At 39.8% G+C, this 57,671-nt stretch carries 49 protein-coding genes (2 of these 49 only partly in view); 41 read left to right on the top strand and 8 right to left on the bottom strand.

Annotated elements, in window-relative coordinates; genetic code table 11:
• The 12 genes from IGI68_RS11460 to cls form a co-directional block, all read left to right on the top strand.
• Positions 1-514: the 3' portion of a YqeG family HAD IIIA-type phosphatase gene (locus tag IGI68_RS11460; RefSeq protein WP_273233491.1), read on the top strand. The gene continues 14 nt to the left of window position 1, outside the view; the window shows 514 of its 528 coding nt (coding positions 15-528); its start codon lies off the left edge, out of view; its stop codon occupies positions 512-514.
• On the top strand, positions 511-1,620 hold the full coding sequence (gene yqeH, locus IGI68_RS11455; RefSeq protein ID WP_071875621.1) for a ribosome biogenesis GTPase YqeH: 1,110 nt from the start codon (positions 511-513) through the stop codon (positions 1,618-1,620). Before IGI68_RS11460 ends, yqeH begins: the two co-directional genes overlap by 4 nt.
• Before the next feature lie 10 nt (positions 1,621-1,630).
• The gene (gene yhbY, locus IGI68_RS11450) at positions 1,631-1,942 is read left to right on the top strand and encodes a ribosome assembly RNA-binding protein YhbY (RefSeq protein WP_071875620.1); all 312 of its coding nucleotides are present in this window, start codon (positions 1,631-1,633) and stop codon (positions 1,940-1,942) included.
• A gap of 17 nt (positions 1,943-1,959) precedes the next feature.
• Positions 1,960-2,598, top strand: a complete 639-nt coding sequence (locus IGI68_RS11445; RefSeq protein ID WP_071875628.1) for a nicotinate-nucleotide adenylyltransferase — start codon at positions 1,960-1,962, stop codon at positions 2,596-2,598.
• Positions 2,591-3,181, top strand: a complete 591-nt coding sequence (yqeK, locus tag IGI68_RS11440; protein ID WP_438732953.1) for a bis(5'-nucleosyl)-tetraphosphatase (symmetrical) YqeK — start codon at positions 2,591-2,593, stop codon at positions 3,179-3,181. Before IGI68_RS11445 ends, yqeK begins: the two co-directional genes overlap by 8 nt.
• Before the next feature lie 27 nt (positions 3,182-3,208).
• Complete coding sequence (gene rsfS / locus IGI68_RS11435) at positions 3,209-3,550, top strand: ribosome silencing factor (RefSeq protein WP_071875618.1); 342 nt, start codon at positions 3,209-3,211, stop codon at positions 3,548-3,550.
• A gap of 1 nt (position 3,551) precedes the next feature.
• Positions 3,552-4,280: a class I SAM-dependent DNA methyltransferase gene (locus IGI68_RS11430; RefSeq protein ID WP_071875617.1), complete on the top strand. Its 729-nt coding sequence runs from the start codon at positions 3,552-3,554 to the stop codon at positions 4,278-4,280.
• A gap of 72 nt (positions 4,281-4,352) precedes the next feature.
• Positions 4,353-5,516: a nucleotidyltransferase gene (locus IGI68_RS11425; RefSeq protein ID WP_438732950.1), complete on the top strand. Its 1,164-nt coding sequence runs from the start codon at positions 4,353-4,355 to the stop codon at positions 5,514-5,516.
• 99 nt (positions 5,517-5,615) lie between these two features.
• Positions 5,616-6,338, top strand: coding sequence for a YebC/PmpR family DNA-binding transcriptional regulator (locus IGI68_RS11420; RefSeq protein WP_438732948.1), 723 nt, complete (start codon positions 5,616-5,618; stop codon positions 6,336-6,338).
• A gap of 495 nt (positions 6,339-6,833) precedes the next feature.
• Entirely contained in the window at positions 6,834-8,342 is a 1,509-nt protein-coding gene (glpK, locus tag IGI68_RS11415; protein WP_438732946.1) for a glycerol kinase GlpK, read from the top strand.
• 19 nt (positions 8,343-8,361) lie between these two features.
• On the top strand, positions 8,362-9,027 hold the full coding sequence (locus tag IGI68_RS11410) for a hypothetical protein (protein ID WP_273233482.1): 666 nt from the start codon (positions 8,362-8,364) through the stop codon (positions 9,025-9,027).
• The gene (gene cls / locus IGI68_RS11405) at positions 9,017-10,600 is read left to right on the top strand and encodes a cardiolipin synthase (RefSeq protein ID WP_438732944.1); all 1,584 of its coding nucleotides are present in this window, start codon (positions 9,017-9,019) and stop codon (positions 10,598-10,600) included. Before IGI68_RS11410 ends, cls begins: the two co-directional genes overlap by 11 nt.
• A gap of 181 nt (positions 10,601-10,781) precedes the next feature.
• Here the strand turns inward: cls and helD are convergent, their stop codons facing one another.
• Positions 10,782-13,064: an RNA polymerase recycling motor HelD gene (gene helD / locus IGI68_RS11400; RefSeq protein WP_438732942.1), complete on the bottom strand. Its 2,283-nt coding sequence runs from the start codon at positions 13,062-13,064 to the stop codon at positions 10,782-10,784.
• Positions 13,065-13,263: 199 nt separating this feature from the next.
• Complete coding sequence (locus IGI68_RS11395) at positions 13,264-13,866, bottom strand: NUDIX hydrolase (protein WP_438732940.1); 603 nt, start codon at positions 13,864-13,866, stop codon at positions 13,264-13,266.
• 592 nt (positions 13,867-14,458) lie between these two features.
• On the opposite strand from IGI68_RS11395, the gene thrS reads away from it, so the two are divergent.
• The 17 genes from thrS to dnaJ all read left to right on the top strand — a co-directional run bounded on the left by thrS (position 14,459) and on the right by dnaJ (position 32,388).
• The gene (gene thrS, locus IGI68_RS11390) at positions 14,459-16,393 is read left to right on the top strand and encodes a threonine--tRNA ligase (protein ID WP_071875610.1); all 1,935 of its coding nucleotides are present in this window, start codon (positions 14,459-14,461) and stop codon (positions 16,391-16,393) included.
• A 195-nt stretch (positions 16,394-16,588) separates the two neighbouring features.
• A complete protein-coding gene (gene rimP / locus IGI68_RS11385; protein ID WP_071875609.1) occupies positions 16,589-17,062 on the top strand; it encodes a ribosome maturation factor RimP in 474 nt (157 codons plus the stop codon).
• A 20-nt stretch (positions 17,063-17,082) separates the two neighbouring features.
• Entirely contained in the window at positions 17,083-18,267 is a 1,185-nt protein-coding gene (gene nusA / locus IGI68_RS11380) for a transcription termination factor NusA (RefSeq protein ID WP_273233471.1), read from the top strand.
• Between the two features lie 18 nt (positions 18,268-18,285).
• Positions 18,286-18,582 carry an RNase P modulator RnpM gene (gene rnpM / locus IGI68_RS11375; RefSeq protein WP_273233468.1) on the top strand — a complete coding sequence of 99 codons (297 nt, stop codon included), beginning with the start codon at positions 18,286-18,288 and terminating at the stop codon, positions 18,580-18,582.
• Positions 18,575-18,877, top strand: coding sequence for a YlxQ-related RNA-binding protein (locus tag IGI68_RS11370; RefSeq protein ID WP_071875606.1), 303 nt, complete (start codon positions 18,575-18,577; stop codon positions 18,875-18,877). The genes rnpM and IGI68_RS11370 overlap by 8 nt, the downstream gene beginning before the upstream one ends.
• A gap of 12 nt (positions 18,878-18,889) precedes the next feature.
• Positions 18,890-21,289 (top strand): translation initiation factor IF-2, encoded by a 2,400-nt coding sequence (infB, locus tag IGI68_RS11365; RefSeq protein ID WP_071875605.1) that lies wholly within the window; start codon positions 18,890-18,892, stop codon positions 21,287-21,289.
• Positions 21,290-21,313: 24 nt separating this feature from the next.
• Positions 21,314-21,661: a 30S ribosome-binding factor RbfA gene (rbfA, locus tag IGI68_RS11360; RefSeq protein WP_071875604.1), complete on the top strand. Its 348-nt coding sequence runs from the start codon at positions 21,314-21,316 to the stop codon at positions 21,659-21,661.
• 111 nt (positions 21,662-21,772) lie between these two features.
• Entirely contained in the window at positions 21,773-22,705 is a 933-nt protein-coding gene (gene truB, locus IGI68_RS11355) for a tRNA pseudouridine(55) synthase TruB (protein ID WP_071875603.1), read from the top strand.
• 4 nt (positions 22,706-22,709) lie between these two features.
• Entirely contained in the window at positions 22,710-23,648 is a 939-nt protein-coding gene (gene ribF, locus IGI68_RS11350) for a riboflavin biosynthesis protein RibF (protein WP_071875602.1), read from the top strand.
• Positions 23,649-23,699: 51 nt separating this feature from the next.
• Positions 23,700-24,266: a methylated-DNA--[protein]-cysteine S-methyltransferase gene (locus tag IGI68_RS11345; protein WP_438732935.1), complete on the top strand. Its 567-nt coding sequence runs from the start codon at positions 23,700-23,702 to the stop codon at positions 24,264-24,266.
• A 130-nt stretch (positions 24,267-24,396) separates the two neighbouring features.
• Complete coding sequence (locus IGI68_RS11340; RefSeq protein WP_438732933.1) at positions 24,397-25,077, top strand: phosphoribosylaminoimidazolesuccinocarboxamide synthase; 681 nt, start codon at positions 24,397-24,399, stop codon at positions 25,075-25,077.
• A gap of 148 nt (positions 25,078-25,225) precedes the next feature.
• On the top strand, positions 25,226-26,167 hold the full coding sequence (locus IGI68_RS11335) for a LacI family DNA-binding transcriptional regulator (RefSeq protein WP_438732931.1): 942 nt from the start codon (positions 25,226-25,228) through the stop codon (positions 26,165-26,167).
• Positions 26,168-26,279: 112 nt separating this feature from the next.
• Positions 26,280-27,452 (top strand): radical SAM family heme chaperone HemW, encoded by a 1,173-nt coding sequence (hemW, locus tag IGI68_RS11330; RefSeq protein ID WP_438732929.1) that lies wholly within the window; start codon positions 26,280-26,282, stop codon positions 27,450-27,452.
• A 130-nt stretch (positions 27,453-27,582) separates the two neighbouring features.
• A complete protein-coding gene (hrcA, locus tag IGI68_RS11325; protein ID WP_438732927.1) occupies positions 27,583-28,626 on the top strand; it encodes a heat-inducible transcriptional repressor HrcA in 1,044 nt (347 codons plus the stop codon).
• A gap of 59 nt (positions 28,627-28,685) precedes the next feature.
• Positions 28,686-29,243 carry a nucleotide exchange factor GrpE gene (grpE, locus tag IGI68_RS11320; protein ID WP_438733299.1) on the top strand — a complete coding sequence of 186 codons (558 nt, stop codon included), beginning with the start codon at positions 28,686-28,688 and terminating at the stop codon, positions 29,241-29,243.
• Between the two features lie 35 nt (positions 29,244-29,278).
• Positions 29,279-31,102: a molecular chaperone DnaK gene (gene dnaK / locus IGI68_RS11315; protein ID WP_071875596.1), complete on the top strand. Its 1,824-nt coding sequence runs from the start codon at positions 29,279-29,281 to the stop codon at positions 31,100-31,102.
• Positions 31,103-31,236: 134 nt separating this feature from the next.
• Positions 31,237-32,388, top strand: coding sequence for a molecular chaperone DnaJ (gene dnaJ, locus IGI68_RS11310; RefSeq protein WP_438732925.1), 1,152 nt, complete (start codon positions 31,237-31,239; stop codon positions 32,386-32,388).
• A 234-nt stretch (positions 32,389-32,622) separates the two neighbouring features.
• Here dnaJ and IGI68_RS11305 read toward each other — a convergent pair whose 3' ends face one another.
• Together IGI68_RS11305 and IGI68_RS11300 are read right to left on the bottom strand one after the other, a co-directional pair.
• Positions 32,623-33,360 (bottom strand): amino acid ABC transporter ATP-binding protein, encoded by a 738-nt coding sequence (locus IGI68_RS11305; RefSeq protein WP_071875686.1) that lies wholly within the window; start codon positions 33,358-33,360, stop codon positions 32,623-32,625.
• A 1-nt stretch (position 33,361) separates the two neighbouring features.
• The gene (locus IGI68_RS11300; RefSeq protein ID WP_438732922.1) at positions 33,362-35,506 is read right to left on the bottom strand and encodes an amino acid ABC transporter substrate-binding protein/permease; all 2,145 of its coding nucleotides are present in this window, start codon (positions 35,504-35,506) and stop codon (positions 33,362-33,364) included.
• Positions 35,507-35,744: 238 nt separating this feature from the next.
• Here IGI68_RS11300 and uvrB point away from each other — a divergent pair, with 238 nt between their 5' ends.
• From uvrB to IGI68_RS11265, 7 genes are all read left to right on the top strand, one after another.
• Positions 35,745-37,730 carry an excinuclease ABC subunit UvrB gene (gene uvrB / locus IGI68_RS11295; RefSeq protein WP_438732920.1) on the top strand — a complete coding sequence of 662 codons (1,986 nt, stop codon included), beginning with the start codon at positions 35,745-35,747 and terminating at the stop codon, positions 37,728-37,730.
• Between the two features lie 15 nt (positions 37,731-37,745).
• Positions 37,746-40,562, top strand: coding sequence for an excinuclease ABC subunit UvrA (gene uvrA, locus IGI68_RS11290; RefSeq protein ID WP_273231865.1), 2,817 nt, complete (start codon positions 37,746-37,748; stop codon positions 40,560-40,562).
• 172 nt (positions 40,563-40,734) lie between these two features.
• Complete coding sequence (gene rapZ, locus IGI68_RS11285; RefSeq protein ID WP_071875688.1) at positions 40,735-41,619, top strand: RNase adapter RapZ; 885 nt, start codon at positions 40,735-40,737, stop codon at positions 41,617-41,619.
• Positions 41,616-42,617, top strand: a complete 1,002-nt coding sequence (locus tag IGI68_RS11280) for a gluconeogenesis factor YvcK family protein (protein WP_071875682.1) — start codon at positions 41,616-41,618, stop codon at positions 42,615-42,617. Before rapZ ends, IGI68_RS11280 begins: the two co-directional genes overlap by 4 nt.
• 27 nt (positions 42,618-42,644) lie before the next feature.
• The gene (gene whiA / locus IGI68_RS11275) at positions 42,645-43,580 is read left to right on the top strand and encodes a DNA-binding protein WhiA (RefSeq protein ID WP_071875681.1); all 936 of its coding nucleotides are present in this window, start codon (positions 42,645-42,647) and stop codon (positions 43,578-43,580) included.
• Between the two features lie 124 nt (positions 43,581-43,704).
• Positions 43,705-44,958 (top strand): carboxylate--amine ligase, encoded by a 1,254-nt coding sequence (locus tag IGI68_RS11270; RefSeq protein WP_071875687.1) that lies wholly within the window; start codon positions 43,705-43,707, stop codon positions 44,956-44,958.
• Positions 44,959-44,960: 2 nt separating this feature from the next.
• Positions 44,961-45,665, top strand: coding sequence for an amino acid racemase (locus tag IGI68_RS11265; RefSeq protein ID WP_071875680.1), 705 nt, complete (start codon positions 44,961-44,963; stop codon positions 45,663-45,665).
• A 47-nt stretch (positions 45,666-45,712) separates the two neighbouring features.
• Here IGI68_RS11265 and IGI68_RS11260 read toward each other — a convergent pair whose 3' ends face one another.
• Positions 45,713-46,225 (bottom strand): thioredoxin domain-containing protein, encoded by a 513-nt coding sequence (locus IGI68_RS11260; RefSeq protein WP_438732916.1) that lies wholly within the window; start codon positions 46,223-46,225, stop codon positions 45,713-45,715.
• A gap of 176 nt (positions 46,226-46,401) precedes the next feature.
• Between IGI68_RS11260 and cdaA the strand changes: the two genes are divergently transcribed.
• The 3 genes from cdaA to glmM are packed head-to-tail and all read left to right on the top strand — an operon-like array spanning position 46,402 to position 49,820.
• Positions 46,402-47,289, top strand: coding sequence for a diadenylate cyclase CdaA (cdaA, locus tag IGI68_RS11255; RefSeq protein ID WP_071875678.1), 888 nt, complete (start codon positions 46,402-46,404; stop codon positions 47,287-47,289).
• Positions 47,289-48,431, top strand: a complete 1,143-nt coding sequence (locus IGI68_RS11250) for a CdaR family protein (RefSeq protein WP_438732914.1) — start codon at positions 47,289-47,291, stop codon at positions 48,429-48,431. Before cdaA ends, IGI68_RS11250 begins: the two co-directional genes overlap by 1 nt.
• Positions 48,432-48,464: 33 nt before the next feature.
• Positions 48,465-49,820, top strand: coding sequence for a phosphoglucosamine mutase (gene glmM / locus IGI68_RS11245; protein WP_373781237.1), 1,356 nt, complete (start codon positions 48,465-48,467; stop codon positions 49,818-49,820).
• A gap of 111 nt (positions 49,821-49,931) precedes the next feature.
• Here glmM and IGI68_RS11240 read toward each other — a convergent pair whose 3' ends face one another.
• The 3 genes from IGI68_RS11240 to IGI68_RS11230 are packed head-to-tail and all read right to left on the bottom strand — an operon-like array spanning position 49,932 to position 53,498.
• Positions 49,932-51,824: a PTS fructose transporter subunit IIABC gene (locus IGI68_RS11240; protein ID WP_438732911.1), complete on the bottom strand. Its 1,893-nt coding sequence runs from the start codon at positions 51,822-51,824 to the stop codon at positions 49,932-49,934.
• Positions 51,814-52,746, bottom strand: a complete 933-nt coding sequence (gene pfkB, locus IGI68_RS11235) for a 1-phosphofructokinase (protein ID WP_438732909.1) — start codon at positions 52,744-52,746, stop codon at positions 51,814-51,816. The genes IGI68_RS11240 and pfkB overlap by 11 nt, the downstream gene beginning before the upstream one ends.
• A gap of 2 nt (positions 52,747-52,748) precedes the next feature.
• On the bottom strand, positions 52,749-53,498 hold the full coding sequence (locus IGI68_RS11230) for a DeoR/GlpR family DNA-binding transcription regulator (RefSeq protein ID WP_438732907.1): 750 nt from the start codon (positions 53,496-53,498) through the stop codon (positions 52,749-52,751).
• A gap of 188 nt (positions 53,499-53,686) precedes the next feature.
• Between IGI68_RS11230 and pcrA the strand changes: the two genes are divergently transcribed.
• Both pcrA and ligA read left to right on the top strand, forming a co-directional pair.
• Positions 53,687-55,930, top strand: a complete 2,244-nt coding sequence (pcrA, locus tag IGI68_RS11225) for a DNA helicase PcrA (protein WP_438732905.1) — start codon at positions 53,687-53,689, stop codon at positions 55,928-55,930.
• 16 nt (positions 55,931-55,946) lie between these two features.
• On the top strand, positions 55,947-57,671 hold the 5' portion of the coding sequence (gene ligA, locus IGI68_RS11220; protein ID WP_438732903.1) for an NAD-dependent DNA ligase LigA. Its footprint extends 294 nt past the window's final position; 1,725 of the gene's 2,019 nt are visible here — the first part of the coding sequence; the start codon lies at positions 55,947-55,949; its stop codon lies off the right edge, out of view.

The raw sequence follows: 57,671 nt of genomic DNA, 5'->3' as shown, positions 1-57,671 counted from the left end.
CAAACCAACTTGGATGTTAGAAGCGATTTATCAAATCACACCAGAACAACTTGAGAAACAAGGTGTAAAAGCAATCTTAGCAGATTTAGATAATACCTTGATTGCTTGGGACAACCCCAATGGTACAGAAGAATTACGGGCTTGGTTAGCAACGATGGCTGCAGCAAAGATTCCGGTCATCGTGGTTTCAAATAATAACCATGATCGGGTAGCAAAGGCACTAACTGCTTTAAATCTTGATTTTATTGCGCGCGCGCTCAAGCCTTTTCCAAGAGGCATCAATCAAGCGTTGACGCGTTTAAATTTACCGAAAGAAGCGGTCATTATGGTAGGCGATCAAATCATGACAGACATCAAAGCCGCTCACAGCGCTGGTGTTCGAAGTGTCCTAGTGAAACCAGTGATTGCAACAGATAGTTGGAAAACCCAATTTAATCGTTTGCTTGAAAGAAGAATTATGAAGTATTTATTAGCGAAAAATCCAGAAATGAAATGGCAAGGGGAGTTAAAATGACAGAAAAAATCCAATGTATTGGTTGTGGCGTCACCATTCAAACAAATGAGAAGACAGGACTTGGATTCACACCAGCATCGGCTTTAGAAAAAGGATTAGAGACTGGGGAAGTGTATTGCCAAAGATGTTTCCGTCTACGTCACTACAATGAAATCCAAGATGTGTCATTAACCGATGATGATTTCTTGCGATTACTAAATGAAATTGGCGATACGGAAGCGTTGATTGTTAATGTTGTCGATATTTTTGATTTTAATGGTTCGCTGATTCCAGGATTACATCGTTTTGTAGGTGATAATCCAGTCTTATTAGTCGGGAATAAAGTGGATATTTTACCAAAATCATTAAAACCAGCTAAAATGACGCAATGGATGAGAGAGCGTGCGCATGAAGTTGGCTTACGCCCGATTGATGTCTTATTAACGAGTGCGAAAAAGCCACAAGAATTAACCCAACTACTCGATGCGATTGAGGAACATCGCCACGGGCGCGATGTCTACGTTGTTGGTGTTACAAACGTTGGAAAGTCGACCTTAATTAATCAAATTATTAAGCAAACTTCTGGTATTCAAGAGTTAATAACGACTTCACGTTTTCCAGGAACAACATTGGACAAAATTGAAATTCCGCTAGACGATGGCCATTTCTTGATTGATACGCCAGGAATTATTCATCGCCATCAAATGGCACACTATTTGGGCGAAAAAGATTTAAGAATTGTCACGCCACACAAAGAAATTAAACCAAAAACGTATCAATTAAATCCAGCACAGACTTTATTCTTAGGTGGATTAGCACGTTTTGATTTTATTCAAGGTGAGCGTTGTCCGTTTGTGGCCTACTTATCAAATGATTTAGATATTCATCGGACAAAGTTAGAAAAAGCGGATGAATTTTATCAAAAACATGTCGGAGGGTTATTACAGCCACCTCGTGAAGAGGAAGTAGCTGATTTCCCTGAATTGGTTCGTTATGAATTCTCAATCAAAGAAAAAACAGATATTGTTTTTTCTGGCCTTGGGTGGATTACTGTTACAAAACCTTGCGTTGTTGCAGGGTGGGCGCCTAAAGGGGTAGCCGTATTAAAAAGAAAAGCGTTAATTTAAGGAGAAAATCATGGCATTAAGAGGAAAACAAAAAAGTTATTTGCGCAGTCAAGCGCATCATTTAAATCCAATTTTTCAAGTTGGAAAAGGCGGAGTAAATGACGCAATGATTCATCAAATCGGTGAAGCGTTGGAAAAAAGAGAATTAATTAAAGTATCATTGTTGCAAAACACGGATGAAACACCAGAAGAAGTCGCTGGAATTTTAGAACAAGCGTTAAAATGTCAAGTTGTTCAAACAATTGGTAAGATTTTGGTGGTATACAAACCATCAGCGACTGATAAATATAGAAAAATTTCACTTGAAGTTAATAAAATTTAGTGGAGTGTGATATGGCAATGGCAATCAAAAAAAAGAACCGAACATTGGCCCTTGTGGAAGAAGAAAAAAGTGAAACGACCATTCGCAAACAAGTTGGCTTGTTAGGGGGCGCTTTTAACCCTGTTCATATCACCCATTTAATTGCAGCTGATCAAGTTGGTCGTGGGTTAGGATTAGAGAAAGTGTTTTTAATGCCTTCTTATACATCGCCCCACATCGATCCTAAACCGACGATTGCCAGTGAGCACCGTTTGAAGATGTTACAACTGGCGATTGAAGATAATCCGTTGTTAGACGTTGAAACGATTGAACTTGAACGTGGCGGCAAAAGTTATACGTATGATACGCTGGTTGCGTTGAAAGAAAAAAATCCTGATACTGATTATTTCTTCATTATTGGTGGCGACATGGTCGATTACTTACCAACATGGCACCGGATTGATGAACTAGTCGATCTTGTACAATTTGTCGGGATTCAACGTCCTGGTTATCCAAAAGAAACGCCGTACCCACTTATTTGGGTCGATGTACCATTAATGGAAATTAGCTCAACGATGATTCGACAAAAAGTCGCGCAAGGATGTTCGATTCAATATTTTGTCCCTCAAAAAGTGAATCAGTATATTCAGGAAATGGGGTTGTATCGCAATGATTAAACTTAATCCGTATACCGAAGAAGCGCGTTTGCTTTTAGTGCAACAAGTTCAGATGCAAATGAGTGAAGCGCGCTTTGAACATGTGCTTGGAGTGGAACAAAGTGCGATTGCTTTAGCGAAACGGTATGGATGTTCGGTTGAAAAAGCGAGTATCGCCGCGCTCACGCATGATTACGCGAAAGAACGCAGTGCTGATGAGTTTCGTTTTATCATTGAGAACAAGGGATTTGACTTGAATTTACTTCGCTGGGGGAACGCCATTTGGCACGGCTTGGTAGGTGCCTACTTTGTCGAGCATGAACTAGGAATTACTGATCATGATATTCTAGAAGCCATTCGCTTACATACCACGGGAGCACCTCAGATGAGTCTGCTCAGTAAAATTATTTACGTGGCCGATTACATTGAACCAGGCCGAGATTTTCCTGGCGTTGAAGAAGCAAGGCGCTTAGCGGTACTCGACTTAAATCAGGCAGTTGCTTTTGAAACAAAACAAACGTTACAATATTTGATTGGAAAAAACTTTCCAATTTATCCAAAAACCATTGAGACATACAATCAATGGGTTGCGAAACATTCATAGGAGGAGATTATCATAGATAGTAAACAAATGTTAGAAATTGCAGTCAAAGCAGCCGATAGTAAACGAGCAGAGGATATTATGGCGTTAGAAGTAAAAGAAATCTCACTGTTAGCCGATTACTTTTTGATTTGTTCAGCAAACACAGACCGTCAAATTTCGGCGATTGTGGATGCCATTATTGAAGAAGAACAAAAAGCGAAGGTTCAAATTCGCCGTGTGGAAGGAAAAGACGGTGGAAAATGGATTTTAATTGATTTAGGTGATGTGATTGTTCATGTCTTCAGTACTTCTGAACGAGCATTCTACAACTTAGAAAAATTATGGTCTGATGCACCACTCGTAGCCATTTCAGATTGGATCGACGAGTAAGATGGCTTATGAAACATTTGCTTTTGTCTATGACGAAGTGATGGATACCAGTTTATATCAACGTTGGCTGGAATTTTCATTACGTCATCTTGGTCAAAAGAAACAAATTTTGGAACTCGCTTGCGGTACAGGTGCTCTAGCAGTGGAATTTGCCCGTAATGGGTTTGACGTGACGGCTTTAGATTTATCCGAGGAAATGTTAATGATTGCGAGTGAACGTGCGCGTGAAAGTGATGTCGAAATTCAATTTGTTGAAGGCGACATGCTCGATTTAGCGGACACAGGGACTTATGAAGCGGTCACGTGTTTTTCCGATTCACTGTGCTATATGAAAAATGAGATGGAAGTCCAACAAGTATTTGATGAAGTCTATCAAATTTTAGAAGACGAAGGGACATTTATCTTTGACGTTCACTCCACGTATCAAATTGACGAGGTCTTTCCTAGTTATAGTTATCATTATCAAACCGAGGAATTTGCTTTTCTATGGGAAAGCTATGCGGGTGAAGAAAAACATAGTATTGAACACTTTCTTACGTTTTTTGTGCAAGAAGAAGATGGTTCGTTTACGCGAGAAGATGAATTACATCAAGAAAAAACATATCCTTTAGAAACGTATGGCTTGATGCTCGAAAATGCAGGCTTTCAAAAAGTTGAGGTCTATGCGGACTTCATTGATAGTGAACCGAATGAAAAAAGTCGTCGATGGTTTTTTGTTTGTCATAAATAAAAATGAAACAGAGGAGAGAGTGAACGTTAACTTTTTCCTCTGTTTTTATTGAAAGATGAAGGAGGCTTAAAGATGGAAGCTTGTGGTGTTATCGTTGAATATAATCCCTTTCACAATGGCCATTTATACCACTTACAACAAGCGCGTGCACAATCGAAGGCAGAAGTTGTGGTAGCGGTAATGAGTGGCAATTTTTTACAACGGGGCGAACCTGCCGTGATTGATAAATGGAAAAGAGCAGAAGCGGCGTTAGCCAATGGCGCCGATTTAGTAGTGGAATTACCATTTGAATGGGCCGTACAATCAGCGGATTATTTCGCTAAAGGCGCGGTGGCTATTTTGCAATCTTTAAAATGCACGTCCTTGTGCTTTGGGACAGATAGTGCTGTCTCGATCGATTATCAAGCGTTAGGGCGTCGATTGGTCGATGAAAAAGAAGTGATTGACCAACTTTTTCAAGAAATGACGCAACCCAATCTTTCTTATCCGGAGAAAATGGCACAGCTAACGCGTCATTTATTTCCGACATTGCCACAAAGTGAAAATAGTCCAAACCATATTTTAGGCTTGAGTTATAGTCAAGAAAATACGAAATATCCTTCTCCGATGACCTTGATTCCAATTACAAGGAAATCAGCGCCGTATCACTCGACTAATCTGAGTGGATCAATTGCGAGTGCAACGGCTATTCGTCAAGCATTAAAAGAAGAACGCGCGATAGAAAAGGTCGTCCCTTCTGAAACGGCTGCTCAACTGTTGGACTATCAAGTTTCTTGGGATGATTTTTGGCCGTACCTACAGTATCAACTCGCGGTACAGTCGCCGGAATCGCTCCAACAAATTTATCAGATGAATGAAGGAATTGAGTATCGTTTAAAAGAAGCGGCCAAAAATGCCACTCATTTTGATGCGTTTCTTCAGCTCGTGAAAACAAGACGCTATACACAAGTGCGCATTCAACGTTTGTGTTGTTATGTCCTCCTTAACATGAAAGAGCAGGATATCCACGATGCTTGGAATCACCCATCTATTCGCGTCTTAGGTTTTACTGCAGTCGGAAAAGAATATTTAAAAAAGGTCAAAAAACAAAGTGAATTACCAATTATTGCGAAAATAGGGAAACAAGAAGCGCAACACTATTCATTAACCATTCGAAGTGATCAAGTCTATAAAATGGCAAAAACGGCCATTCTAGAACAAAATTTTGGGCGCATTCCTTTTTCCTATCAAAAATAAACAAAAAAACCTTCACATCTGGACCTTTGACAAGTATAATAATGAAGGATATTTGAGCAATTGAGTACAATTGAAAATAGCAGAAAGAGAAGTGAGACCATGGGTCGTAAATGGCAAAATATCGTAGAAAAGAAAACCGCAAAAGACGCAAATACTAGTCGAACATATGCGAAATTTGGAATTGAGATTTATGCAGCAGCAAAAACAGGAGAGCCAGATCCTCACTTGAATCAAAAATTAAAATTCGTGATTGATCGTGCCAAAACCTATAACGTTCCAAAACATATTATTGATCGAGCGATTGATAAAGCGAAAGGTTCAGGCGATGAACAATACTCTGAATTACGTTATGAAGGATTTGGTCCGAATGGCTCAATGGTCATCGTCGATACCTTAACGAACAATGTGAATCGTACAGCAGCTGACGTGCGTGCGGCGTTTGGTAAAAATGGCGGAAACATGGGCGTATCAGGTGCGGTAGCCTACATGTTTGACAATACGGCATTATTTGGCTTTGAGGGCGAAGATGCTGACGGAATTTTGGAATATTTGATGGAAAAAGAGATTGATGTGCGTGATGTGGAAGAGCAAGACGGACAAATTATTGTTTCGGGTGAACCAGAAGATTTCCACGCCATCCAAGAAGCGTTAAAAGAAAAAGGAATTGAGAAATTCACCGTCTCTGAAATGGAAATGGTTCCTCAAAACGAAGTAACATTAAGTGCAGAAGATTTAGTCATTTTCGAAAAAATGATTGATGCTCTTGAAGATTTAGAGGACGTTCAAAAGATTCACCATAATGTTAGTTACGAAGACGCGTAATGCATCAAAACGACAGAAGTTCTTTTTTAAAAGAAACTTCCGTCGTTTTTTTTCGTAGAATGAACGATAGCCCTCTCAATCAAGAGAAGGCTATCTAACGAATCAATATTCATAATTTAAAGTTGTTGGTGACTATTACTAAAGTTTAATTCTTTCTCATTTAAACGATGTACTCCCTAACCTCTAGTACATCCTTGTAACTCTTTGTTACGCCAGTTTGAATAAATTTCTTCAAAATAAATTAAAGTTATTGCATAAAAATATCTTTCGTATAGTCCTATTATACTACATATTTCCTAAAATGGTTAATTTCTTTAAGAATTTCTTAAGAGGATGCTAGGATGAGGAGACTGTTTGTTATTTCTTCATGAAATCAACGACTGCTAAAAAGAAAAATCCCTGTTCTAGTTGAAAGCGATTTACAACGTATTCTTATCTCACATTTGTTATGCTATAATTGAGGAACTGACGATATTTAATAAAGGAAGCGTGCGTATGAAACAAAAATATATTTTAGCGATTGATCAAGGAACAACGAGTAGTCGTTGTATTTTATTTAATAAAAATGGGCAACCTTACGCCACGAGCCAAAAGGAATTTAAGCAGATTTTTCCGCAACCAGGTTGGGTAGAACATGATCCGATTGAAATTTGGAATTCGGTACAAAATGTCATTGCAGGAGTCTTAATTGAAGGGGACGTCCAACCAAGTGAAATTGCGGCGATAGGGATTACGAATCAAAGGGAAACGACCGTTCTATGGGACAAACAGACGGGTGAACCGGTTTATCACGCGATTGTGTGGCAATCGAAGCAATCTAGTAGTGTCGCAGATGAATGGAAAGCACTTGGCTACGAAGCCTTAATCAAAGAAAAAACAGGGCTGCCGATTGATTCGTATTTTTCGGCTACCAAAATTAAATGGTTATTTGATCATCATCCATCTATTAAAAAACGGGCTGAAAATGGAGAATTACTGTTCGGCACGATTGATACTTGGTTACTGTGGAAACTCACAGAAGGAAAATCGCATAAAACGGACTACACAAATGCGAGTCGCACGATGCTCTTTAATATTCATGAGTTGACTTGGGATCAAGAGTTACTTGATTTATTTGGGATTCCTCGTTGTCTCCTTCCCGAGGTTTGTTCGAATACAGAAATCTTTGGTTACACGGATGACTACTTATTTTATGGACAAAAGATTCCGATTGCGGGAATGGCTGGCGATCAACAAGCAGCATTGATTGGTCAAGGTGCGTTTGAAAAAGGAACGGTAAAAAATACCTATGGGACAGGGGCCTTTATCTTAATGAATACCGGTACGCAACCGATTATTTCAACGAATGGGTTACTGACAACGATTGGTTATGCCATTGGCGGTGAAGTAACGTACGCCTTAGAAGGAAGTATTTTTGTTGCAGGATCGGCTATTCAATGGTTGCGCGACGGCTTGAAATTAATTGATGACGCGCAAGACACGGAAATCGCAGCGGGAAGTGTAACGGATAGTCATCAAATATATGTTGTGCCTGCCTTTACTGGCTTAGGCGCACCTTATTGGGATCAAGAAGCGAGAGGCGCTATTTTTGGTATTACCCGAGGAACAACGAAAGAACAATTGATTCGTGGGACACTCGAGTCACTAGCGTACCAAACGTGCGATGTCGTAAGAACGATGGCCCAAGATGCAAACCTCCCAATTTCACTCTTAAAAGCGGATGGTGGGGCGTCTAAAAATAATTTCTTAATGCAATTTCAAGCAGATATGTTACAAACAACAGTTAAACGACCCCTCTTTTTAGAAACGACTGCTTTAGGCGTGGCTTATCTGGCAGGGATCGCGACCGGATTTTGGGCTGATTTTGATCAAATGAAAGAAATTTCAGCGCAAGTCGAAACCTTTGAACCACAAATGAGTCCCGAAGTGAGTGCGAATTTGTACGAAGGATGGCAAGAAGCGGTCGAAGTAACCATGCACTTTAAACATCGACCATTAAAATAAATCGTGAAGGAGTAATTCAATGGCTGAGACAGTAAAATTAGAACGATTTGATCGCATTTTGAGTGGGTATGAAAAATTAACAGAAATCGCTGTTTCGATTAGTGACTGCTCGCGGTTAAGTCAAAAGTATCGTCACTTAGGTGTGCAAGGGTATCGTTTAGGTGATTATCGAGGAGTGAGTTATCTGAATCGTTACTTGAACTGTTCAGTGCAACAAGCACCGATGTTTATTTACAAAAGGCATTATTTAATTCCACTTGTTTTTCGGAAATCAGAAGATTCTTTTCGCTTATTCGAAGAGACGACGCGAATGACTGGCTTCTTTTATTTACTTGATTGGTATCTTGAAAACGATCCAAAAAAAGTCGTCGTGATAGAACCTGGTATTCAGAAGATTCAGTCGAAAGAAATCGTCATTGATAGTGCTTTTTTGTCTTTTCGACTATCAGAAATTCTTGACGGCGCCGGTTTTCCGATTAGTGAATTTACTGATTTAGAGGAGTTTATGGATTGGAATCGCGTCAATCGATTAATTGATAATGGGGGCATCGGCCGGCACAGTCGGATTTTTGATATTGAAAATCCCCGTAATCTTTCTGAGTTAAAAGTGATTTTAGAAATTATTCAATTAAAGTATCCAGCGTTGCCATTACTTAATTATTTGGAGGTTGTGCATGCAAATTGAAAATAATGACTTATTCAAAAGGAGTAAGCAAAGTGCGTTACAATTAGTCTTTAGCCGGGTTGGTGTTATCTTAGTGATATTATTGGTTCAAGTGGGGCTATTAATGGCACTTTTTAATTATGTGACAACTAACTATGTCCATTTCTATTATGGCGGATCATTAATTGTAACCGTCATCGGTTGTATCGCGTTATTCAATAGTAAGAGTGATAGTAGTGTCAAATTAACATGGATGGTTTTCTTTAGTGTTTTACCGATTATTGGTATTTTTCTTTATTTTTATACCCGTTTAGAATTTGGGCATCGCTTTGAAAGAAGACGGTTAGTTGAAATTAGTAAAAAAAGTAAAAATCAAATTCAAACGGATCCCGTGATTTTCGAAGAAATGAAAACATTAAATGATTCAAAAGATTTACAAGGATTGCACCATTTTGTCAATAAAACAGAAACCTTCCCAATTTATAAAAACAGTCAAGTGACGTATTATCCATTGGGAGAAGACAAATTTGCGGATTTATTAATTGAGCTTAAAAAAGCGGAAAAATTTATTTTTATGGAATATTTTATTGTTGGTAAAGGTCATATGTGGGGATCTGTGCTTGAGATCTTAATTGAAAAAGCCAAAGCGGGTGTCGAAGTTCGTTTTATGTACGATGGGTTTTGTGAATTTTCCTTATTGCCCCGTTCGTATTCAAAGGAATTAGAAGAATGCGGTATTCAGTGTAAAGTATTTTCGCCGATTCAACCCTTTGTGTCGACTGTTTACAACTTCCGAGATCATCGTAAAATCTGTGTGATCGATGGCCATACGGCATTTACCGGTGGCGTTAATTTAGCCGATGAATATATTAATGAGATTGAGCGGTTTGGTCATTGGAAGGATACAGCTGTCAAAATTAAAGGAAAAGCTGCCGAAAGTTTTACCTTAATGTTCTTGAAGATGTGGGCAATCGATAGTAAAGACTTAGATTTTGAGCCGTGGCTTTCGATTGCAGCTCAAGCACCTGAAGGTCCCGTTGAAGAAGAAGGCTATGTGATGCCTTATGCGGATTCACCGTTAGATGATGAACGGGTTGGAGAAATGGTCTATTTTGATTTATTAAATAAAGCCCAAGAGTATGTGTACATTATGTCACCCTATTTAATTTTAGATGGTGAGATGGAAACAGCCTTAACATTCGCTGCGAAAAGAGGCGTGGATGTGAAAATTATCTTGCCGCATATTCCAGATAAAAAATATGCTTTTGCTTTAGCGAAAAGCCACTATAAGACGTTAATCCAAGCAGGGGTTGAGATTTATGAATATACGCCTGGATTTGTGCATGCGAAAGTGTTTGTAGTGGATGGCTATAAAGCAACAGTGGGAACGATTAATTTGGATTACCGGAGCTTTTATCATCATTTTGAGTGTGGCGTATATTTGGAAGGCGTCCAAGAAATCAAAAAGATGGAAGCAGACTTTTTAGGGACAATGGCATTATCGCAACGAATCACCTTAGAAGATGTCCGAAAAGAAAAGAAATTCACTAAAATTGTCGGTTGGACAATGAAAATTTTCGCCCCATTAATGTAAGACGAGTAATGATATTAGGCTGAACGAACGTTGCTTAGCTTTGATTGTTTCCTGATATATGAGCCATAGAAAAAGAGAAAATCTCCTTTCAATAATAGGAAATTTTCTCTTTTTTCGTGCTATTTTTAAACAGGTTTCGTAGACTCACAATAAAGCGTCAAGAAGGTTGTGTCCATCTGATTTATTCTACTTCTTGCCACTGATAAGTCGTAGTATCTAGCTGTTCAAGTAGCGGACTTTGGTTGTTTGGAACCAAGACCGTCAATTCATGCATCCCACGTGTTGCAATCGTATATAAGATTAATTGATCTTGGGAAGTGGTGAAGTTGTCACCAATATTCCAAGCATACACACTATCAAACTCTAATCCTTTAGCTAAAAAAGCCGGAATAATCATGATACGACGCTTCATAAAAGTATCTTCTGTCGTGATTAATTGAATGGCGTGTTGTTGTTCTTCATCGAGTTGGGCATACAACGCTTCACATTCTTGAACGGATTTTCCGATAATGGCGATGCGCCAATGTGGCTGGTTTTGAGCGGTATTCGTCACTTGTTGGAGCAACGCTTGGCCTAAAGCAGCTTGGGAATTAGCTTGGATGATTCTTGGCACTTGGCCATTTCGTGCCGTCGTTTGGACTTGCTCTTCTTGCGAGAGGAACTGGTTGGCAAACGCGGTTATTTCTTGTGTCGAACGATAGCTGGTGGTTAATTGGTAACGCGCCACAGATTCTTCTGGGAATAACGCGTCTAGAGAGTTGACAATCGTTTCATTACCAAAGACTTTTTGGTTTAAGTCGCCACATAAACTGATGCCAGCTTTTGGATAAAGTGCACGGAGTAAGGCAACTTGAGAGGGTGGGAAATCTTGCATTTCGTCAATGAAAATAAAACGAGCTTTTTGTTGGACGTCAACTGGGAACAATCCTCTTGAAAGTAAGAAGAAGACAATTGCATCTTCCTCGGTCAACTCGCGCGTACGAAATTGTTGCTTAACATTGACTAGATGCTCTGACCAGTCTTGTTCAGTCACCATGAACTTCGCTAGTATTGCTTTTGGCACTTGTTGTAAGAAATGTAAATATTGTTTTGGTCGATTAATAAATTGATAATTTTGAACGCCATTGGTCAATGCGCGGAATTTGCGACGAACAATTTGTTGACGGATTTTTTTACGTATCCGGCGTTCGTTTTCTTCCGTCGCTTCTTGGTGCGGATCATTTTCAAAGAAAGCTTGGAGGCGTTCTTCCGTTTCATCCTTCACCCAGGATTTGTGTGACTCAGCTTGCTCCAAGCCGCGGATTTTCTTTAAAATTTGGCTTTGCAATAATTGGCTGCGTTGATACAAAGGCAGTTGCGGATTGGTTTCTTCGTACCATTGGCGAATTTGCTGTCTTGTAATATACGTTTCACCTTTAATTTTTAAATCTCTAAATAACGGGCCAATACTGGTAATTTTTTCTAAGTATTCTGGAATTAAACTGACTAACGCCAGGCTATTCATCATTCTTTCAATCTGATTGTCTTTACCAGTTAAAAAATGAACTTCTTCCATTTCTTCTTTTTGAATGGTGTACTTTGGTAATAAGGCTTGTAAGAAGTCACGGAATGTTCGTGTTGGCACTTCACTTTCTCCAAGTGATGGTAAAACTTGTGAAATATAGTCAGAAAATAAGTGATTTGGTGAAAACAACAAAATTTGGTCGTCGTCTAACCACTTGCGATTGCGATACATTAAATAAGCAATTCTTTGGAGTAACGCAGACGTTTTTCCACTCCCCGCAATTCCTTCAATTAAAAGAATTTTATTGGTCGTATCACGAATGATTGCATTTTGCGCTTTTTGAATCGTGGAAACAATATTTTTCATTTGACTAGAAGAAGCTTCGTCTAAGATTTCGAGTAAAAAATCATCGTTAATAATTTCAGACGTATCCACCATCGAAAGCATTTCGCCTTCTTGGATTTTAAATTGCCGTTTTAGCAGGAGTTCAACTTCAAACTGGTCGCTATCCGTCGCATAAAATGTCGTTCCTAGTTCTCCTTCATAGTATAAATTGGCAATGGGTGCGCGCCAATCAATGACTAACGTGTCTTCTGCTTGGTTACGCAAAGAAGCGATTCCTAAATACAATGTTTCGGGAGCTTCAAGACCTTCTTTAAAATCGATTCGGGCGAAGTAAGGCGATTTCTCCATCACGCTTAACGTCTTTAAGCGTTTCATTTGTGTTTCTGCTGTTTGATAACGTAATGATAATTCTTGTTCATGTCGTTGATACTCAACAACTGACTCATAAAAAGCGCTTTCTGAACCGGTGTTAATGCGTTTATCTGCCACTTCTTTTAATTGTGTTTGTAGCGTATCAGCAGCAACTTCTTGCTGTTTTTTAATAATTTCTTGTTCTTTTTGAATCAATGCGATCGTTTGAACGAGTTGTTTTTTTTCTAAATCACGGGCAGTCATCCTTGGCATACCTCCTAAAAATTTGACCCTAAAAGTATAGCATAGAATAGAAGAGAATACGAAAAAAAACGTCAATTCTTAATCTGTTGTCAGAATTGACGTTTGAACGATTCATTTATAAGGGGAGAAAGGGATCTGTTTCTCAGATGATTGCGATGAGGACTTGTAAATAATCACTCATTCGTTCTTTCAAAAGTTATTAATCGACATGGGGTGAATGGCGTGATTGTCTTAAAATAGTCAACTGTTCTTTGGTGGTTCGTTTTGTCGACAAGGGAGGAAGCTGTTCGATACTAAAAAAGCCGATATTACGTATTTCTTGATTCGCAATAAATTCACCACGTAACAGCTCACAAGCAAATACGAGTTTATAATATTGAAAAATTTGCGGTGGATTTCCTTTTTGATTCGTATCAAAAATAGCAAGTAAATCACCGATGCGTGCTTCAAAGCCTGTTTCTTCTATCAATTCTTTTGCGAGATTCTCGCGCGGGGACATGCCGATTTCAGCAAAACCGCCTGGAAGGGACCATTCTTTCGTCTGACGATCTTCAACTAACAAAATCTCGTTTTGGGCGTTTTGACAAAAGGCCCGTACGTCAACTTTGGGTGTCGGATAACCCGTTTCACCTGAGAATAAGTCGGTAATCTGTGCGATTGGTTTATTTCCTAATTGACTAATCAAAGCTAAACTAATACGTTCGAGTTCGGCATAACGCTCTTGATCAAAGTGATCACGTCCAAACTTTTTGCCACTTTGCGCAATGGCTAATAACCGTTGGTATTCTTTTAACGGATTCACGTGCACGCCTCCTTCGCTTCTTTTTTCTATTTTACCAAAAGAATGCGAATTGATGAAATTTTAAGCTAGCATTTCATTTCACATAGGATGAACGAATGGACAGGTGGGAGGTTTTTTTCATAAAAATAGCCAGTATGCTTTTTATGCCCAAGGGATAGCAAAAAAAGATCGCTCATCCGAATGGAACATAGACAAAAGACTCCTAAACGAAGATTTACGTTCATGATCGATGATTTTTACGTTCTCAGCGCAATTTATTGTTGCAATTTTTCTGAAAAGATGATTAAATGAAGGCATAGTTGATTTATGAAAAAGACACCTGCATTTGAGAGTCTTCAAAAAGAGAGGAAAAGCTTGGCTGAAACTTTTCCAGAAGAAAACCAAAGAATGACCACTTTTTCCAAAAACCTTTGTCGAAACAAAGGCGGTCGTATCCGTTATCACGTTTGAGTAATACCATTAGTGTATTAAAAATTAGGTGGAACCACGATGATACGTCCTAATATCGTAGAAGTAAGTACGATATTAGGGCTTTTTTTATTGCAAAGAAAACAGGAATTTGTAATAAAAGACAAAAATAGGAGGAAAACAAATGATTAAAGTAACATTTCCAGATGGTGCGATACGCGAATATGAAGCGGGCATCACAACAAAAGAAATTGCAGAAAGTATCTCAAAAAGCTTAGCTAAAAAAGCGTTGGCTGGCAAATGGAATGGTGAGTTGATCGATTTAGATCGCGCGATTGATTGTGATGGCACGCTCGAAATTGTCACACCAGACCACGAAGATGCCCTCGCGTTATTACGTCACTCGACAGCCCATTTAATGGCACAAGCGATGCGTCACCTTTATCCAAAAATTAAATTTGGCGTTGGCCCTGCGATTGATTCTGGTTTTTATTATGATACCGATAATGGCGATCAACCGGTAACTGCAGAAGATTTACCGGCAATTGAAGCAGAAATGATGAAAATCGTGAAAGAAAACTTGCCAATCGTGCGTCGTGTCTTGACGAAAGAAGAGGCGTTAGAATTATTTGCAGGCGATCCTTATAAAGAGGAATTAATTAACGATTTACCAGCCGATGAAGTGATTACGGCTTATGAACAAGGCGACTTCATTGATTTATGTCGTGGGCCACACGTACCGTCAACTGGACGCATTCAAGTGTCTCAATTATTATCAGTTGCCGGAGCTTACTGGCGCGGAAATTCCGATAATCATATGATGCAACGTGTTTACGGAACAGCTTTCTTTGATAAAAAAGCATTAAAAGAATTCATCAAAATGCGTGAAGAAGCCAAAGAACGTGATCATCGTAAATTAGGAAAAGAATTGGATCTATTTATGTTGTCACCAGAAGTCGGTGCCGGACTTCCATTTTGGTTGCCAAAAGGAGCGACGATTCGTCGGACAATCGAACGTTATATTACCGATAAAGAGATCGCGTTAGGGTACCAACATGTGTACACACCCATTATGGCAAACGTGGAATTTTATAAAACATCTGGTCACTGGGCGCATTACCATGAAGATATGTTTCCGCCGATGGATATGGGAGATGGTGAGATGTTGGTCTTACGTCCAATGAACTGCCCACACCACATGATGGTTTATAAAAATGATATTCATTCGTATCGTGAATTACCGATTCGGATTGCCGAACTTGGACAAATGCACCGTTATGAAAAATCAGGCGCGTTATCTGGTTTGCAACGCGTACGAGAAATGACACTAAATGATGGCCATACATTTGTGCGTCCTGATCAAATTAAAGATGAATTCCGCCGCACATTGGACCTGATGATGGCAGTCTATGAAGATTTTGATATTACGGACTACCGTTTACGCATCAGTTACCGTGATCCAAAAAATACCGAGAAATACTTCGATGATGACGAGATGTGGAACCATGCGCAAAAAGTACTGAAAGAAGTTATGGACGAAACAGGTTTAGACTATTTTGAAGCAGAAGGCGAAGCAGCCTTTTACGGACCAAAATTAGACGTGCAAGTGAAAACAGCATTAGGGAACGAAGAAACACTTTCAACGATCCAATTAGATTTCTTATTACCACAACGCTTTGACTTAACGTATGTGGGAGAAGATGGCGAAAACACGCATCGACCAGTCGTGATTCACCGTGGGATTGTTTCCACAATGGAACGCTTCGTGGCTTATTTAACCGAAACATACAAAGGTGCTTTCCCAACATGGTTGGCACCGATTCAAGCGACAATCATTCCCGTTTCGGTTGACGCGCATCATGATTATGCTCTTTTGGTGAAGGAACGATTACAAGCCAAAGGTGTGCGAGTTGAACTCGATGATCGTAACGAAAAGATGGGCTATAAGATTCGTGGATCACAAATCCAAAAAATTCCGTATCAAATTGTCGTTGGGGATCAAGAAGTCGAGCAAGCAACCGTGAATATTCGTCGTTACGGTTCAAAAGAAACACAAGTTGAAGCGCTAGATATTTTTGTTGAAGCGATTGAAGCAGAAATTTTAAATCGTAGCAGATAAGAGGAACATTTTCTTTTTTAAACTAAAAGAGGACCTGAGGGGAACAAAAACACGATTCTCTTGAGTTTTCTGAAAAAATATGTTATATTTCTAAGAGTAATGATACTAGAGTTGAGTGAGGGCTGTTTTTTCCCTCACTCTTTTTATGGCATGAAATGGATTTTCGTTACGATTATTTAAAGGAGGGATCATATTTTGAGTACGGTTGTGGATACTGTTACAGAGATAGTAACACCGATTTTGGAAGCGGAAAATTTTGAATTAGTTGAGGTGGAATTCACGAAAGAGGGGCAGAGTTGGTTTTTACGCGTTTTTATTGATAAAGACGGCGGGATTGATTTAGAAGATTGTGCCTTTGTTAGCGAACGGTTGAGTGATGCTCTTGACGCAATGGACCCCGATCCAATTCCACAAGCTTATTTTCTAGAAATTTCTTCTCCTGGCGCAGAACGACCATTAAAAAAAGAAGCAGATTATGAAAAAGCGATTGGCGCATATGTCTATGTTTCTTTCTATCAAGCAGTTGACGGGGAAAAATATTATCAAGGATTCTTACAGTCTTTTAATGAAGAACAATTAGTACTAAAAGTACGAATTAAAACAAGAGAAAAAGAATTAACCCTCGATCGCAAAAATATTGCCCATGCTCGTTTAGCGGTTCAATTTTAATTATGGAGGATGCGAAGAAAATGAGTAAAGAAATGTTAAATGCTTTGGATGCTTTAGAAGCAGAAAAAGGAATATCAAAAGAAATCGTGATTGAAGCTTTAGAGGCAGCCTTAATCTCGGCCTATAAACGTCACTATGGTCAATCACAAAACGTTGAAGTTGAATTCAACGCCAAAAAAGGCAGTATTCATGTTTATTCAGTGAAAGAAGTAACGGAAGAAGTCATGGATTCCCAATTAGAAGTATCATTAAAAGATGCCATTTTGATTAATCCAGCTTACGAAATTGGCGATAAAATTCGTTTTGAAGTGACACCAAAAGATTTTGGACGAATTGCTGCACAAACGGCAAAACAAGTCATTTTACAACGTGTGCGTGAAGCAGAGCGTAATATCATTTATACAGAGTTTAGTGCGTACGAAAATGATATCATGCAAGGAATTGTGGAACGTCAAGACAATCGTTATATTTACGTTAACTTAGGTAAAATTGAAGCAGTCCTTTCAAAGCAAGATCAAATGGCAAATGAGTTTTATCAACCTCATGATCGCATTCGTGTCTATGTTTCAAAAGTTGAAAACACGTCAAAAGGACCACAAGTTTTTGTAAGCCGTAGTCATCCAGATTTATTACGTCGCTTATTTGAACAAGAAGTACCTGAAGTCTACGACGGAACAGTTGAAATTGTCAGCATTGCTCGTGAGGCAGGCGATCGTTCTAAAGTTGCTGTACGTTCACATGACGAAAACATTGATCCAGTCGGAACATGTGTCGGTCCAAAAGGCCAACGTGTTCAAACATTAGTCAATGAATTAAAAGGTGAGAATATGGATATTGTAGAGTGGAGCGAAGACCCAGCTGTCTTTATTGCCAACGCCCTTAATCCAGCCGAAGTCAGTGATGTCATTTTTGATGCGTCGAATCCAAAAGCGTGTACCGTTGTTGTTCCTGATTATCAATTATCACTAGCAATCGGCAAACGCGGACAAAATGCTCGTTTAGCTGCGAAGTTAACTGGCTTTAAGATTGATATCAAATCAGAATCAGACATGGCTAGTTTTTATGAAAAATTAGAGCAAGAAGAAACAGCCGTGGCGGATGCAGAAGAACTTGTAGTGGAAGCAGAATTGAACGATGAAGTCATTATGGCAAATCCGGATATGACTTCTGATGACTACGAGAATGCTACTTTCGAAGAAGAATAATTTCAAGGTGGGATTTACATGAAAAAAAGAAAAATACCATTAAGAAAATCAGTCGTTTCAGGTGAAATGTTCCCTAAAAAAGATCTTGTCCGCATTGCGCGTTCGAAAGAAGGCGTTGTGTCGATTGATCCAACAGGCAAAGCGCCTGGTAGAGGGGCTTATGTCGCACTTGAACCAAAAGAAGCACAAACGGCTTGGGATAAAAAGATTTTAGACCGAGTCTTAGAAGTAAAAATAACGGATGAGTTCTATCAAGAATTACTTGATTATGTTACTCACCAAAAAGCCAGAAAAGAGTTGTTTGCCAATGAGTAAGGAAAAAGCACTCAATTTATTAGGCTTGGCGATGCGAGCAGGTAAATTAGTCACCGGAGAAGAATTAACGCTAAAAGACATTCGTGCCCAAAAGGTGAATCTCGTCTTTATCGCAAGTGATGCAGGTAAGAATACCCAAAAAAGTATCAAAGATAAAAGTTTGTATTACAAAGTTCCCTGTTTTGATGTTTTTAATTCAAATGAATTAGGTCACGCGATTGGTAAAAGTCGTATGGTCATTGGCATTAAAGATAAAGGTTTTTCAAAAAAGATCGAGGAACTATTATTAGGTTAGGAAGGTGATTGCATGACGAATAAAAGAGTCTATGAAATTGCAAAAGAAATGAACAAATCGAGTAAAGAGATCGTCGATAAAGCAAAATCATTAGGATTTAACGTATCAAACCATATGGCGGTTATTTCTGAATCACAAGAAAGATCATTACGCCAAGCATTAAGAAACACACCAGCACCGAAAAAAGATACTGGCGCAAAACCTGGAACGCCAGCAGGAAAACCCGCTGACAAACAGTTCCAAACACAAAAAAATAATCCGAATTTCCAAAATCGCCAAAATAAAGGCGCAACGACTACTCCAGGAAATCGCGGACCGCAAGGCCAACAAGCTGCTAATAAACCTGGAGCGAAAGGCCCTGCACAAAATAAAGGACCACAGTCCAATCAGACGGCTCGTCCACAAAACAAACCCGCAACAAATAATGCTAGCAATACCAATAATACGACGGCTGCTAAACCAGCGACACCAAATCGTCAAGAACAAGGCAACAACCAAAACCGTCCAGCGGCGCGTCAAAATTCAAACCAAGGCCGTAATACGGGCTGGGGTAATCAAAACCGTAATCGTTACAACAAAAAAGGCCGTAAAGGTAAACACCAATCGACGGAAAACAAACCGGCTGTTCCAGCGCGTAAATTCCGTGAACTACCAGAAGTGTTAGAATATACGGATGGTATGAACGTGGCAGATATCGCGAAGAAAATTTATCGCGAACCAGCTGAAATTATTAAAAAACTTTTCTTAATGGGTGTAATGGTTAACCAAAACCAACCTTTGGATGCAGAAACGATTGAATTATTAGCAACCGATTATGGCATCGAAGCACAAGAAAAAGTACAAGTGGATATTGCTGATATCGATAAATTCTTTGAACCAGAAGAAATGAATGAAGAAGCACTTGTTTCTCGTCCGCCAGTTGTGACCATTATGGGACACGTTGACCACGGGAAAACAACCTTACTTGATACCTTACGTAAATCACGTGTAACCAGTGGCGAAGCCGGTGGAATCACGCAACATATCGGAGCGTATCAAATTGATATTAATGGGAAACCCATTACCTTCTTAGATACACCAGGGCATGCCGCATTTACAAGTATGCGTGCACGTGGAGCAAGTATCACGGATATTACGATTTTAGTTGTCGCAGCGGACGATGGTGTGATGCCACAAACAATCGAAGCGATCAACCATGCAAAAGCAGCTGGCGTACCGATTATTGTTGCAGTGAATAAAATCGATAAACCTGCCGCAAATCCTGATCATGTCATGCAAGCATTAAGCGAACATGGATTAATTCCGGAAGCATGGGGCGGCGATACTATTTTCGTTGAGATTTCAGCGAAGTTTGCTAAAAACATTGATGAATTACTAGAAATGATTCTATTAGTAGCTGAAGTAGAAGACTTAAAAGCTGATCCAACACAACGCGCAATCGGAACAGTCATTGAAGCACGTCTTGATAAAGGAAAAGGCCCTGTTGCGACATTATTAGTGCAACAAGGAACATTAAAAGTTGGCGATCCAATCGTTGTCGGTAATACTTTTGGTCGTGTCCGTGTGATGACGAACGATATTGGCCGTCGTGATAAAGAAGCAGGTCCAGCAACACCCGTTGAAATCACTGGATTAAATGACGTGCCACAAGCAGGTGATCGTTTTGTAACATTCGAAGACGAAAAAACAGCTCGTGCAGCAGGTGAAGAGCGTGCGAAACGTGCGTTGATGGAACAACGTGGTAGCAACACACGTGTGACGTTAGATAATCTTTTTGCTAGTCTGAAAGACGGCGAAATTAAAGAAGTCAACGTCATCATTAAAGCCGACGTTCAAGGAACAGCTGAAGCGTTAGCAGCGTCATTACAAAAAATTGACGTCGAAGGTGTACGTGTGAATATTGTCCATTCAGCAGTTGGGGCAATCAATGAAAGTGATGTCACTTTAGCGGCAGCAAGTAATGCGATTATGATCGGGTTTAACGTTCGTCCAACAGCGCAAGCAAGACAACAAGCCGAAGCAGAGCAAGTGGATATTCGTCTACACCGAATCATCTATAATGCGATTGACGAAATTGAAACAGCCATGAACGGCATGCTTGATCCAGAATTTGAAGAAAAAATTACCGGTCAAATGTTGGTTCGTGAAACATATAAAGTTTCTAAAGTTGGAACGATTGCCGGTTGTTACGTGACAGAAGGCTATATCCGACGTGATAGTGGCGTCCGTGTTATCCGTGATGGCATTGTCATCTTTGAAGGTAACTTAGCAAGCTTGAAACGCTTTAAAGACGACGCTAAAGAAGTGAAACTTGGCTTTGAATGTGGCGCAATGGTTGAGAAATTTAATGACTTGCAACAAGACGATATTATTGAAGGTTTTGTAATGGAAGAAGTTAAAAAAGGAAAATAATAAAATAGAGTAGGAGGCGTTTCCATGGCTAATTATCGTGATCGTCGAGTAGCTCAAGAGATTTTAAAAGAAGTCAATCAAGTTTTACGTAAAAGTGTCCGTGATCCAAGAGTGGAAAATGTCAATATCACAGATGTCCATGTGACAGGTGATTTACAACAAGCAACCATTTACTACAGCATCTTATCTGATTTAGCTTCAGATAAGAAAGCGGCACAAACTGGTTTAGAAAAAGCGACAGGCCTCATCCGTCGTGAAATTGGGAAAGCATTAACCCTTTATAAAACGCCAGAAATTACGTTTGAATTAGATGAATCCGTTGCTTACGGAAGCAAGATTGATGAAATGTTACGCAAATTAAATCAAGAGTAAGTCAAAAACAGATGATGGTGTCATACCACCATCTGTTTTTTGATGCGCGAATCATTGGAAAACATGGTATAATTGGTCAGAAAAATGTTTGTTAAAGGTGTGAAATGTGTAATGGATGGAATCTTACCCTTGTGGAAAGAGCGTGGCATGACAAGTCATGATTGCGTATTTAAATTAAGAAAAATATTACGAACGAAAAAAGTCGGTCACGGGGGAACATTGGATCCGGATGTGGACGGGATTTTACCCATTTGTGTCGGGAAAGGCACAAAAGTCATTGAGTTTTTAACGGATTCCGGTAAAATATATGAAGGTGAAATTACCTTAGGCTATAGTACCACTACAGAGGATGCTTCTGGGGAAGTCGTTGACAGTCAGCCGTTGAGTAGACCGTTTACGCTAGCTGAAATTGACGAAGCAATGGCTCAATTAACCGGGACGATTACGCAAGTACCACCGATGTATTCCGCTGTAAAAGTCAACGGCAAACGCTTATACGAGTATGCGCGGAATAACGAAACCGTTGAGCGTCCACAACGAACCGCTGAAATTGCGACATTTAAGCGAACGTCAGCACCTGTTTGGGATGCTGAAAAAGGAACACAAAAATGGCGTTTTTATGTGGAATGTGGGAAAGGGACGTATGTACGAACGCTTTCAGTTGATACAGGGAAATTACTCGGTGTCCCAGCGCATATGTCGGATTTAACGCGTAGTGCGAGTGCAGGATTTTCGAAGGAGCAAGGTGTCACTTTAGCGCAAGTCGCGGAATTGATGAACAACGAGCAACTACAAGCAGTTCTTTTGCCGATTGAATTTGGTGTGAAAGATTTTGAACGCATCGACGTTTCAGAAGCCCTTTGGCTAAAAGTGAAAAATGGTAGCCGCTTAACCTATCAGGAATTTGGCTTAACAGACATGCCGACGGATTTAGTGGCGATTTTTTACGAAAATCAAGTCGTGAGCCTCTATGAACCACATCCGACGAAAGCTGGAATACTCAAGCCTCGTAAAGTACTGAGAACCGAGATAGGAAAGGAATAAAAGCATGCAAACAATCGAAATACGTCATCCTTATAATCACGACCATATCCCGGCAGAACCAGTCGTGTTAGTCTTAGGATTTTTTGATGGCGTCCATAAAGGGCATCAAAAAGTAATCGAAACGGGTCGGAAAATCGCTCAAGAAAAAGGATTAAAATTAGCGTTAATGACATTTAATCATCATCCTTCAATCGTGTTTCAAAAAGAACCGGCTGAGAAGATGCGCTATTTAACGAGCCTCGAACAAAAAAAGGAATTAATGGCTTCTTTAGGCATCGATTACCTTTATGTCATTGAATTCACTTCCGATTTTGCGAGTTTAAAACCGCAAGACTTTGTGGATCAATATATGGTAGGCTTACACGCACAATTTGTGGTCGCCGGTTTTGATTATACTTATGGACCAAAAGAGATTGCGAACATGGCTTGTTTGCCAAATTACAGTCAAGAGCGTTTTGAAATTGTGACAGTTGCAAAGGAAACGCTGAAAGGTGAAAAAGTGAGTTCGACACGTATACGGGAAGAATTAGAAAACGGCAATATGGGAGCAGTCCAAGAATTGTTAGGTTATCCTTATCGTATTGACGGGACGGTGGTACACGGCGATGCTCGAGGGCGCACGCTGGGCTATCCGACGGCTAATGTCAAAATTAAGAGCACGACACGCTTACCCAAAGAAGGCGTTTATGTGACGGAAATAAAAGTTGGCAATCAGTGGTATCCTTCGATGGGATCGATTGGCCGTAACAATACGTTTGAACAAAATCGACCGATTACGGTAGAAGTATACATTCTCGATTTTCATCAAAACATCTATGGCGAGCAAGTATCTGTTCGTTGGTTGCATTATTTAAGAGGGCAAGTTGCTTTTGATGGGATGGAATCTTTGATTGAGCAATTAAAAAAAGACGAACAAGATACCCGTGATTATTTTAAAGAGTGAGCGATTCACTCTTTTTTTTGACAACAAAATGAAGTGAAAGGAAGGATGATGATGGTTTATCAATGGCTATATCAATCGGTTGTAGGCTCCCTTTATCTAACGGTTGAAAACGACTCACTAACACGCTTAGATTACACACCGCCCAAAGACTGGAACAAAAAAAAGCAATCGGCACAACTGGATCAAACCAAGCAACCCTTATTTCAAGCAATCAATGAATGGTTGGATCGCTATTTTGAAGGTAAACAGTCTCAAGTAGAGGTTCAATTAGCGCCAAAAGGAACGCCTTTTCAGCAAGAAGTTTGGAAAATCATTCAAGAAATCCCTTATGGTGAAACGATGACATATGGTGAAATTGCTCATAGAATGGCCAAACGGATGGGCAAAGAAAAAATGTCTGCCCAAGCAGTAGGAGGGGCCGTTGGCAAAAACCCGCTCTCGATTATCATCCCTTGTCACCGTGTAATCGGAAAAAGTGGGAATATTACCGGTTACGGTGGCGGGATCAAACGAAAACTGATCTTATTAGCATTAGAACAAGTGGCGCCTGAAACCTATCATGTTCCTGAAAATCAAAAAGAAGCATCAAAGTTCGTGAATCAATCGATTTCACTATAATAAACTAGGCAAAACACGAATTTTAACTACAAAAACGAATAAAAAGTTATTGTATTCTCTTCTCATTCAGTATTTGATGTGATACTCTATTCTTGTAAAACATTAAAAAATGAACATAAAGAGGTGCTTCATGAAACGAATTTATCAGGGAAAGACAAAAGATGTTTATGAAAAAGAAGATGGAACCATCCGTTTAATGTTTAAAGATGAAATGACCGGTAAAGATGGCGTGTTTGATCCTGGTGAAAACCAAGTTGGTTTAACCGTTGAAGGGTCTGGTCGCTCTGGTTTAAAAGTGAGTCAGTACTTTTTCGAATTATTAAATCAAGCAGGGATCCAGACGCATTTCTTAGCAGCTGATTTAGAAGAAAAATCAATGGATGTCAAAAAAGCGGTTGTTTTTGGTCAAGGCTTAGAAGTGATTTGTCGCTATAAAGCTGTCGGAAGCTTTATTCGTCGTTACGCAGATTATATTGAATCTGGAGCGGATTTAAATGGCTACGTCGAAATCACAATTAAAGATGATGAACGTCAAGATCCTTTTATTAGTAAAGATGCCTTAGTGTTGCTAGGGATTTTGTCAGAAGCAGAATATGACCTGATTAAAGAACAAACGAAGCGTATTTGTGACCTCATCAAAGAAGAACTGGCAACAAAAGGGTTAACCCTTTATGATATTAAATTAGAATTTGGTCGGGGAGAAAAACCAGGCGAGATTATGCTTATCGATGAATTATCGGGCGGAAATATGCGCGTCTTTAATGGCGAAGAGTCTGTTTATCCACTTGACTTAGAAAAATATTTATTTTAATCAAAAAGTAGAGCTGGGAGAAATCTCAGTTCTTTTTTATATATCTGAGGAGTGAGCAGCGCAATCACGTTCTTCAAATGCTTCATTAAATAGCAGTCCTGGCGTATAATAAAACGATAGCGTCTTTTAAAAAAGAGGAGTGGGTAGAATGACGACGATTCATGATGTCGCCAAAAAAAGTGGCTATTCAGTATCGACAGTATCAAGAGTGTTAAATCAAAAAAAGCACGTGTCAAAAGAGGCGCGTCAGGCCATCGAATCGGCAATTCAAGCGTTAGATTATGTCCCGAATGACTTGGCGCGCGATTTAAGCCAAGGGAAAAATTTTCATATTGGGATTGTGTTGCCGCATACAAAACATCCTTATTTTATTGAAATGTTAAATGGGATGATTGATTGTGCGTTTTCAACGGTTTACCGCTTAGTTCTTTTACCTTCAGAATATGACGAAAAAGTTGAAATGGAATACTTAGAACAATTAAGAGGAAAAGCTTTTGATGCACTGATTTTCACCTCAAGAGGCGTTGATTTAGACCGATTGGTAGACTATGCAACATATGGTCCCATTATTTGTTCCGAAAACCCTCAACGAACAGATTTACAAGCGGTCTATCTTAATCGACAAGAGGCTTATGAGGAGGCCTTCCGATGGTTCCAATTAAAAGGAAAGAAGGACATCCTTCTGTTGCTCAGTCGTCAATACGAGGCGAGTGTCACGAGTCAAGCAGTCATCAAGGCCTATCAAGCGGTATTTGGGCAATACCCAAAAGAAAGTCAAATAATCTCAGGTGTGACGACGTACGAAGAAGGTTTTTTGCTGGGAGAACGACTGGCAAGAATGACATCAGTTGAAGGGATTATGGCCAACGTGGATGATGTCGCTGCAGGGATAACAGCGGCCTATCAACAAGCAAAGTGTCCACCGCCTGTAATGGTTGGTCAAGGAAATCAGTGGAGTAGTCAGCTGCTTCATTTTTCAACGATTGATCATCATTTATATGATTTGGGATACCGCTCATTAGAAATGGCAATCGGTGCGTGTGAACAAACACAAATCGAGTTATGTTCGACCTTTATTGCCCGTGAATAAGGGAACGGCAGCCTTTGCATGTTGAGTACTCGTTAAATAAGGCGTGAGGTTTTTGTGGTATAATAAGGAGCACTGTTATCTTGAGAAAAAGTCATTGAGGAGTTTTTAACCATTGAAAGAAATTAACCAAACGCATCCAAAAAGTACGTCAGCTTACATTCACATTCCCTTTTGCGAACACATTTGTTATTACTGTGATTTCAATAAAGTTTTTTTAGAAGGACAACCAGTCGATGAGTATATTCAGTCATTGTTAACGGAAATTCGTTTGACATTAGAAAAGCATCCGACGAAAGTCTCCGAAACGATTTATATTGGAGGTGGAACGCCAACTTCCTTAACAGCGAAACAATTAGATGTCTTGCTGACGGGGATTCATCGCTATTTACCAACCCATACAACAAAGGAATTTACAGTCGAAGCCAATCCTGGCGATTTAACGGCGGAGAAATTAGATGTTTTCAAAGCGCACGGTGTCAACCGACTATCGATGGGCGTTCAAACGTTTGATGACCGTTTATTAAAGAAAATTGGGCGAAAACATTCGGTGCAAGATGTCTATGATACGATCAAGTTATTAGAAAAAAAGCAATTTGATAATGTTAGTATCGATTTAATCTATGCGCTACCTGGGCAAACGCTGGAAAGTTTTCGTGATACGCTCACAAAGGCTCTCGCTTTTGATTTGCCGCATTACTCGATGTATTCGCTCATCCTTGAAAATAAAACGATGTTTATGAATTGGGTGCGGCAAGGTCGTCTTGAGTTACCAACACAAGAAGCCGAAACACAAATGTTTGAAGAAGCAATTATCGCGATGGCACAATCAGGTCATCACCAATATGAAATCAGTAATTTTGCTAAAAAAGGCAAAGAATCGATGCATAATTTAGTGTACTGGGATAATGAGCATTATTATGGTTTTGGTGCGGGAGCAAGTGGTTACCTTAATCAGAAACGTTATAAAAATTATGGTCCCATTCAACACTATATGAAACCATTAAAAGAGCAACGCTTACCCATTTTTGAAACCGAAGAAATTTCAAGAGCAAATCAAATAGAAGAAGAGATGTTTCTAGGATTAAGAAAAATCGAAGGCGTCTCGCTTCGCAGATTTGAAGAGAAGTTCAACCAAAAACTCACGACGGTCTATCAATCCGTGATCGCTGAACTGCAACAACAACAACTTGCTGTATTGGAAGAGGATTATTTCCGTTTAACCCCGAAAGGATTATTTATCGGTAATGATGTTTTTGAAAAATTTTTACTCGATAAAGAAGAATAATTAATTTTAGCACTCTAAACTTTAGAGTGCTAAAAAAATAGGTAAAATGCTTGACAAGAATTCAAAATGTGGTATATTTATAATCGTATTAGCACTTAAAAGCAAAGAGTGCTAATAAGGGGTGATAAATTTGTTAACTGAAAGACAAGGAGAGATTTTGCGTGTAATTATTCAAAATTACACCACCACTGGCCAACCTGTAGGTTCGAAAACATTAATGGAGGGCGGCATTGCGGCGAGCTCCGCTACAATTCGTAATGAGATGAAGTTGCTAGAAGAGTTGGAACTCTTGTCGAAGACCCATTCTTCTTCTGGTAGAATCCCTTCGATGAAAGGTTATCGTTATTACGTGGATCATTTACTAAGTCCCGTTCAAGCGCATCCGAATGAAATTCAACGGATACGTCAAGAATTTGGGCAAGAATTCCACGAAATTAATGATATCATCCAACAATCGGCTGAGATTTTATCCAGTTTAACGAGTTACACAGCGCTTGCCTTAGGACCAGATGTGAACGAGCGGCGTTTAACCAGTTTTAAAATAGTTCCTTTAAATCATCGACAAGTTGTTGCCGTTATCGTGACGGATAAAGGGAATGTTGAAAATCGTGTCTTTACTTTACCGAGCCATATTCGTAGCGAGGAATTAGAAGTCATGATCAGAATCATCAATGATCGTTTAATCGGTGAACCGTTAATCACGGTCTATCATCGCTTGCGAACAGAAATCCCAATTATCCTCCATAAGTATTTTCAGACAACAGAAGGGATCTTAGATTTATTTGATCGTATGTTAAACCATCTGTTTGAAGAAAAAATTTATGTTGGTGGCCAAATGAATCTGTTAGATTTTGAAGGCAGTCAGGATAAAGTACAATTTAAATCAATGTATTCTTTTATGAAGAACCCAGAAGAATTAACTCAGTTACTCGCGCCGCGCAATACGATGATTCAAATCAAAATTGGATCTGAACTCGGCCATGAGTTGTTAGAAAATATGAGTTTAATTCAAGCAAGTTATGATATTCAAGGACATGGTAAAGGAACAATTGCCTTACTGGGGCCTGCGAATATGCCATACTCCAAGATGTTCGGACTTGTCGATGTCTTTCGTCGAGAACTTGCAGTAACGTTGGCTGACTACTACCGAATTTTAGATTCGTCTAGTGAGTGAGTAACAATAAAAAGCATCATTTTAGAAGGGATGGTCGTCAATTGTCAAAAGAAAAAGAAATCGTCGAAGACACACCTGTAGAAGAGGTCGCTGCTGATAATCAAGTGGTTGAAGAAACGCTAGTCGAAGACATGGATGCACTAGAAGATGCACAAGTCGAAGAAGTTTCTGAAGTAGATGAACTTAAAATAAAATTAGATGAAATGGAAGATAAGTTTTTACGCGTTTCTGCTGAACTCGCTAATATCGTTCAGCGTAACCGAAATGAACGAGAACTGATTCAAAGATATCGCTCACAAGACTTAGGTAAAAAATTATTACCTGTTATTGATAATCTTGAAAGAGCAATCGCAGCAGAAGTAACGGACGAACAAAGCATTAGCTTGAAAAAAGGCGTTGAAATGGTCTTAGAAAGTTTAAATGTGGCTTTGAAGGAAGAAGGAATTGAAGAAATTCCAGCTAAAGGTGAAAAATTTGATCCAAATATCCATCAAGCTGTTCAAATCGTTCCTGTAAGTGAAGATATTGAAGCAGATACAATTGTTGAAGTGTTACAAAAAGGCTACAAACTACAAGATCGTGTTTTACGCGCAAGCATGGTAATCGTTGCACAATAACAAATTAAATAGACAAATAAAGGAGAGCTTTTATTATGAGTAAAATTATCGGAATCGATTTAGGAACAACAAACTCTGCAGTTTCTGTATTAGAAGGTGGAGAAGCAAAAATTATTACAAATCCAGAAGGAAACCGTACAACACCTTCTGTCGTATCATTTAAAAATGGTGAAATTCAAGTTGGGGAAGTTGCAAAACGTCAAGCAGTAACAAACCCACATACAATTTCTTCTGTAAAACGTCACATGGGTGAAGCTGGCTACAGTGTTGAAGTAGATGGTAAAAACTATACACCTCAAGAAGTGTCAGCAATGATCTTACAATACTTAAAAGGTTTCGCAGAAGAATATTTAGGCGAAAAAGTTGATAAAGCCGTTATCACTGTTCCTGCATACTTCAACGATGCACAACGTCAAGCAACAAAAGATGCAGGACGTATTGCTGGTTTAGAAGTTGAACGTATTGTGAATGAGCCAACTGCTGCAGCGTTAGCATATGGTTTAGACAAAACAGATCGCGAAGAAAAAATCTTAGTATTTGACCTTGGTGGTGGTACATTTGACGTGTCAATCCTTGAATTAGGCGATGGCGTATTTGATGTATTATCAACAGCAGGAGATAACCACTTAGGTGGGGATGACTTTGATGAAAAAATTATTGCGCACATGGTTGCAGAATTCAAGAAAGAAAACGGCATTGACTTATCTGCAGATAAAATGGCCGTTCAACGTCTAAAAGATGCTGCTGAAAAAGCGAAAAAAGATTTATCTGGTGTGACAAGCACACAAATCAGCTTACCATTTATTACAGCAGGCGATGCAGGTCCATTACACTTAGAAATGACCTTAACACGTGCGAAATTTGACGAATTAACAGCAGACTTAGTGGAACGTACGAAAACACCAGTCCGTCAAGCATTAAAAGATGCAGGAATTTCTCAATCTGAAATCGATGAAGTGATTTTAGTTGGTGGTTCTACTCGTATCCCTTCAGTGGTAGAAGCAGTTCGTAAAGAAACAGGTAAAGAACCGAATAAATCTGTAAACCCAGATGAAGTTGTTGCAATGGGTGCAGCAATCCAAGGTGGCGTTATTAGTGGAGATGTGAAAGATGTTGTATTACTAGACGTAACACCATTATCACTTGGGATTGAAACAATGGGTGGCGTATTTACAAAATTAATCGATCGTAATACGACGATTCCAACAAGTAAATCACAAGTCTTCTCAACAGCAGCAGACAACCAACCAGCAGTAGATATTCACGTGTTACAAGGTGAACGTCCAATGGCAGCTGACAATAAAACATTAGGTCGCTTCCAATTAACAGATATTCCAGCAGCACCTCGTGGAATTCCACAAATCGAAGTAACATTTGATATTGATAAAAATGGTATCGTGAATGTTTCTGCGAAAGATTTAGGTACGCAAAAAGAACAAACTATTACAATTAAGTCTTCTTCAGGTTTAACAGATGAAGAAATTGAACGTATGGTGAAAGATGCAGAAGCAAACGCTGAAGCAGATAAATTACGTAAAGAAGAAGTAGACTTACGTAATGACGTTGACTCTTTATTATTCACTGTTGACAAAACCTTAAAAGAATTAGAAGGCAAAGTTGACGCTGAAGAAGTTCAAAAAGCAGAAGCAGCGCGTGATGAATTAAAAGCAGCTGTTGAAGCAGATAATATTGAAGAAATGAAAACAAAACGTGATGCATTGAATGAAATCGTGCAAAACTTAACGGTTAAATTGTACGAACAAGCTGCGCAACAACAAGCAGAACAAGACCCAGAAGCGGCACAAGGTGGCGCAGATGATATCGTTGATGCTGATTTTGAAGAAGTAGATAACGACTAATCCCGTTGTCTTTGAAAAAGCCAAAGCCAACAAACTTTGGCTTTTTCTATTGTTTTTTTAAAAAGATGTTTCTTCTTGTTCTTTTGTGATAAAATACAAAAGACTTGAATTGTTTGAAAAGTGGGGGGAATCCAATGGCAGCAAAACGTGATTATTATGAAATTCTGGGTGTCCAAAAGGGTGCATCAGACGATGAAATAAAAAAAGCGTATCGTAAGCTTTCAAAAAAATATCATCCAGATATTAATAAAGAAGCAGATGCAGATCAAAAATTTAAAGAAGTTTCAGAAGCGTATGAGATTTTAAGTGATGCTCAAAAACGAGCAGCCTATGACCAATATGGCCATGCAGGAACTGATCCGAACTTTGGTGGCGGCGGCTTTGGCGGCTTCTCTGGGGCAAGTGGCTTCGGTGGCTTTGAAGATATTTTTGAATCGTTCTTTGGCGGCGGCGGTGGTCGCAGAATGGATCCTAACGCGCCTCGTCAAGGGGAAGATTTGCAATACACGATTAATTTAAGTTTTGAAGAAGCGATTTTTGGTGTTGAAAAAAATATTCAATACAATCGTGAAGAAACGTGTCACACATGTAGCGGTAACGGAGCGAAACCAGGAACCTCACCAACAACGTGTCACAAGTGTCATGGTTCAGGAACCGTCAATGTGGAACGTCAAACGCCACTTGGCCGCGTTATGAGTCGTCAAACATGTGATGTGTGTCATGGGACCGGTAAAGAAATCAAAGAACCATGTCCAACCTGTCATGGAAACGGACATGAGAAGAAAACACATAGCGTAAAAGTGAATGTTCCTGCAGGAGTTGAAAACGGTCAACAAATGCGTCTCGCAGGCCAAGGAGAAGCGGGTATTAATGGCGGACCTTATGGTGATTTATACGTTGTCTTTTATGTGGCAGAGAGCAATCTCTTTGATCGTGATGGCGGAGAAATATACTACGAATTACCGTTAAACTTTGTCCAAGCGGCATTAGGTGATGAAGTAAATGTCCCAACCGTTCATGGCGATGTGAAGCTAAAAATTCCTGCTGGTACGCAAACCGGAACGAAATTCCGTCTGCGTGGCAAGGGTGCGCCGCGTCTACGTGGTGGCGGTAATGGTGATCAACAAGTCACAGTGAAAGTAATGACACCGAGAAACTTGAATGAAGAACAAAAAGAAGCGTTGCGTCTCTTTGCGAAAACAAGTGGACAATCGACGGTGGAAGAACAATCAGAAGGTTTTTTTGATAAAGTGAAAGATGCCTTCGGTGGTCACAAGAAAAAATAATCAATAATTGATAATCAAAAGAACCTCAGGAGCCTTTTTCCTGAGGTTCTTTTGATTTTATAAATTTTAGTGTTGAGGAGGATAAGAAAAAATATCAACGATTAAAACGCTAGCAGAAGTTGAAGTGATTTCTAAAAAATGATTATTCGAGGGAATACACAAAAAAACTAGTCCGATTCAAAGTCGAATTGGACTAGTTTCTTTGGTTCGTCTATTTAGTGAACTCGGTGTTCATTAGATATTTAAGACTTTATTTAAGAAGTCTTTTGTACGTTCGTTTTGAGGGTTGTTGAAGATTTGTTCTGGCGTTCCATCTTCTAAGAAATTCCCTTCATCAATGAACATAACACGGTTTGCAACTTCTTTGGCAAAGCCCATTTCATGCGTCACGATCACCATCGTCATGCCTTGTTTAGCTAAGCGTTTCATGACATTTAACACGTCGCCAACCATTTCAGGATCAAGTGCCGAAGTTGGTTCGTCAAACAACATAATATCTGGTTGCATCGCAAGCGCGCGAGCAATCGCCACCCGTTGTTTTTGACCACCCGAAAGGCTTTCTGGCCAAGCGTCTTTTTTGTCAGCTAAACCAACACTTTCTAATAGTAAAATAGCTTGGGCTTCTGCTTCTTTACGAGACATTTTCTTTAAGTCCATGGGTGCTAAGATAATATTTTCTAAAATCGATAAATGTGGGAAGAGATTAAAGTGTTGAAACACCATGCCGATATGTTGGCGAATTTGGTTAAGATTCGTTTTTTCAGCCGTCAAATCATCTCCGCTAATTAAAATCGAGCCACTTGTTGTTTCTTCCAAACGGTTTAAACAGCGTAAGAAAGTTGATTTTCCGGAACCAGAAGGGCCAATAATGCAGACCACATCGCCTTCGTTAATCGTGGTATTAATGTTGTTTAAAACTGTATTTTCACCAAATTTTTTGACTAAGTCTTTGACAATAATTTTTTCTTTCATCTTAATTGACCCTCTTTTCTAGTACTTTAGCGAGTTTCGTTAAGGCGGTAATGACAATTAAATACATAATCGCGATAATTAGATAAACGTTGGTCGTTTGCATTGTGCGCGCCACAATGATTTTCCCTGTTTGTAATAATTCGACGATTCCAATTACAGAAATAATCGTGGTATCTTTTAATGAGATAACGAATTGATTAACGAATGAAGGAATCATAATCCGAATCGCTTGTGGTAAGACGATTTTTTGCATGGTTCGGGTGTAAGAAAGTCCTAAACTGCGAGCCGCTTCGGTTTGACCGACAGGGACAGCGTTAATACCTCCACGAACGATTTCTGCGATATACGCACTTGCGTTTAGGGTTAAGGTGATAATCCCAGCAGTGAAGTCTGGAATCGTCATACCAATTGCGTCCGAAAGACCGAAATAGATAAATAAAGCTAATACCATCATTGGAATTCCGCGAATAATATCAACATAAAGAGAAGCGATTGTCCGTAATGCTTTAAATGGTGACACGCTCATCAAACCTAGGAAGATTCCGACAACTAAGGCGAGTGCAAAGGAAATCAGTGTCAGAAGTATTGTTTTACCCAAACCTTTTAATAAGATTTGATAATTATTCTTTAAAATTCCGATAAAACTTGATTCATCGACGGTCGTTTCGGCTGGCTTCCCGTCTTGAATATACGTCGCTAGGATTTGATCGTATTCCCCGGTTCGTTTCATTTCCGCTAACGCTTCGTTGAACATTTCAAGCAGTTCTGGATTTTGCCCTTGTTTTACCGCAAAACCATATTGGCCGCCTGGGATACGATCAATCGGCGTTTCAATTTCTTGCCCTTGAGCAATCGCATAACCAATTACGGGATAATCATCCATAATTCCTTCGACAGCACCGACACGTAACGCATCATATAGTTGATCAGCAGCATCGAAATACTTAATCGTGTAGCCATAAGTCTCTTTATTCGCTTCTAAGTAATCCGCGCTTTCTGTTCCAACTTTTGCCCCGACGTTTTTACCGTTTAAATCATCAAAAGAAGTGACAGTGGTATTTCCTTTTTTTACTGCGAGTTGAATCCCGCTATCAAAATAGGGTGTAGAGAAGTCAAATACTTGTTTCCGAGCATCGGTAATCGTCATGCCGGCGATCATTCCGTCCGCTTGATTGGATTCAACGGCTTGCACCGCACCTGAGAAACCGATATGATTAAACTTAATCGTAAAGCCTTGCATTTCAGCGGCCCGTGTCATTAAATCGACATCGATGCCGACATATTGATTGTTTTCGTTTTGGAATTCAAAAGGGGCAAAAGCAGAGTCACTAGCAATCACGTAGACATCTTTTTTGGGTGTGACTTGCTTCATTTCGCTTGTTGGTTCGCTTTGGACAATATACGTTGCAACAATTTCATCGTAACGACCAGAAGCTTTTAGATTAGCCAAGCCTTCGTTGAACTTTTGAAGTAATTCGGCATTTTCACCTTTTTTTACCGCAAACCCATAGGAATTTCCTTTTTCAGGTTCTCCAACTAACTTGAATTCTTCTCCTTGGGCAATCGCGTAACCTAAAATAGGGAAGTCATCAAAAATGGCAATCAACGCATTGTTCTTCAACGAGCCATATAAACCGGTCGCATCTTCATATAACTTGATTTCGTATCCGTATTTTTCTTGGTTTTCAGCAAGGAACGTCGCACTTTCTGTTCCAACTTTGGCGCCAACTACTTCTCCTTTTAAATCGTCATAAGTTGAAACAGTTTCATTGTCTGTTCGAACGGCCATTTGGATCCCGCTATCAAAATAAGGATCAGAAAAATCAAATGTTTTTTTGCGTTCTTCCGTAATACTCATACCAGCAATCATGCCATCCAATTGGTTTGAAATAACCCCTTGAATGGAAGAGTTAAAACCTAACGGCCGGAAATTCACCTCAAATTGTTGATCTGCGGCGATTTCTTTTAGTAAATCAATATCAATTCCGACGTATTCGTTATCGGTATTTTGGAACTCAAAAGGTGCAAAGGTGACGTCTGTTCCAATTTGATACGTTTTGTCTTCTGCTAGTACCGTTTGCTTTGATGAAAACAAACCAATTAGCATCATCGAAAAGAGTGATAGAAAAATAAATCTCTTTTTCATGTAATAATACCTCCTAATTAACATATATTTTAAGATTATAACTGATAGAAAATAGAATAATCAAGCAAATGAGAGAAAGAAACGGGAATTTAATCTATTTTAGTGACAATCCATGTCATGAAACCTCTCATTAAGAAAAAATGAAACCTTGTAAAACCAATACAAAAAAATAGCGAAAGTATGTTCGCTATGATAATATAATACTATTGAAGAATAGAATGAGAAAGTAGGCATCCGTATGATTGAAAGAGATACGACCCGTCAATTTAAGTTAGTATCAAAATACAAACCTGCTGGAGACCAGCCAGAAGCCATTAGACAATTGGTTGAAGGAATTAATCATCATGAAAAAGCACAAGTGCTACTCGGTGCTACCGGTACAGGAAAAACCTATACGATTTCAAATGTCATCCAACAAGTCAATAAACCAACCTTAATCATGGCTCATAATAAAACATTGGCTGGGCAATTATATGGCGAATTCAAGGAATTTTTCCCAGAGAATGCCGTTGAGTATTTTGTCAGTTATTATGATTATTATCAACCAGAAGCCTACGTTCCATCAAGTGATACGTATATCGAAAAAGATTCAAGCGTGAATGATGAAATCGATAAACTCCGTCACTCGGCAACATCCTCGCTCCTTGAACGCAATGATGTGATTGTGGTGGCGTCGGTTTCGTGTATCTTCGGACTTGGTTCACCGATGGAGTATCAAAAGCAAGTCGTTTCCTTGCGAACAGGAATGGAAGTTTCGCGGGAACAAGTATTACGTTGGTTAATTGACATTCAATTCGAGCGCAATGACATTGATTTTCAGCGCGGACGTTTCCGCGTACGCGGGGATGTCATCGAAATTTTCCCTGCTTCTCGTGATGAGCGAGCGTTACGCGTTGAATTTTTTGGTGATGAAATTGATCGCATTCGTGAGGTCGATGCCTTAACGGGTGAGATGTTGAGTGAATTGGAACACGTCTCGATTTTTCCAGCGACACACTTTATGACCGACGAAGATCATTTAGAGACGGCCATCGCCGCCATTCAAGAAGAATTAACGACCCGTTTAGCTATTCTAAGGAGTCATGATCAGTTATTAGAAGCGCAACGATTAGAGCAGCGAACAAATTATGATATCGAAATGCTCCGCGAGATGGGCTATACTTCGGGTATCGAAAATTATTCTCGCCATTTGGATGGACGCAAAGAAGGCGAACCACCTTATACGCTCATTGACTTTTTCCCGGAAGATTTTTTAATGGTGATTGATGAGTCGCATGCGACCATGCCTCAAGTACGTGGCATGTATAATGGCGACCGTGCGAGAAAACAAATGTTAGTTGATTATGGCTTTCGCTTGCCTTCTGCACTTGATAATCGCCCGTTACGTTTGGAAGAATTCGAACAACATGTCCATCAGATTATTTATGTTTCGGCCACACCGGGACCTTATGAATACGAGCAAACCGACCGCGTCATCCAACAAATTATTCGACCAACAGGCTTATTAGACCCAGTCATAGAAGTGCGGCCTATTATGGGGCAAATCGATGACTTGGTAGGAGAAATCAACGAACGAGTCGAAAAAAATGAGCGGGTATTTATTACGACCTTAACTAAAAAAATGTCAGAAGATTTAACCGATTATTTTAAAGATATCGGAATTAAAGTGAAATATTTACATAGTGACATCAAAACGTTGGAACGGACTGAAATTATCCGTGATTTGCGCTTAGGTGAATTCGATGTATTAATTGGGATTAACTTATTGCGTGAAGGAATCGATGTGCCAGAAGTCTCGTTAGTCGCGATTCTAGACGCCGATAAAGAAGGATTTTTACGAAGCGAACGTTCGCTTGTCCAAACAATCGGTCGAGCGGCTCGGAATTCTTCCGGAAAAGTCATCATGTATGCAGATAAAATGACCGATTCGATGGAAAAAGCGATTGCGGAGACGGCCCGTCGTCGCGGCATTCAAGAAGCATATAATAAGAAGCATGGCATTACTCCAACAACAATCATTAAAGATATTCGCAAATTAATCACGATTTCGAAAGTAGCGGAAGTAGAAGAAGGCTACTTAACAAAATCGTACAAAGATTTAACAAAACAAGAAAAAGAGCTACTAATCGTAAAATTAGAACAAGAAATGCGTGAAGCGGCGAAAGTCTTAGATTTTGAAACAGCAGCCACCTTACGTGATACGATCTTAGAACTAAAAGTGTAAAGAGGAGTAGATGTTATGGCAAATGATAAAATTGTGATTCGTGGGGCGCGTGCCCATAATTTAAAAAATATTGATGTGACGATTCCTCGTGATCAGCTAGTTGTGATTACAGGATTATCTGGATCAGGGAAAAGCTCACTCGCTTTTGATACATTATATGCTGAGGGGCAACGTCGATACGTTGAAAGCCTTTCTGCGTATGCCCGTCAGTTTCTAGGTCAAATGGATAAACCGGATGTTGATAGCATCGAAGGATTAAGTCCGGCGATTTCGATTGACCAAAAAACAACTAGTAAAAATCCGCGTTCGACTGTCGGAACGGTTACGGAAATTAATGATTATTTACGGCTCTTGTATGCAAGGGTCGGACACCCGATTTGTCCCAATGATCAAACTGAGATCTCCAGCCAATCGGTGGAACAAATGGTCGATCAAGTCCTTGCTTTACCGGAAAAAAGCCGGTTGCAAATTTTAGCGCCAATCGTCACCCAAAAAAAGGGCCAACACAAACGAATTTTCGAAATGATCCAACGCGAAGGGTATGTTCGGGTACGTGTGAATGGCGAAGTCTATGACATTAGCGATGTTCCTGAATTAGAGAAGAATAAAAAACATGATATTGCCATTATTATTGACCGAATTGTTTTAAAAGAAGGCATCCGCTCTCGTTTGTTTGACTCGTTGGAAAATGCACTCCGTTTAGCGGAAGGGTATGCATTAGTCGATGTCATCGGTGGTGAAGAATTATTGTTTAGTGAACATTATGCTTGTCCGTATTGTGGTTTTACCGTAGGCGAGTTAGAGCCCCGTCTCTTTTCATTTAATGCCCCATTTGGCGCTTGTGGGGATTGTGATGGCTTAGGGATGAAATTAGAAGTAGATATTGATCTTGTGGTGCCGGATCCAACAAAAACATTACGTCAAGGAGCGCTTGTTCCTTGGAATCCGATTAGTTCGCAGTACTATCCTCAAATGCTTGAACAAGCATGTGCGGAATTTCATATTGATATGGATACACCTTTTGAAGATCTACCAGAAGAACAGCGTACCTTAATTTTGAATGGGTCAAATGGGGAGAATTTCCACTTTCATTACGAAAATGATTTTGGAGGCGTGCGTGATGTGGAGGTTCCTTTTGAAGGGGTGTTAACCAACATTAATCGCCGGTACCATGAGACGAATAGTGACTATACGCGTGAACAAATGCGTTTATATATGCGCGAGTTAACGTGTCAAAGTTGTCATGGCTATCGTTTGAATCCGCAAGCACTTTCCGTGAAAATTAACGGCACCCATATTGGTGAAATGAGCGAGTTATCCATTCACCAAGCGGTCCAATTGATTGAAGGTTTGGAGTTATCAGAACAAGAAAAAATGATTGCAAAACCGATTACGAAAGAAATTCAAGATCGCTTAAGTTTCTTACAAAACGTTGGCCTGGATTACTTAACGCTTAGCCGAGCGTCTGGTAGTCTTTCAGGTGGTGAAGCGCAGCGGATTCGCTTAGCGACTCAAATTGGCTCCAATTTATCGGGTGTCTTGTATATTTTGGATGAACCATCAATTGGTTTGCACCAACGCGACAATGATCGCTTGTTAGAGTCTTTACGAAAAATGCGTGATTTAGGCAATACACTCATTGTCGTCGAACATGACGAAGACACGATGCGAGCGGCGGATTATTTAATCGATATTGGGCCAGGTGCCGGTCATGCAGGTGGTGAAATTGTGGCTTGTGGCACACCGCAAGAAGTGATTGACAATCCTGATTCCTTAACGGGCCAATACTTGTCAGGAAAACGAGTGATTCCGGTCCCTAAAGAGCGTCGCCAAGGAAATGGTCAAGAAATAACAATCACTGGTGCGACGGAAAATAATTTGAAAAATATTGATGTCAGCTTTCCTCTTGGTAAGTTTATTGCGGTGACAGGGGTTTCCGGTTCTGGGAAATCGACGTTAGTGAATGATATTTTGAAAAAAGCTTTAGCGCAAAAGTTGAATCGTAATTCGAATAAACCCGGGAAATTTAAACGATTGACTGGTGAAAAACAGATTGAACGCTTGATCGATATTGACCAAAGTCCGATTGGTCGTACACCACGCAGTAATCCGGCTACGTATACGAGTGTATTTGATGATATTCGCGATTTATTTGCCGCAACGAATGAAGCAAAAGTCCGTGGCTACAAAAAAGGACGCTTTAGTTTTAACGTCAAAGGTGGCCGCTGTGAAGCATGTAAAGGCGACGGAATCTTAAAAATTGAGATGCACTTTTTACCTGACGTTTATGTTCCATGCGAAGTGTGCCAAGGAAAACGATACAATTCAGAAACATTAGAAGTCCGTTACAAAGGAAAGAATATTTCAGAAATTCTTGATTTAACCGTGGAAGATGCGGTTGATTTCTTTAAAGCGATTCCGAAAATCAATCGGAAATTACAGACGATTGTCGATGTTGGGCTCGGATATGTCACGCTAGGGCAACCGGCAACGACGCTTTCGGGCGGAGAAGCGCAACGAATGAAGTTAGCCAGCGAGCTCCATAAGAAATCGCACGGAAAGAGTCTATATATCTTAGATGAACCAACGACGGGACTGCATACGGAAGATATTGCCAAACTTTTGCTTGTCCTTGATCGACTCGTCGAACAAGGAAACACGGTCTTAGTGATTGAACATAATTTAGACGTCATAAAATCAGCCGATCATTTAATTGATTTAGGGCCTGAAGGTGGCGATGGCGGGGGAACGATTTTAGCCATTGGAACACCCGAAGAGGTGGCAGCTGTAGACGAGAGTTATACCGGTCAATACTTAAAACGAGTGCTATAACAAAAAGAGGAACGAAGACTGTATTGTAGTCTTCGCTCCTCTTTTGCGAGAAGTCAAACGGACGTTTCACTCTGGTTGTGAGAGCAGATGATAATTTGGTTAAAAAGAATAGTAATGATACGCTAGGGATGTTACAATAGAAAGAATAAAAAGGGAAAAAGGGATGATGAAGATGGCTGAGAGTTTAGAACTTGTCATTATTACTGGAATGAGCGGTGCAGGAAAGACGGTTGCAATCCAAAGTTTTGAAGATATGGGGTATTTTTGTATTGATAATATGCCGCCCAATCTCGTTCCAAAATTTTGGGAATTAGTGAAAGAAACTGGGAAATTAACGAAAATTGCTTTAGTCGTTGATTTACGTTCCCGTTCATTTTTTGAAGAAATTCAGCGAATGCTCATTGATATTGAAAATACATCATTTATTGATACACGAATTTTATTCTTAGATTCATCTGATAGTGAACTCGTTTCGCGTTATAAAGAAACAAGACGGACGCATCCGCTGGCGATGGACGGCTTAATCACGGAAGGAATTCGCAAAGAACGTGCGATTCTAGAAGATTTGAAGACCCAAGCATCGATCGTCATTGATACGACATCGCTTACGCCTCGTCAATTGCGTGATAAAATTAATCAAGAGTTTCAATCTTCTAAAGATGTCGGTTTTCGTATTGAAATGCTATCGTTTGGTTTTAAATATGGCATTCCCATTGATGCAGATATCGTGATGGACGTTCGTTTTTTACCAAATCCACATTATATTCCAGAACTTAGACCCAAAACGGGCTTAGATCAAGAAGTTTATGACTATGTGATGCATTCAGAACAAACGGAAGACTTTTATCAATATTTTAGTCAATTATTATTTAAAATCATGCCTGGCTATATTAAAGAAGGAAAACGAAGCTTAACGGTTGCGATTGGTTGTACAGGTGGTCAACATCGTTCAGTTGCCTTAACTAAACGATTGGCGCAAGCGCTAGAAGTTGAGTACAAAGTGAATACAACGCATCGTGACAAAGATAAACGGAAAGAGACGGTTAATCGATCATGAGTATAAAAACACAACAAAGTCGCAAACCTAAAATTGTCGTTATCGGTGGAGGAACTGGATTACCAGTTCTTTTAAAAAGTATGAGAAACCAAGGCGTGAATATTACCGCCATCGTGACAGTGGCTGACGATGGCGGAAGTAGTGGTGAACTACGTGAGTCGATTACAAGCATGGCACCTCCAGGGGACTTACGGAATGTGTTAGTCGCTTTATCGGATATGCCTAAGTTGTATTCCGATATTTTTCAATATCGATTTAAAAAAGAAGACAAATTCTTAGCCAATCATGCTTTAGGAAATTTAATTATCGCTGGCATGTCTGAAATGCGCGATAGCACGTATGAGGCGGTGCAATTACTCGCTAAAATGATGCATGTTGATGGTAAAGTATATCCGTCATCCGATGAGCCTTTAGTGCTACATGCGGTCTTTACTGATGGTACGACGGCCGTTGGGGAGTCAAAAATTGCCTTAAGCCGTAAAACAATTGATCACGTTTATGTTACAAATCAGAATAATGATGACGTCGTGAAAGCTGCGCCTAAAGTCGTTTCTGCTATATTAGAGGCAGATATGATTGTTTTGGGACCAGGTAGCTTGTTTACGAGTATTCTCCCAAATCTAATGATTCCGGAAATTCATGAGGCTCTAAGTCGCACGGAAGCAGAGATTGTCTACGTCTGCAATATTATGACTCAAAAAGGGGAAACCGAACACTTTACGGATGCCGATCATGTCAAAGTTTTAAATAAACATTTGAAGAAACCATTTATTAGCACAGTATTGGTTAATATTGAAAAAGTGCCAGATGCGTACATTGATTTTGAGGTCTATGATGAACATCTTGTTCAAGTGACCCACGATTTTGTCGCATTGAGAGAACAAGGGTGCCGCGTAGTTTCCGCAGACTTTTTAGAACTCAGAGGAGACTGTGTCTATCATGATGGAGACAAAGTCATCGAAGAATTGTTACGGATTGTCTCTGGGGCGAAACGATAGAAAAACAAAGAGTAAGGAAGTGAAAAAATGTCTTTTGCAGCAGAAGTGAAAAAAGAATTGACGACACTCGAAGTGCATCGAGAACATGCGAAAGCAGAATTAGCTGCCCTTATTCGAATGAATGGCTCCATTAGTATCGTCAACCAGCAGATTGTGCTAAATGTGCAGACGGAAAACGCGGCCATTGCGCGTCGGATTTATTCGTTACTGAAAGATCACTACCATGTTCGTAGTGAGTTATTAGTGCGTCGAAAAATGAAATTAAAAAAGAATAATGTTTATATTGTTCGTTTGAAACATGAAACAAGAAGCGTTTTAGATGATTTGGCGATTCTAGAGGGTATGATGTTTCATAGTCATGTGTCGGATGAAATTATGGGCAATTCTCAAAAAATGAGATCATATTTAAGAGGGGCCTTCATGGCATCTGGTTCTGTTAATAATCCAGAGACAAGTCGTTATCACCTCGAAATTTATTCGACCTATGAGGAACATAACCAAGATATTTGTGATATGCTCAATTATTATGGGTTAAATGGTCGAACACTTGAAAGACGCAATGGGTATATTTCTTATTTAAAAGGTGCCGAACATATTGCTGATTTTTTAACATTAATTGGTGCAACGAATTCGATGTTAAAATTTGAAGATGTGCGTATTGTGCGCGACATGCGTAATTCGGTGAATCGCATTGTCAATTGTGAGACAGCCAATATGAATAAAACAATTGACGCAGCGTCTAAACAAATTGAAAATATTCGTTTTATCGATGAACGCGTCGGGCTTCAGGCTTTACCGGAGAAGTTACAAGAAATTGCGGAACTTCGTTTAGAAAATCCTGAAGTAAGCTTGAAAGAACTAGGTGAAATGCTATCAACGGGTCCAATTTCAAAATCAGGTATCAATCATCGAATTCGCAAAATTAACGAATTTGCCGAAAATTTACGAGAGAATATTCATTAGTAATCATTCATAAATGCAAAGTTATATTTTTCAATAATCATTGACTATTGTGACTTTGTTTACCATTTTGTTTATGATATGATAAACCTATTGAAAAAATCTTGAAAAAAGAGAGTGTTGTATGATGGAACAAATGAAATTCATTCCTATTTTATTAGGAAGTGATATGAATGTTTACGGAATGGCGAAGGCTTTTCATGAAGCGTATGGAATTAAATCGGTGGCTTATGCAGATCACTTACTAGCACCCACTAAGTTCAGTCATATCGTAACCGTTCATCCAAAGATGGGATTTGATGAAGACCCAGTCTTTACGGAGACGTTATTAGCCTTAGCTAAATCAACTTATAATAATCCAGACATGCACTATTTATTAATTCCTTGTGGCGATGGGTACGCTGAATTACTCGCTAAAAATAAAGAAAAACTGGCACCGTACTATACTTTTATTGCCAATAATTATGATTTGTTTGAAAGATTAGTGAATAAAGTTTCCTTTTATGAAGTATGTGAAGAATATCAATTGCCTTATCCGGCGACCGTTATTATTCGAAAAGAATCATTAGTGGCAGGTAAATTTGTTGGTGAACTACCCTTTGAATTTCCGATTGCCTTAAAACCAGCCAATAGTGTGGAGTGGCTTTCTGTGGATTTTGAAGGACGTAAAAAAGCCTTTATCTTGAATGAACGTGCCGAATTTGATGTCATCATTGAACGGATTTATCAAGCGGGTTATCAAAGTGAAATGATTGTCCAAGATTTTATTCCCGGCGATGATAGTCACATGCGTGTTTTAAACGCCTATGTGGATGAACGTCACCAAGTGCGGATGATGGGACTGGGTCATCCATTACTCGAAGATCCGACCCCTGGCTCTGTTGGGAATTATGTGGTGATTTTACCGGATGAAAATCAAGCAGTCTACCAACAAATCGAAACATTCTTAAAAGCAATTGGCTACGTCGGCTTTGCGAATTTTGATATGAAATATGATTCACGCGATGGCCAATACAAATTATTTGAAATCAATTTACGCCAAGGGAGAAGTAGTTTCTTCTTAACGTTAAATGGACTAAACTTAGCTCGTTTTATTACAGAAGATTTAGTGTTTGATCGTCCTTTTGAAGGGACTATCTATGGGAAGAAAGGCACATCCCAAGACAAATTATGGTTAGGTGTTCCTAAAAAAATCTTTTTGACCTATACCCAAGATAATTCTGAAAAAGCGCGTGCCAAACAACTACTGGAAAGCGGAAATTGGGGAACGACCTTATTTTACAAGAAGGACCGCTCCTTGAGACGTTTTCTATTAATGAAAAGAGCGTTCTACATGTATCACGAACGCTTTAAAAAATATTTTCAAAAGAAAGAAGGTTAAGTATGGAACATTTTTTTAGTATTCTTGGTGGGATGGGAACGATGGCAACAGAGAGTTTTGTTCACTTATTAAATGAACGAGTAGTAACTCATAAAGATCAAGATTACTTAAATTATGTTTTATTTAATCATGCGACGGTTCCAGATCGAACGGCTTATATTTTAGATGCAACGAATGACAGTCCGCTCCCGTACTTATTAGATGACATTGAGAAACAAAACTTATTAAAACCAGATTTCATTGTCTTAACGTGTAATACCGCGCACCATTTCTTTGATACGTTACAAGCAGCTACACCAATTCCGATATTGCATATGCCAAAAGAAGCGGTGAAAGAAGTCTTGAAGCAAAAAGAAGTAGGTAAAGTGGCTTTTTTTGGCACAACTGGAAGTGTCAAAGCGGGAATTTACGAAACACAAATGCGCCAAGCTGGATTAGAAGTTTATCTTCCAACAGAAAAATTACAAGATAAAATTAATCATTTGATTTATCACGATATTAAAGAAAATGATTTTTTAAATCAGTCACTGTATGTTGAAATTTTGAAAGATGCAGTCGATGCCGGATGTAAACAAATCATACTCGGTTGTACCGAGCTTTCGTTAATGGAAGCGTCCTTTGGGCAACATGATTACCCCGTTATTGATGCGCAATCGGTTTTGGTGGATCGAACCATTGAACGAGCTCTTGCGCTTCGAAAAGAATGATAAAAATACCCATCGATACGATTAAACGTGTCGATGGGTATTTTCGGTTAATTCAAGTAAGAAGCGAGCGTCTCAGTCGTGATTGACTCGTCAAAAATATGGTCATCCAAAAGGAGAGTGGGCACAAATTGAATCGAAGCTGCCTGTGCTTCATGGATGACATGTTCCGTTGTAGCAGCATCGGTTTGCTCTGTTAATCCCAGTTGTTCTTTGGCAAAAGTAGCCACTTCTTCGAGTGAGAGTGCGCCCCATTGGTTTTGGGTTTCGTATATTTTAGCGAGTTCTTTTAAGGCTTTAACGCCATCATTTTTCGTAATAAAACGGTGCATGACATTTCCGCGTTGTAACGATTCTTTTTCTTTATCAAATAGTTTAATAACACGTTGAACTTTTCCAGTTTTCACCGCTTCTTGTAATTCGTCAAAGGATTGTTGAAACCATTTTTTACAATAAGGGCAGCGCACATTTTGAAATTCGATCAGTTGTTTGGGAGCTGCTTCACCAATCAATATTCCAGTCGTATGATTTACTTTTTGTGCGTTAATATTCGATGTATCCATCTCTATCGTCTCCTTTTATCCATGGGTAATGGGTCTATCTTTACTATAACAAATATTTCTTAATCTAGTAAGAAAGAAGTGTTACAACTGATTATTTGCTGAAAAATTTCAAATTTACGATAAAGCTATGGTATAATAAATGTGTTGAGAATGACGGTAAAAGGAGGTGTAGCGATGTGAGTAACATAGGGAATATTTTTAATGCAGACTACTGGGAAAAACTTTTTTCTCAAGATGTACTGACCGGTTCACTCTTTGTTAACATTTTAGATATCCTCGTGGTTTGGTTTATTATTTATAAATTAATCCAACTGTTACGAAGAACCAAAGCAATTCAACTGTTAAAAGGTGTAGCAGTCTTTATTGCAATCCGTTTTTTTTCTGAAATAGTCGGACTTCATACACTCTCATGGCTAATGGATCAAGTCATTATATACGGAGTAATCGCTGGAATTGTCATTTTTCAGCCAGAAATTCGTCGTGGACTGGAACATTTAGGTCGAACGAGTTTGTTGAGTGCCCCGAAAGGAAAGACGGATATCAATGAACAAACAGTCCAAGCGATGGACCGGGCGTTACAGTATATGTCTAAACGAAAAATCGGTGCCTTAATTACGATTGAAAAAAATACGGCACTTGATGAGTATATTGAAACAGGGATCTCACTTGATGCGGATATTTCAGAGGAATTGCTGATTAATATTTTTATCCCGAATACGCCTTTACATGATGGAGCCGTAATTGTCAAAAATGGAAAGATTGCTGTAGCGTGCGCCTATTTACCGCTCTCAGAAAGCTTACTCATTCCGAAACATTTTGGTACACGACATCGTGCTGCTGTTGGGGTTTCTGAGGTAAGTGATGCTCTAACATTAATTGTGTCAGAAGAAACTGGCGATATTAGCATTGCCTATGATAATCATTTATACGCGAACTTAAGTCGAGAGGAATACATTGAATTATTAAATGAAACCATTCTATCTACTGAAACTAAAGTAGAAAAGAAAAATTATTTAGCCAATATTTGGCGAGAATTTAACCGACTTACGAGAGGTGATAAATAATGTTTACCAAAGAGCGTATCAGTAATTTGATGTATGCACTATTGTCACTTGTCTTTACGTTAATTCTATTTTTCAGTCCGAACAGTTCAAATATTACCACGGCGATTATGTCACCCAATACCTTAGAAGAAACCATTCAAGGAGTAGCGATTCAACCCATTTATGATAGTGAAAAATACTTTATTCAAGGGTACGAGCCAGAAGCGACAGTCCGCTTAAGTAGTTTGAATCGAATTTTGTTAAATAGTGAAGTCAATCAAGAAACCCGAAGTTTTCGCGTTGTCACGGATTTAACGGGCCTTACGGAAGGGACTCATACGGTACCGCTAAAAGTCCAAAATTTAACGACCGGTGTGACGGCAACATTGGAACCGACGAGTATTACGGTCACGATTGAAAAGTTAGAAACGAAAACATTGCCAGTAGAAGTGATGATCTCTGATGACAATTTAGCAGAAGGTTATCAAATTTCGACTGTTAGTGTGAATCCTAAAGAAGTAGAAGTGACAACAGGGAACGAAAGCATGAAAGAAATCACAAAAGTTATCGCGAATCTTGATAATTTATCTGACGTTGACCAAAATATGTCGAAAGAGGTCACTCTTTACGCAGTGAATGAAGAAGGCGAAATCATTAGTGCTTTTTTATCTTCCGAAAAAGCGAATGTCACACTCGAAATCAAAGCACCACAAAAAGAAGTCCCTCTTATTTTAGAGCAAGTGGGTGAGATGCCTGCAGGGATTTCTCATTATGAAATGATGGCGAGTCAACCAATGGCAGTGATCATTGGTTCTCCTGAGCAATTGGCTAATTATAGTCAGTTAAGCGCAGTCATTGATATTTCAAGTATTAGCGAAAAAGTTCAACAAACCGTCACACTAAAAGTAGCAGAAGGAATGTTTGTCTATCCCCAACAAGTGAATGTGACCATCACGCCTGTGTTGATTCCAACCGCCGAAAGTACCCAAGATTCTACAGGTGAATCCACTGCTAATTCGGATGCGACAAGTGCAACAACTTCCGAGACGAACACCTCGGAATCTACTACTAGTGAAAAAACAGACGAAAAAACCTTGAGCTTGGCAGGTGTGAAAGAATCTGTTGATGATCCAGAACAAGAAACGATTCCTTCAGAGGAATAAAAATTAACTTTAATGAATGAGGAGATTATAAAAATGGGTAAATATTTTGGAACAGATGGTGTCCGTGGAGAAGCGAATAAGGAATTGACACCAGAATTAGCATTTAAATTAGGTAGATATGGTGGCTATGTCTTGAGCCAACACGAAAGTGGCGAGCAACGCCCACGAGTATTAGTTGGACGTGATACACGTATTTCAGGTGAGATGTTAGAAAGTGCCTTAATTGCCGGTCTCTTATCTGTCGGTATTGAAGTATTTCAACTTGGTGTGATTGCGACACCTGGTGTATCGTATTTAACGCGGACGCAAAAAGCAAGTGCTGGCGTGATGATTTCTGCTTCACATAATCCCGCGCAAGATAACGGGATTAAATTCTTTGGAAACGACGGATTTAAATTGGTCGATGAGCAAGAATTAGAAATTGAAGCCTTATTAGATGCTCCTGAAGATTTATTACCAAGACCTTCAGCACAAGGACTTGGAACGTTAGAAGAGTTCCCTGAAGGACTATTAAGATATTCTCAATTCCTAGAACAAACCATTAATGGTGATCTTTCTGGTATCAAAGTTTGTTTAGACGCGGCGCACGGTGCGACAGCAACCTCTGTCAATCGTTTATTTGCAGATCTAGAAACAGAATTTTACACCATTGGGACTTCACCAAACGGTATTAATATCAATGACGGTGTTGGATCGACGCACCCAGAAAAGTTAGCGGAATTTGTGCTAGAAAAACAAGCCGATGTCGGTTTAGCTTTTGATGGCGATGGCGACCGTGTCATTGCAGTCGATGAGTTAGGTAATATCGTTGACGGTGACAAAATCATGTATATTTGTGGGAAGTACTTAGCGCAACAAAAACGCTTGAAAAACAATACAATTGTGACAACCGTTATGAGTAATTTAGGCTTCCATAAAGCACTCGAAGAAGCGGGCATGCAAGATGTTGTGACGCAAGTCGGTGACCGTTACGTCGTAGAAGAAATGCGTAAAAATGGCTATAATTTTGGAGGCGAGCAATCAGGTCACATGATTTTCCTTGATTTTAATACCACAGGAGACGGCATGCTTTCAGGAATCCAATTGCTGAATGTTATGAAACAAACTGGCAAAAAATTATCTGAACTTGCAGCAGAAGTAACGATTTACCCACAAAAGCTAGTTAATATTCGCGTATCAAATAAAGAAGGTGTGATGGACGTTCCAGCAATTAAAGCAGTCATTGATGAAGCAGAAGCTGAAATGGCTGGTAATGGACGTATTCTTGTCCGTCCTTCTGGAACTGAGCCATTACTGCGTGTCATGGCTGAAGCACCAACGAACGAGCTTGTCGAATACTATGTCGAAAAAATTGCGGCAGTCGTTCGGGAAGAAATCGGAATCGACTAATTATGATAAACGCCCTCAGGAGAAAAATCTTTCTGAGGGTGTTTTTTGGTCATTGAATCGTTAAAAAAAGCAGTTTCCGATCGTCAAGTGATCGGAAACTGCTTTTTCGTTTTAGTGTGAAGGTTTTTTGAGAAGACCTAAGACAACGCCAGAAACGATGGCGCCGATTACGATAAAGAGTAGGTATAATAAAGGATTACTTAAGAGTAAAATCACGAAGATTCCACCGTGTGGCGCTAATAATTTAATTCCGAATGCACCGACAAGTCCACCAGTTAACGCAGAACCTAGCATGAAACTAGGAATCGCACGGAACGGATCGGCTGCAGCAAAGGGAATGGCACCTTCTGTGACAAAAGATAATCCCATAATAATATTTGTTAAGCCAGCTTCACGTTCTGGTTGCGTAAACTTGTTTTTAAAGAGACGAGTTGCCACGAAAATCGCGAGCGGAGGAACCATTCCAGCAGCCATAACAGAAGCCATTACAACGCTACCACCAGTTGTGACGGTTGCAGCTAATGTCCCTGTACCAAAGACATAGGCAGCTTTGTTGATTGGACCACCTAAGTCTGCGGCCATCATGACACCAAGTAAGATTCCAAGTAGGGCAGCATTCGTGCCGTCCATACTACCTAAAAAGTTATTAAAACCATCATTGATAATTTTCATTGGAACATTGATTAATAACATTAAGAAACCAGTGATTAAAAGACCAAAGAATGGATAAAATAAAATGGTTTTAATTCCATCTAGTGATTTTGGTAAGTTCGCAAAAATCTTACGTAAGAATACGATCACGTAACCTGCTAAGAAACCACCAACTAATGCGCCAAGAAAGCCAGCACCACCGGAACTTGCAAGCGCACCTGCAGCAAAACCTGCGACAAGTCCTGGACGATCACTAATACTCATCGCGATAAATCCAGCTAATACCGGTAACATAAAGCCAAAAGCAGCGCCGCCAATTTGATTAAACCAAGCAGCTTGTGGGTTGAAAGAGCCTAATTGCCCTAGTGAATCAACTGGAACACCAATAAATTGATCGACCATGAATGAAATAGCAATTAAAATACCACCAGCAATGACAAAAGGAAGCATGTGGGAAACACCATTCATTAAGTTTTTATAGATTTCTTGTCCTAAGGAAGTACTAGAGGCACTTTCTTCTGAAGAGGCTTGGTTATCTCCATGGAAGATAGGCGCGTTCCCACTGACAGCTTCCGTGATTAACGCTTCTGTTTTGCGGATGCCATCACTAACAGGACGATTAAGTAATGGTTTACCATCAAAACGATTCATTTCAATTTTTTTGTCCGCTGCGACAATGACTGCTTGCGCGCGCTTAATATCTTCTGGGGTCAGTTTATTTTTGATCCCTTCTGAACCATTTGTTTCCACTTTGATTTCCACACCCATTTCAGCTGCCTTTTTCTTTAAGGCGTCAGCTGCCATAAAAGTATGAGCAATTCCAGTTGGACAGGCGGTAACTGCGATAATGAATGGACGATCACCAGCAAAATTTTCTTGTAGCGCAGGTTCTTCAGTTGTTTCTTTTTCTTCAGCAAATAACATTTGAACATCATCAGGCGTTTGTGCTTGATTTAATTTTGTTAAAAAATCAGCATCGATTAAACGACCTGAAAGTGCCGCTAAGGCTTGTAAGTGTGTATCGTTTGCGCCTTCAGGGGCTGCGATCATAAAGAAGAGGGAAGTCGGTTGTCCATCTAATGCTTCGTAATCAAGACCTTGTGGGCTTTTCGCAAATAATACGGCTGGTTGAAGAACAGCAGCATTTTTAGCATGAGGCATCGCGACACCATCGCCTAAGCCAGTTGACGTTTGTGCTTCACGGGCCAAAATTCCTGCCTTAAATTCTTCGATATTTGAAATAATCTTCTCTTCATATAACCGTTGTACCATTTCTTCGATCGCACTTTGTTTATCAGTTGCTTGTAAATCCATGATCATTAAGTTTTTTTGTAATAAATCATTAATTTTCATTGTAATCCTCCTCTAAAATTGTAATCGTAACTTCTGGTAATAACTCTGAAATAAAGGCTGCGGTCGCAAGGTCATCTGAAAATGCCGTGGCACTTCCGCAAGCAACGCCCCACTTAAAGGCTTCAATTGGATCATTCGTTTGCGTCCATTGGCCAACAAAACCGGCAATCATCGAATCGCCTGCACCGACGGAGTTTTTTAAAGGTCTTTTAAGGACGTTAGATTGATAGACCCCTTGTTTGGTAAACAATAAGGCACCATCACCGGCCATTGAAATAAGCACAAAACGCGGTCCATCTTTTAAAAGTTTTTTTCCGTAATGAATCACCTCGGAAAGTTCAGTGATTTCCGTGTGATACAATTCGCCCAATTCTTCTTTATTTGGCTTAATTAATAAAGGCTGGTGCGGGAGAGCGTTTAAAAGATTTTCACCGGTTGTGTCAATCACAAATTCGGCATCTTGTGCTTTAATCAGTTCGATTAATTCTTGGTAAAAGTTTTGGGGGAGACAAGGTAAGACACTACCCGCAAGCACCACAATGTCATTTGCGTTTAAAGACTGGAGCGACTGTTTTAAGCGTGCAATTTCTAAAGACGAAACGCTTGGTCCTAGACCGTTTATTTCTGTTTCGACCTCCGCTTTTAGTTTAATGTTAATGCGCGTATCAGACTTGATTGGCGTGAAATCTGTTGGGACACCTTCTGCTTCTAACCAGTCATCAATAAAGCGACCGGTGAATCCGCCTAAAAAGCCGGTTGCGATAGCGGGGACTTCTAGACGATTCAAAATACGCGAAACGTTGATGCCTTTTCCACCTGGTAGTTTTAAGTCGGCACTCATCCGGTTGACTGCGCCCATTTCGATTGTCTCGGCATGAACGATATAGTCAATTGAGGGATTTAGTGTAACTGTGTAAATCATATTTATACCTCCGTTACTTTTGTGTGTTTTTTAAGTGTTTTAAGATAGTCTTTCGGACAATTGTCAGTTAGGATCATCGCTTGTTTGAGTGACAGCACTTGGACGAAGCTTCGTTGCTTGAATTTTGAGCGATCAGCAAGTACAAAGGCCTCTTGACTTTGGCGAGCGGCTGTTTTTTTGATGATCGCTTCTTCCGTATCCGGTGTCGTGTAACCCGCTTGCTCGTCGATCCCATTCATCCCTAAGAAAGCTTTATCAAAATACAATTGTTGCAATTGCTCGACAGCAGTTGGACCGACAATGGCATTGGTTGTGCGTTTTAATGTGCCCCCTAAAATCATCGTCTCAATGCCTCGTTCGAGTAATTGAAGCGCGTGGGTCACAGAATTGGTTACGACTTTTAAAGTCGGATCTGTTGGAAGGTAGGGGATCATCTCTAAAGTAGTGGAACCAGCATCTAAAAAAATCGTATCGCCTTCTTTAATGAGCGTCCCGGCATATTTAGCAATTTTTTGTTTTTCGATCAGATGTTGTTGACGTTTTTCAGCCATCGAAGCTTCATGATTTAATTGTGTTTTTCGTTGCGCGCCACCATGAACACGAAGGAGTAGTTTTTGATCTTCGAGAAATTGTAAATCTCGGCGAATCGTCGACTCTGAGGTTGCTAAGGCAGCGGAGATTTCATGAATCGTAATGGTTCCATGTGTCTCTAAGTAGTTTAAAATAAACTGATGTCTTTCGGTTGTAAGCATTTTCAAACCTCCTTCTAAAGGTATATTAGCATAGAAAAGAAGAACAATCAATCAAAAACAGTCAAATATGAGCAAAATCAGTCAAAAATTCAATCAAAAGAATCTGATTTTTAATGATTGTTCCCTTTAAGGAGAAATCGGAAAATGCTATACTTGATGGGATATCAGGAGAAAGGATGTTGATATGAATGTCATCCAAGAAATTGTTACTCGATGGAATGAATGAAAGACAAAAAGAAGCCGTTCAAACGATTAACGGTCCCTTATTACTAATGGCCGGAGCCGGAAGTGGAAAAACACGGGTATTAACCCATCGAATTGCTTATTTAATTGAAGAAAAAATGGTGAACCCCTGGAATATTTTGGCCATCACCTTTACGAATAAAGCCGCAAAAGAAATGAAATCCCGGGTTACTGACTTATTAGGAACAAAAGGAGAAGACGTTTGGGTTTCGACATTTCACTCGATGTGTGTCCGCATTTTGCGAAGAGAAATTGACCAAATTGGCTATTCAAAAAATTTCACGATTTTAGATTCTTCTGATCAATTGACGCTGATGAAACGAATTTTAAAAGAAGCGAATCTAGATCCGAAAAAATATGACGCTCGTAGTTTCTTATCCACGATTTCCAATGCGAAAAATGAGATGTTAACCCCAAAAAAATATGAAGCCTTACAAGGGGATTACTATCAACAAATCGTCGCAAAGTGCTACCATCGCTATCAAAAGGAATTACAGCGCAACGAATGCATGGACTTTGATGATTTAATTATGAATACGATTCGTCTATTCCAAGAAGTTCCCGAAGTCTTGGCTTATTACCAACATAAGTTTCAGTATATTCATGTTGACGAATACCAAGATACCAACCATGCACAGTATACTTTGGTTAATTTATTAGCCGCTCGTTTTCGTCATTTATGCGTCGTGGGAGATGCCGACCAAAGTATTTATGGCTGGCGTGGCGCAGACATGCAAAATATTTTAGATTTTGAAAAAGACTACCCGGATGCGCAAGTGATTTTATTAGAGCAAAATTATCGCTCGACGAAAACGATCTTAACAGCAGCCAACCAAGTCATTGGCAATAATCGTCAAAGAAGAGAAAAAAATCTTTGGACCCAAAATGCCCAAGGAAAAGAAATTACCTATTATCGTGGACAAAGCGAACGCGAAGAAGGCCAATTTATTGTCAGTCAAATTGGCAAAGAAGTCCAAGAAGAGAATCGCAAATTTAGTGATTTTGCTGTTTTATATCGCACCAATGCGCAATCACGAGCGATTGAAGATGTGTTATTAAAAGCCAATATTCCTTATACAATGGTCGGCGGGCACAAGTTCTATGACCGTAAAGAAATTAAAGACCTCTTAGCATATTTGAATGCCATCGCCAACCCGAGCGATTCGATTAGCTTGGAACGTATTATTAATACACCAAGACGAGGCGTCGGTCCAACCTCACTGACCAAATTACGTCAGTTTGCGGAAATGCACGACTGGACCTTGCTTGAAGCAGCCAGAGAAGCGAATCTGGCGAATATTTCGGGTAAAGCCGGCCAACAGTTACAAGCATTTGGAACGATGATGATGGATTTCACTCAGATGATTCCTTACTTATCGGTGACAGAACTCACAGAACAAGTCTTAGAAAAAAGTGGTTATTTAGAGGAACTCAAAATTCAAAATACACTCGAGTCCCAAGGAAGACTCGAGAACTTAGAAGAGTTTCTGACCGTCACACAAGAGTTTGATAAACGCTATGAACTTGAAATGAACGACGCGACCGCAACAGCGGAAGACCGGTTAATTATTTTCCTAAATGACTTAGCTTTACTTTCTGATATCGATTCGTATGAAGAAGAAAGTGCACAAGTCACGTTGATGACGTTACACGCTGCCAAAGGACTAGAATTTCCAGTCGTATTTTTAATTGGGATGGAAGAAAATGTCTTTCCGTTGTCACGTTCATTAATGGAAGAAAAAGATCTGGAAGAAGAACGTCGCCTCGCCTATGTAGGAATCACCCGCGCCGAAGAAAAACTGTATATCACGAATGCATACTCGCGCGTTCTTTATGGTCGTAGTCAATACAACCAACCGTCGCGTTTTATTAGTGAAATCGATGATGCTTTGTTATCAGCACAAACCTCTCGTCCAGCTACAACAAGATCATATGGGCAACAACCGCAAGTTTTAAAACCGGTCTATCATCAATCGCCTACACGCCCCGCATCCACGAAGAAACAAGCCTCGGGAGCTGAAGGCGTCGACTGGACGATAGGCGATAAAGTTCAGCATAAGACATGGGGACAAGGAACGGTAGTAAAAATGATAAACGAAGGCAAAGATAGTGAACTGTTTATTGCCTTTCCCCAACAAGGTGTCAAGCGCTTGTTAGCCGCTTTTGCACCGATTGAAAAAATAAATTAGTAAAGGAGCGCTTTTGATGACGCTACAAGAAGAACAACTTCGAATCATTGAGTTAGTCAGACAATTAAACCAATACGCCCACGAGTATTACGTTCAAGACCGACCAACTGTCGAAGATTTTGTCTACGATAAACTGTACCAAGAATTAGTGGATTTAGAAGCCAAGCATCCTCGTTTAATTCAGGAAGATTCGCCAACTCAGCGAGTGGGTGGGATTGTGTCAGCTGGGTTTGAAAAAGTCACGCATGAAATCCCGCTTTATAGTTTAAACGATGCCTTTAGTGAAGCGGATCTCGTCGCTTTTGATCGCCGGGTCACGAGAGTACTAGGCTACGCGCCTCGTTACACGTGTGAGCTGAAAATTGATGGCTTGTCGATTTCGCTACGCTATGAAAACGGCAAGTTCGTTCGGGGTGCCACACGTGGCGATGGCACAATTGGTGAGAATATTACCGAAAATATCAAAACGGTCCGTTCGATTCCCTTGGAACTCACGCAACCTTACTCGATGGAAGTGCGCGGCGAGTGTTATATGCCAAAAGCGTCTTTCGTCCAACTAAACCAAGGTCGCGAAGAAGCCGGACTGGAAGTCTTTGCGAATCCGCGGAATGCGGCGGCTGGAAGTTTACGCCAACTTGATTCCAAAGTGACAGCTCAACGTCAGTTAAGTAGTTTTATTTATACGGTTGCCGACGCAGGGATGTTGCACGTCACCAATCAAGAAGAAGCCTTGAAAGAACTTGGTACGCTCGGATTTAAAATCAATCCAGAATCGCGTGTTTGCGAAACAATTGAAGAAGTTTGGGCTTATATCAATGAATATCAACTCACTCGGAGTGAATTGCCCTATGATATTGATGGCGTCGTGATTAAAGTCAATGAATTTAACGCACAAGACAACTTAGGATTTACCGTCCGTGCTCCGCGTTGGGCGATTGCGTATAAGTTTCCTCCAGAAGAAGTCGAGACGACAATTGAAGCGATTGAGTGGACAATTGGGCGCACTGGAGTGGTTACCCCAACCGCTGTGATGACACCGGTGAAAGTCGCTGGAACAACCGTTAGTCGCGCTAGTTTGCATAACCGCGATTACATCGAAGCCAAAGACATTCGTCTGAACGATCAAGTCGTCATTTATAAAGCCGGTGATATTATTCCAGAAGTCGCGTACGTCATCACTGACAAACGTCCCGCGGATAGTCAAGTCTATGACATTCCGACTCGTTGCCCCGTTTGTCAAAGTGAGCTCGTGCATTTAGCGGAAGAAGTTGCGCTACGTTGCGTGAATCCGAAGTGTCCTGCGCAAATGAAAGAAGGGTTAAACCATTTTGTTTCACGCAATGCAATGAATATCGACGGATTGGGTCCGAGAATCTTAGAACAGTTATTTGAAAAAAATCTAGTGCACGACGTCGCCGATCTATACACCTTAACGGAAAGTGATTTCTTACAATTAGACAAAGTAAAAGAGAAATCAGCGAATAACTTTTTAGAGGCCATCCAAAAGAGCAAAGAAAACTCAGCCGAACGCTTGTTATTTGGACTAGGTATTCGCCATGTCGGCGCCAAAGCTGCGAAAATTTTACTGGAACATTTTGGTGATATCGTTACGTTAAGCCAAGCATCAAAAGAAGATATTGCCAATCTTTATTCCATTGGTCAAGTCATTGCGGATAGTGTCGTGAATTACTTTGATCATGATGAAGTTCGAGAATTAATTGCAGAATTTCAAGCAGCCGGC

The sequence above is a fragment of the Enterococcus sp. DIV1314a genome, from assembly GCF_051713805.1.
Classification (GTDB): Bacteria; Bacillota; Bacilli; order Lactobacillales; family Enterococcaceae; genus Enterococcus_I; species Enterococcus_I aquimarinus.
Note: the sequence above shows the minus strand (reverse complement) of the source record. Positions and strands in the feature narration are given on the sequence as shown.

What these genes read in the sequence shown, in the direction of transcription:
- dnaK (WP_071875596.1), top strand. Translation starts at nt 29,279, where the DNA reads ATGAGTAAAATTATCGGAATCGATTTAGGAACAACAAACTCTGCAGTT.
- rbfA (WP_071875604.1), top strand. Translation starts at nt 21,314, where the DNA reads ATGGCTAATTATCGTGATCGTCGAGTAGCTCAAGAGATTTTAAAAGAA.
- glmM (WP_373781237.1), top strand. Translation starts at nt 48,465, where the DNA reads ATGGGTAAATATTTTGGAACAGATGGTGTCCGTGGAGAAGCGAATAAG.
- glpK (WP_438732946.1), top strand. Translation starts at nt 6,834, where the DNA reads ATGAAACAAAAATATATTTTAGCGATTGATCAAGGAACAACGAGTAGT.
- IGI68_RS11425 (WP_438732950.1), top strand. Translation starts at nt 4,353, where the DNA reads ATGGAAGCTTGTGGTGTTATCGTTGAATATAATCCCTTTCACAATGGC.
- IGI68_RS11335 (WP_438732931.1), top strand. Translation starts at nt 25,226, where the DNA reads ATGACGACGATTCATGATGTCGCCAAAAAAAGTGGCTATTCAGTATCG.
- IGI68_RS11260 (WP_438732916.1), bottom strand. Translation starts at nt 46,225, where the DNA reads ATGGATACATCGAATATTAACGCACAAAAAGTAAATCATACGACTGGA.
- infB (WP_071875605.1), top strand. Translation starts at nt 18,890, where the DNA reads ATGACGAATAAAAGAGTCTATGAAATTGCAAAAGAAATGAACAAATCG.
- pcrA (WP_438732905.1), top strand. Translation starts at nt 53,687, where the DNA reads ATGTCATCCAAGAAATTGTTACTCGATGGAATGAATGAAAGACAAAAA.
- IGI68_RS11250 (WP_438732914.1), top strand. Translation starts at nt 47,289, where the DNA reads ATGTTTACCAAAGAGCGTATCAGTAATTTGATGTATGCACTATTGTCA.
- yqeK (WP_438732953.1), top strand. Translation starts at nt 2,591, where the DNA reads ATGATTAAACTTAATCCGTATACCGAAGAAGCGCGTTTGCTTTTAGTG.
- IGI68_RS11230 (WP_438732907.1), bottom strand. Translation starts at nt 53,498, where the DNA reads ATGCTTACAACCGAAAGACATCAGTTTATTTTAAACTACTTAGAGACA.
- truB (WP_071875603.1), top strand. Translation starts at nt 21,773, where the DNA reads ATGGATGGAATCTTACCCTTGTGGAAAGAGCGTGGCATGACAAGTCAT.
- rapZ (WP_071875688.1), top strand. Translation starts at nt 40,735, where the DNA reads ATGGCTGAGAGTTTAGAACTTGTCATTATTACTGGAATGAGCGGTGCA.
- uvrA (WP_273231865.1), top strand. Translation starts at nt 37,746, where the DNA reads ATGGCAAATGATAAAATTGTGATTCGTGGGGCGCGTGCCCATAATTTA.
- nusA (WP_273233471.1), top strand. Translation starts at nt 17,083, where the DNA reads ATGAGTAAAGAAATGTTAAATGCTTTGGATGCTTTAGAAGCAGAAAAA.
- cls (WP_438732944.1), top strand. Translation starts at nt 9,017, where the DNA reads ATGCAAATTGAAAATAATGACTTATTCAAAAGGAGTAAGCAAAGTGCG.
- IGI68_RS11280 (WP_071875682.1), top strand. Translation starts at nt 41,616, where the DNA reads ATGAGTATAAAAACACAACAAAGTCGCAAACCTAAAATTGTCGTTATC.
- uvrB (WP_438732920.1), top strand. Translation starts at nt 35,745, where the DNA reads ATGATTGAAAGAGATACGACCCGTCAATTTAAGTTAGTATCAAAATAC.
- IGI68_RS11370 (WP_071875606.1), top strand. Translation starts at nt 18,575, where the DNA reads ATGAGTAAGGAAAAAGCACTCAATTTATTAGGCTTGGCGATGCGAGCA.
- IGI68_RS11270 (WP_071875687.1), top strand. Translation starts at nt 43,705, where the DNA reads ATGGAACAAATGAAATTCATTCCTATTTTATTAGGAAGTGATATGAAT.
- pfkB (WP_438732909.1), bottom strand. Translation starts at nt 52,746, where the DNA reads ATGATTTACACAGTTACACTAAATCCCTCAATTGACTATATCGTTCAT.
- IGI68_RS11340 (WP_438732933.1), top strand. Translation starts at nt 24,397, where the DNA reads ATGAAACGAATTTATCAGGGAAAGACAAAAGATGTTTATGAAAAAGAA.
- whiA (WP_071875681.1), top strand. Translation starts at nt 42,645, where the DNA reads ATGTCTTTTGCAGCAGAAGTGAAAAAAGAATTGACGACACTCGAAGTG.
- IGI68_RS11300 (WP_438732922.1), bottom strand. Translation starts at nt 35,506, where the DNA reads ATGAAAAAGAGATTTATTTTTCTATCACTCTTTTCGATGATGCTAATT.
- IGI68_RS11265 (WP_071875680.1), top strand. Translation starts at nt 44,961, where the DNA reads ATGGAACATTTTTTTAGTATTCTTGGTGGGATGGGAACGATGGCAACA.
- yqeH (WP_071875621.1), top strand. Translation starts at nt 511, where the DNA reads ATGACAGAAAAAATCCAATGTATTGGTTGTGGCGTCACCATTCAAACA.
- IGI68_RS11430 (WP_071875617.1), top strand. Translation starts at nt 3,552, where the DNA reads ATGGCTTATGAAACATTTGCTTTTGTCTATGACGAAGTGATGGATACC.
- IGI68_RS11305 (WP_071875686.1), bottom strand. Translation starts at nt 33,360, where the DNA reads ATGAAAGAAAAAATTATTGTCAAAGACTTAGTCAAAAAATTTGGTGAA.
- ribF (WP_071875602.1), top strand. Translation starts at nt 22,710, where the DNA reads ATGCAAACAATCGAAATACGTCATCCTTATAATCACGACCATATCCCG.
- rsfS (WP_071875618.1), top strand. Translation starts at nt 3,209, where the DNA reads ATGTTAGAAATTGCAGTCAAAGCAGCCGATAGTAAACGAGCAGAGGAT.
- dnaJ (WP_438732925.1), top strand. Translation starts at nt 31,237, where the DNA reads ATGGCAGCAAAACGTGATTATTATGAAATTCTGGGTGTCCAAAAGGGT.
- IGI68_RS11445 (WP_071875628.1), top strand. Translation starts at nt 1,960, where the DNA reads ATGGCAATCAAAAAAAAGAACCGAACATTGGCCCTTGTGGAAGAAGAA.
- thrS (WP_071875610.1), top strand. Translation starts at nt 14,459, where the DNA reads ATGATTAAAGTAACATTTCCAGATGGTGCGATACGCGAATATGAAGCG.
- IGI68_RS11345 (WP_438732935.1), top strand. Translation starts at nt 23,700, where the DNA reads ATGGTTTATCAATGGCTATATCAATCGGTTGTAGGCTCCCTTTATCTA.
- IGI68_RS11420 (WP_438732948.1), top strand. Translation starts at nt 5,616, where the DNA reads ATGGGTCGTAAATGGCAAAATATCGTAGAAAAGAAAACCGCAAAAGAC.
- yhbY (WP_071875620.1), top strand. Translation starts at nt 1,631, where the DNA reads ATGGCATTAAGAGGAAAACAAAAAAGTTATTTGCGCAGTCAAGCGCAT.
- IGI68_RS11240 (WP_438732911.1), bottom strand. Translation starts at nt 51,824, where the DNA reads ATGAAAATTAATGATTTATTACAAAAAAACTTAATGATCATGGATTTA.
- helD (WP_438732942.1), bottom strand. Translation starts at nt 13,064, where the DNA reads ATGACTGCCCGTGATTTAGAAAAAAAACAACTCGTTCAAACGATCGCA.
- rnpM (WP_273233468.1), top strand. Translation starts at nt 18,286, where the DNA reads ATGAAAAAAAGAAAAATACCATTAAGAAAATCAGTCGTTTCAGGTGAA.
- IGI68_RS11410 (WP_273233482.1), top strand. Translation starts at nt 8,362, where the DNA reads ATGGCTGAGACAGTAAAATTAGAACGATTTGATCGCATTTTGAGTGGG.